Here is a 57,484-nt window from a genome sequence, read left to right on the forward strand (position 1 = left end):
CCCGCGGCGGCGCCCGGGTTCGCCCGCTTTCGGGCGGGGGGGGGGGGGGGGCCGCGGGGCGGAGTTGCGCGTTGGTACCCACCGCCCCGCGGTAGGGGCGCCCCCCACCCGTGCGGCGCCACTCCGACGAACGGCGAACGACGGACGACGAACGACGAACAGGGGACCTACTCGCCCGCCTTCGCCGTGCCGGGGCGGTGCCGTCCGCCGGTGGTCCAGCGCGCCCCGCTCTCCTGCGCGTACGCGGCGACGGCGGCCTCGACGGTGGGAGCGAAGCGGTCGGGGCCGAAGGTGCGCGCCAGCCCGTACCGCAGGAGGGTGCGCCGTACCGGGTCCTTGAGTTCGGCGAACACCAGCCGCACGCCCCGTTCGGCGAGCGCCGCGTCGAGTGCCTCCAGCACGTCGGCGGCCGTGGTGTCCACGTCGGTCACCGGCTCGGCGGCGACCACGACCCACCGGGGCGGCGGATCGCCGCCGGCCAGGCGCAGCACCTCGTCGCGGAACGCCGTGGCGTTGGCAAAGAACAGGGGCGCGTCGAAGCGGTGGATCACCAGGCCGGGCAGGTGTTCGGCGTCCGGGTAGGAGCGGACGTCGTGGTAGCCCTCCAGTCCCGGCACCCGCCCCAGGACCGTGTTGTAGGGCCACCACGCCCGCCGGAACACGTTCAGGATCGACAGGCCGACCGCGACCGCGATGCCGGGCAGCACACCGAGCAGCGCCACGCCGAGGAAGGCCGCGCCCGAGACCAGGAACTCCGTCTTGCGCCGGCGCCACAGCCGCGCCGTGCCCGTCAGGTCGGCCAGCGACAGCGACGCGGTGACGACCACCGCGGCCAGCGCGGGCTGGGGCAGGTTGCGGAACAGGCCCGGCAGCAGCACCAGCATGAGGACGATGAGCAGCGCGCCGACGACGCCGGTGAGCTGGGTGCGGGCGCCCGCCCGCTCGGCGACGGCCGTCCGCGAGCCGCTCGTGCTGACGGGGAACCCCTGGAACAGGCCCGCGGCCAGGTTCGCGGCGCCGATCGCGGTCATCTCCTTGTTGCCCTGGATCTCCTGCCCGGTGCGGGCCGCGAACGCCGAGGCGTTGGAGATGGTGTCGGCCAGCGACACCAGCGCGATACCCGCCGCCCCCGCGCACAGCGGCGCGATGTCGTCCATCTCCAGGTGCGGCACGGACAGCGGCGGGAACCCCGTGGGCAGGGTGCCGACCAGGCCGACATCCCTCTCGCCCAGGTCGAAGAGGGAGGTCGAGGCGATGGCCAGCAGCACCATGACGAGCACCGCAGGCACCTTCGGCAGCCACCGCTGCAGCACCAGGATCAGCAGGACCCCGCCCGCGCCCACCGCCACCGCCGCGGGCACCGCCTTCCCGTCGGCCAGGCCGCGGACGAAGGCGGGGATCTCCTCGATCAGCCCGTCGGCGTCCGTCGAGAAGCCGCACAGTTTCGGCAACTGCCCGATGAGAATGGTCAGCGCCAGGCCGTTCATGTAGCCGATCATGGTGGGCTTGGAGATCAGGTCGGCGATGAAGCCGAGCTTGGCCACGCTCGCCAGGACCATGACGGCGCCCACCATCAGCGCCAGCGCCGAGGCGAGCGCCACCGCCCGGCCGCTGTCTCCCCCGGCCGCCGCCAGCGGCAGCACCGTCGCCGCGATCATCGGGCCGAGCGAGGAGTCCGGCCCGAGTACGAGGACGCGCGACGGGCCGAAGACGGCGTAGGCCAGCAGGCACAGGACCGAGGTGTACAGGCCGTGGATCGCCGGCAGGCCCGCCAGTTCCGCGTACGCCATGCCCTGCGGCACCAGCAGCGTGGTCAGCACGACCCCGGCGACGACGTCCTTGACGAGCCACCGGCGCCGGTAGGCCGAAAGCGTGCGCAGGCCGGGCGCCACGTCCCGCGCTCTGGCCATGATCCGGCCGGCCCGGCCGTCACCGTCGTGCGCCATCACGTCTCCCGTGTGCCGGGATCGGAGTCGTTCCCCGGAGCGGTCTCCGACCCCGGCTCCCCCGCGCGGGCCCGACGGATTCCGCGATCCGCCGGGCCCCTTCGTCCGCCGCGCGTGCCGTCCGGCCCGGCACGGGTCACGCCCCGGCTAGTCGTTGATCGTGTCCCGGCGGACCACGCACAGGGCCCAGATGGTGGCCCCGTACAGCGCGATCAGGGTGATCGACCAGACCGGGTAGTAGGGGATGGTGAGGAAGTTGACGATGATGAGCAGCCCCGCGATGCCGATCCCGAGGACCCGGGCCCAGGTGGCCGCCGAGAACAGGCCGAGGCTCACGACGACGGCGACCGCGCCGAAGGCCAGGTGGATCCAGCCCCAGGCCGTCAGGTCGAACTTGAACACGTAGTTCGGTGTGCTGAGGAAGACCTCGTTCTCCGCGATGCCCATGATCCCGCGAAAGAGATCGAGCACCCCGGAAATCAACAGCATCACGGCAGCGAAGATCGTCAGGCCGCTGGCGGCGGCCATGACTCCTGGCGAACGGTGGTGCGGGCTGGTCGTGGTGGCCATGACGGGCCTCCGTCTCCGAGGCGGGTGCGGATTGCCCCGCGTCGGCGCCGAGGGTGCTCCCGGGAGCCCGGGGGCGTCGTCACCCCCGACGGGTGACGACGGGCGATCATCCGGCCGGGACGATGAACGGCGCCCGGCGGACGGCCCGCCCGTACGCCGTATGAGAGCGATCGGAGGCGAGGCAATGGCCGAACCGCCCTCCCCCACCGCCGCGGGGACCAGCGGACGCACACCGAGCACGCCACGGCAGGTACTGGTGCCGCTCGCGCTCGCCCAGTTCATCTGCAGCTTCGCCGGCTCCAACATGAACGTGATGATCAACGACATCAGCGAGGACCTGGACACCACCGTGCAGGGGGTGCAGCTCGCGATCACCATCTTCCTGCTGGTCATGGCGGCGTTGATGATCCCCGGCGGCAAGCTGACCGACCTCTTCGGCCGCAAGCGGTGCCTGGTGGTGGGGCTGGCCGTCTACGGCGTCGGCGCGCTGCTCAGCGCGGCGGCGCCCGGCCTCGGCGTACTGATCCTCGGGAACTCGATCCTCGAAGGCGTCGGCACGGCCCTGCTCATCCCGCCGGTCTACATCCTCACCACGCTCTACTTCACGGACACCGCCGCCCGCGCCCGCGCGTTCGGCGCGATCATGGCGATGGGCGGCATCGGCGCGGCGGCCGGTCCGCTGATCGGCGGGCTCATCACCTCGGGGCTGAGCTGGCGGGCGGCCTTCGTCTTCCAGGCGCTGGTGGTGGCGGCGATCGTCGTCCTGAGCCGCCGGATCGCGGACCCGCTGCCCCCGGAGCCCACCCGCCCCTTCGACATCGGCGGGGCGTTGCTGTCGGCCGTCGGCCTCGTCCTCGTCGTCGCCGGGATCCTGGCCGCCGACGACAACGCCTGGCTGATGGCGGGGCTGCTGCTGCTCGGCTTCCTGGTCCTGGCCGGCTTCTTCCGGTGGATACGGGCGAAGGAGCGCTCCGGCGCCGAACCGCTGCTGTCGACGGCCCTGTTCCGCGACCGCACCTCCAATCTCGGCCTCCTCACGCAGAACCTCCAGTGGCTGATCCTCCTGGGCGTGTCCTTCGTGGTGGCCGCCTACCTCCAGGTCGTCCGCGGCTACGACGCGATCCAGACCGGAGTGATCTTCACGGCGGCCACCGCGGGGCTCCTCGCGTCCTCGCTCGCCGCCGAGCGGTTCGCCAAGCGGCGCACGCCGCGGGCCCTGGTCATGACCGGATTCGCCATGACGGTCTGCGGCATCGTCACCCTCATCGCCGTGGCGAGCGGTTCGCAGAGCGCCTGGGCCAGCACCCCCGGGCTGCTCCTGATCGGCCTGGGCCTGGGGGTGATGCTCACCCCGTCGGTGAACGTCGTGCAGTCCAGCTTCCCCGAGGAGCAGCAGGGCGAGATCTCCGGCCTGTCGCGCAGCGTGTCCAACCTCGGGTCCTCGCTCGGCACGGCGATCGCCGGAACCATCCTCGTCGCCGACCTGGCCGTCGGCTCGTACGCCGCCGCCTTGATCGTGCTGGCGGTCGTCGGCTGCGGCGGTCTCGTCGCCGCCGCGCTGTTCCCCCGGCAGCCGGCGCCGCACTGACCCGGCGGCGTCCGCGCCCGCCGACGCCCCTCGACCCGGCCCGTTCCGGGGCCAGGCTCCCCCGCCCGCCGCGAGCCGGTCGTACCGCACCACACTGCCGACGACGAGGTCCTGAGCCGAGGCCCCCCTCCTGCTGACCGGAACCCAGCACAGGCCCAGCGGGAACGCCACACACAAGGCGGCCCGCAGCAGGGCGCGCACGACGCCGAGCGGCCGTCCGGACCGGCCGACGACCCACAGCCCCATCAGCCCACCGCCCACCGTCCGCCCGGCCACCCACCACCCGCCTCCCAGATACAGCACGGCGATGGCCCAGCCCCCCACACCCGTCAGCCAGGCGGGCGGATCGGGCAGCCGGAACGGCGGCCCGGTCACGAGCACCCGTACACAGCCGACACCGACCTGCACCACGAGCCCCACCCCGGCCACCACCAACGCGTCGACGACGGCCGCGAGGCCACGGGAGACGACCCCCGCGACATCCCCCAACGCGCGGTGCCCCTGGCCACCGGACGTCATGGCCTTACCCGGCACCGGACCCGTCACCGTCGGCCGAGCCCCCTCTGCGCAGCAACCGGCCGGCGAACCGGTTGACCACCTGATCCGCGCGCATGCTCCGCAGCCGGAGCAGGTCGACCGTCTCACCGGCCATCCCGGCCCCCGTGTCGCGGACCATCCGGCCCACGTCGATCTCCTCCAGAACCTCCCGGGTGAGCCGGACCAGGTCCACCCGTGCTATCACCCCCTCGACGTCGATCCGCGCCGCGATGGCGTCCACGTCGACGCGGGCGGCGATCGCCCGCACATCGATGCGGCGGGCGATCCGGTCGACGTCTACGCGGTCGGCGATCCGGTCGACGTCCACCTTGTCGGCGACCCGGTTCACGTCCACCTTGTCGGCGATCCGGTCGACGTCCACCCGGTCGGCTATCGACCCGACATCGACCCGGGCGGCGACCCGGTCCACATTCACCCGGTCGGCGATCCGGTCCACGTCCACCCGATCGGCGACCCGGTCCACGTCCACCCGGTCGACGATCCGGTCCACATCGACACGGGAAACCAGCGCGTCGAGATCGAGACGGTCGGCGACGGCGGCGAGCACCAGGCGCACCACCGCATCGGCCGCGTCCCCGACGGCTCCCAGCGCGAAGCGCACCGAGCCCACGGCGATGCCAAAAGGACGGACAACCCAACGACCGGTCATCTCGCCAACTCAGCAGTGTCCGCGCACGTCGGCATCATCCGGCACGGGTGAGCCGCGGGCCGCGCTCCCGGGCGGCCACGTCGAGCGCGGCGTACGCGGCGTACGCGTCGGGGCGGCGGGGCGGCGGGGCAGGGCGTGGGCCCGGCGCCGCTCGCCTGGGGCAGGGGAGAAGCGGCTCGGTGCGCGCGAAGCCGAAGGCCGAGGCAAGCCCCGCCGCATCCGCATGGGTTCGTCGCGCAGGCGTCGCCATGGTCCTGTCGCGACGCCTAGATTTGCTCGCCAGTGATCACGTGACTGTTGTTACTCGCCTTGAGGAGGCACATGTTGGTGGATCCGACATCCGACCGCGTCGCATGGAGACGGTTTCGAAGACTGTGGTCGGCGACCGCCGCGTCGAATCTCGCCGACGGCGTGCTGCAAGCCGCCACACCGCTGGTCGCCCTCACCCTTACACGAGATCCGGTTGCCATCACCGGCATCACGGCTGTCCAGTACGTGCCCTGGCTGCTCATGTCGATTCCCATGGGGACTTTGGCCGACCGCGTCGACCGGGTCCTCCTCCTTCGCATAGCCAGCCTCACGCGAGCCGTCGGGGTCGGGCTACTGGCGGTGGGACTGGTCGGTGATCATGTCCACATCGCCATGCTCTATGGTTCGGCCCTCCTGTTCGGGCTGGCCGAGACCCTGTACGACAACACGTCATCGGCGCTCGTTCCCAGCATCGTTGCCGACCACCAACTGGAGCGGGCGAACGGCCGGCTACAGGCCACCTATGTCGTCGCCAACAGCTTCGTCGGCCCGCCTCTGGGAGGCTGGTTGTTCGCGCTCGCCATCGCGGCACCGTTCGCCCTGGGCGCGGCGGGTTACGCCGTGGCGCTGGGGCTGATGCTTCTGCTGCCCGCCATGCGCCGGAAAAGAGCCCACGAGGGTGTGACGGCCTCCTTCGGCTCGGACTTGAAGGAAGGCGTCCGCGGGTTTGCCCGGTCTCCCCTGCTCATCGCCCTGTGCGTACTGCTCAGTGTCGGCAACCTGGCCAGTTCGGCGACCTATAGCCTGCTGTCGCTCACCGTCGTCGAGCGGCTCGACGCGACGGCCGCGACGTACGGTTTCGTGCTTGCGGGAGGAGCGGTCGGAGCCTTCCTCGGCGGCGTGTACGGCGATCGGATCAGCGGGCTCACCCGCCCCGGTACGACGCTGCTGTGGACGACCGTCGTGTCGGGCCTCGCGACCGTTTCGTTCGGCCTGGCCGGTCACCCGGTGGCGCTCAGCGCCTTGATGGCACTCGACGGCTTCGTCGTCATGACCCAGTCGGTGGTCTCCGTGAGCCTGCGAGCACGGCTCATCCCCCCTCACATGCTGGGCCGTGTCACCGCCGTTTTCCGTACGTTGTCGACGGGCGCCTCCGCCGTCGGCGCGCTCACCGGCGGCCTCCTGGCCGGCGCGCTGGGCCTGTCCTGGCCGTTCTTCATCGCCGGCGCGATCGTGGTCGCACTCGGCCCTCTCCTCTTCCGCTGGCTGGGCAACACCCGCATCTCGGCAGCGATGACCGAGCGGAAGGGGATGCCCGAGCCCCGGGCGCCCGAGGAGGCCGCGTGATGTCCGAGGTACATCACCGAGCCCGCATGCTCCCCGACGCCGCCCGCATCACCGCCGTCCGCCGGGGGCCGGGCACCGGCAGAGGGGATCGAATGACATGGAGCGGCGCTTCCCGGTAGGTCATACAGGGTCACCAGCGGGCAGACTTCCCGTTCTTCGCCCGCGCCGTGTCGGCGGCTGGGCCGGCAGCTGAGCAGCGGGGACGAGCACGGTGTGCTGTGCGCCGAGCCGCATCGTTCCCGTCGGGGTGCTAGCCGCCGCCCAGTGCGGACACCAGGCTCGCGACCGTGACGGTGTTGAAGACGAAGGCGATGACGGTGTTCGCCGCCACGGTCCGCCGTATGTCCCGTGAGGTCACGTTGACGTCGGTGGTGCCGAACGTCGTCATCGCCGCCAAGGCGAAGTAGAGGTAGTCGGCCCAGGCCGGAGTCCCTTCTCCGGGGAAGTCGAGGGCCTGCTCGTTCTCCACGAGGTTGTCGGCCTGGAAGGTGACGGTGAAGGCCACGACCACGCAGACCCAGGCGACGACGACCAGGGCGAGCGCCACCAGCGTGCGCGGGAAAGCAAAGAAGGTGGTGCCGAGGTGGCCGGGAAGCCACAGCACCGCCACCACCAGCGCCCCGGCCGCGATGAACAGCGACGCCCCGGGCCCGGGCGCGGTCCCCCATACATACCGCTGCATGAACGTGCCGCGGGCTTCGCGATGCGCCCAGGAGCGGACCTGCTCCGGAGCGACGTTCAAGAAGGCGATCAGGGTGATCGCGAGGTACGGAAGCAGGTAGGCGAAGAGCACGAGCACGCCGACATCCACCGCCGAGATCCGCACCACGCTGTCGTTGGGGAGGACGAGCGCCGCGCACGCCGCGATGGCCAGGCTGACCCCCGATCGGCGCCGTTCGGAAAGCCAGCGGTGCACGGGTGAACCTCTCGGGATGTCTGGATGCTGGACGGTCGTCGTGTGCGAATAGTCGTCGTGTGACGGGGCGGTGCCGAAGGGAAAGGCCCCGGCCGATGCTATGAGGGCTCCGCCTCCTGCGCGGCGGCGTCGAGGGCGTGTCTCGGTTGTGGTCCGTGTCGGGTTTCAGGGTCGGCCGGGGTACCGGTCGGTAGAGCCTCGAAGCGGTTCGTGTGCTGCTGCCGAAGCGGAAGGCGGCGGCCAACTGAAAGGACCCGTGACAGCAGGTAGACGCCGAACAGCACGTCGTCCCCCCGCGGCGTCTCCGTTCAGCACAGCGTCTCCGTTCAGCACAGCGTCGCCGATCGGCACAGGGCCTCTGGCAGCATGAGCCGGTATGAAGATCACCAACGACTCGGACGACCCGCTCCGGCTGCTGACAGGCCGGGAGGTGAGCGCCGTGTGCTTCGTGCGCGATTACGTCGAGCTGCACTTCGACGGACCGATCCTGCGGGCCCTGAGCGACCCCTTCGGGTCACACGGAGGCCGCGCGTGGCGTTTCCCCGGGCCGGGGTCGCTGGAGCTCATGCGCCGCTATATCGGCGAGACCGTCGTCGGCTGTGAGCTGGACCCGGATCGGATCCTCGCCGTGGACTTCGTCGAGGAACACCGATTCGCCATCCCCCTGGATCATGCATCACGCGTGGGCCCTGAAGCAGCGCATCTGATCGGCGTTGACGAGCGGGGCCGCACCGACGCGACGGCGATGTGGGTCTGGTGACAGAGGCAGTGCCCACAGACGACGCCCCATGGTCCCCGTTCGGACCAGCGCCCCAGCCAGACGGCCGGGCCACGGAGCCCGGCCGGGCCGGAACCGGCGCTCTGAATTCAGGGGTGGCGGTGGCCGCCAAGCTCAGGAGCGCGGTAGCCGGCGGGCGTAGACCTTGCCGACCTTGTCGAAGATCGCGACGGTGCCGCGGCTGTCCGTGGTGAGGGAGTCGGGCGACCAGGTGAGAACCGGGTCGTTCTCCGTCATGTCGATCCGCGTGGTGCGGCCGGTCCACAGGTCGCGCCGGAAGATGTCCGGGTCCCGGTTGGTGTCGCCGGGCGCCAGGTTGTCGGCACCCGAGGCGAAGAAGACCCAGCGGTTGTCGGCCGTCATGGTGCCGCCGTAGATGTCGCTGACGGTCTGGGTGCCCGGCAACGGGCGGGCGGCCTTCGTGGTCCTCCCCCGCCACAGATCGCGGACGTAGAGCTCGTCGTGCGTGGCATCGGAGTCCGCCCCATTCCGTTCACGGGTTCTGAACAGCGCGTATCGCCCGTTGGGGCTGAGTGTCGCGTGCAGCAGCGTTTCGCGCAGTGCGCCGGCGGGGTCGATGCTCGCGCCCTGGATGCGGCCGGTGCGCGCGTTCCATGTGTAGAAGTGGAACGGGTGACGGGGCGGAGCCGATCGGGAAGCCGCGACGGTGGCGGCCTGAGCGCGGGGCAACAGGTTGGTGGCCCGGGAGCGGAAGCCGACGGTGGTGCCGTCCGCGCTGATCACCGGTTCGTCGGACCGCTGGTCGGCCGGGGAGCCGTCAGGGGCGGCCGTGACCAGCCGGGTGGTCTTCTTCCAGCGGTCGGTGACGTGGATGTGGCGCTGGTCCGAGGTGTACGCCACATAGCGGCCGTTCCCGCTGATGGCGGGGCTTTCGAAGTCTCCGGCGCCGGTGGTGATCTGCTCGGTGTGCCCGGTCCACCGATCCCGGACGAAGATCTTCCAGCTACTGCTGTCCGGCGACCCCGGCCCGCCGGGGGCCACGACCGAGCTGAACGCCACGTACCGGCCACCGGCGCTGATGGCCGCCTCTCCCGCGCCCACTTGCTCACCGTTGTCGGCGACGCTGACTTGCTCGATACGCCCGGTGCGCAGATCCCGGACGAACGCGTCGTAGTCGCCGTTGACGTCGCCGGGCACCAGATTGGACGCCGAGGAGATGAACAGGGCATATCTGCCGTCGGCGCTCACCTGGGAGACCCGCGACCAGCCGTTGGGCTGGGCCCCGTCGAGGCCGAGGTCCAACTGGACGATGCCGTCCTGCCTCGGAGCCGCCGCCTTCGCCGGAGCCGCCACCCCCGCCAGCACCATGGCCACCGCGAGCCCACCGGCCCCACACACCCGCCACCGTCTCGCGCTCCCGCCGTTCACCCGTCCCACGATGACCAGCCCTCCCCTGCGTTCCCATCGGCCCGTACGCCCGGCCCCACCCATCGGCAGACGAAGCCAACCGACTGGTAACCGGCCCGGTCAACGACAGGGCTCCCAGCGTGGGTGGAAACTGGCCATGCCCTGAGCGCGCCGCCGATCAAAAAGGAAGGTGTGCCGTCTGCCGTTGTTCCGGCAGACGACACACCTTGCTCTTCGGACCCTCAGCGCCCGGACACGAACCGCGTGAACCGCGCCCAGCCCGCATGCCCCACGGTGAAGGCCGGACGGCTCACGTCCTTGGAGTCGCGAACGTGAACGGCCTGTTCAGCGATCGCGACCTCCACACAGCTGTCGCCCTGGGTGCCGCTGTAGCTGGACTTGAACCAAGTGAGTTCTGACGTACGGATGTTCATCGCTCTCCTCGTAATCGCCCCCGGACGCTTCAGCACCCCGACACGAAACGCACGAACCGCGCCCAGCTCGCATGACCCACGGTGAAGGCCGGACGGCTCACGTCCTTGGAATCCCGGACATAAACGGCCTTTTCAACGATCGCAACTTCCACACAGTCGTCACCCTGGGTGCCACTGTGGGTGGACTTGAACCAGACGAGTTCCGCGATACCGCAGCCCATCGCTCTCCTCGCAATCGCTCCGGTCAAGCTGATCTTTGGTGGTCTCCGTCCGCTCCCGACGGCGTACCGCAGGCCGCCGGAGCGAACGGGAACACACCACTCACACATCGTGGATGCTTCAGCGCCCGGACGCGAACCGCACGAACTGCTCCCAGCCCTCACGACCCACCACGAACGCCGGACGGCTCACATCCTTGGAATCCCGTACATGAACGGACTGTTCAGCGATCGCAACCTCCACACAGCTGTCGCCCTGGCTGCCGCTGTAGCTGGACTTGAACCAGGCGAGTTCCGTCGTACCGCTGTTCATAGCTCTCCTCGCAGTCGCTCCAACAGGTCCCGGGATTCCTTGGGGTTCAGGGCCTGCGAGCGCAGTGTTTCATAGCGATGACAGAGCAGACTCACCTCTTTGGGGTCGGAGATCAGACGTCCGTTCTGCTGTCCCTCGGAGTACCCGAGCCGCCGCCCCTCCGAGGTCTCCAGGACCTGCACCGGCCCATCCAGGCATGTATGCAGCCCAGCCTCCAACGCCACCACCTGAAGCGTCACGTTGCGCGGTGCGGTGAGTTCAAGAACGTGATCCACCAGCTCGTGCATCGCCTTCGTGTCCCCGAACCGCCGCCGGAACACGTGCTCCTCGACGATGAAGCTGAACGGCACCGTCGGCCGCTTACGCAGCATCGCCTGCCGTTCCATTCGTACGGCGAGCTGCACTTCCAGTTCCTCGTCCGTCCGCAGCGGGATCGTGCCCTCGAACACCGCCCGCGCGTACGCCTCCGACTGCAACAGCCCCGGCACCAGCCGGCACTCGTACGTACACAGGCTCGCCGCGTCCCGCTCCAGTCGGGCCCACCGCCGGAACCACGCCGCGAGGCCCGCCTCGCCCCGGGTGAGGAAACGGGATGCCTTCCGCAGGGCGCCGGTGTTGCCGAGTGCTTCCTCCCCGCGGTCCACGAACGCCTCGTCCGGCATGCGGCGCCCCAACTCCACCGATTCCACGGTGTGTTTGGAGTACCGGACCAGGACAGCGAGTTCGGCCCGGCTGAGGCCCGCGTGCTCGCGCAGTGCCTGGACGACGGCGCCGAACGTGCGCAGACTGTCGGAGGGGTGGGGCTCCCGCTCGCACTCCCCCGCCGGAACCGCCCGCGCGTCGCCGCACCCGGCCGCCTCCCCTGCGCCGATTTCGTCGATGTCGCCGATGTCGTCGATGTCGTCGATGTCCATCCGCTGCCCCTCTCCGTACCGCACCGCGACGGCTCCTCACGCCGCCCGGCGCTCACCACCCAGCGTGACGGAAAATCCTGCGTACCGTGCACTCTTCGTGCTCGTACGCTGACTTTGCGTACGGGATTCCGTACTCGCCCCCGTCCGCGACCGACGGCCACTCTGACGCCATGAATTCAGCAACGCCCCGCGTCGGCTCCCCCACCGGCACGTTCACGCAGCTCCTGTCGTCCACGCGGCGCGGCGCCCGGCTCGCCCGGCTCCTCGCCGTGACCGAGCTACGGACCTGGGGTGCTCCGCAGGACCTCACGGAGCGCGCCGAACTCGTCGTCGCGGAACTCGCGGCCAACGCCGCCCTCCACGGGCGCCTGCCCGGCCGGTGCTTCCGGCTCACGCTCGCCTTCGACCCGGCGGCCATCCACCTGCGCGTCGAGGTCACCGACGCTCGCGGAGACCGGTGGCCGCAGATCCCTCCGGTGGACGCCGACCCCGACACGCTCCACTCCGACGGGCGCGGCCTGGTGCTCGTCACCGCCCTCGCCGACCACTGGGACTGCGTCCCCTACCCACCCAGCGGCAAGACCGTCCGAGCCGAGCTCACCACCCCATGGAGCACGGGCCGAACGGGACGGGACGAAAAGGGACAGGGATGAGGCGCGGCCCCGCCGAGAAGGCGTCACGCGGAAGCGAGCGCACCGGCGGGCTGAGGTCTCGGGCGCGGGTCATCCTCCTTCGGGGAGCTGGTGTCCCCTGAGGGGTTCGATTTCCCGTGGCTCGGCGGTGCCGTTGGTGAGTTCGCGGCGCTGGGTGAGGGTGTGGTGGAGCTGTCCCGCCAGGCGGGGAACGGTCGTCGGGGGAAGGTACGCGTCGGCGCCCGCGTCGAGCAGGCGGCGGATGGGGCCGTGGTAGCTGATCCCGAGCTCGTCGTCCTCGATTTCGGTGACGATGACCCGCGCCTCGGGGAACATCGAGCGGAGGCCGCCGATCAGTTGCGGGCTGACCGGCGGCACCAGCAGGACGTCGGCCGTCGGGGGAGCCTCGTGCAGGTCGAGCACGATGTAGTCCGAACCGAGTTGGGTGGACAGCGATGCCCGCGCCGACGCCGACAGCTTCATCGCGGTCGCGACGACCGTGACGTTCTCGCGGGTGTTCGGCGGCTCTTCGAGGGCGTCGTCCGAGTCCGGCGTTCCGGTCCTGACGACGACGCCGAGTGTGCCGGAGATCGTCGCGATCGGCTCGCCGTCCCGCGTGATGGCCAGGCGTTCGCCGGGGCCGAGGTCGTCGATGAGTGCCACGACATCCTCGGGAAGGCGCGTCACGTCGATCGTTCGCGCGGTGCGTTCGTCCGGCATCAGGTGCGGAGCGGCTGTGGGCCGGAGGTCTGTTGCGCGTCGGGCATGCGGAAGCCGTCGACTTGGGTGCGGTCCGCTCCGCGCGCGGGGCGGGTGGCATCCAGGAACGACTGGTCGTACGGCACCGGACACCCGGGCTCGACGACGGCGATGACTGCGTTGACGGCGGTGGACCGAATGGACAGTCTCTTCACAGCGTCCCATGCTCCCACACCGGTCGGACACCTGTGTGGAGTTCGAACGGGAGACGGCCGCTCGGTCGGAGCGTCCGGCGGCGGGTCCGGCAGCCGGTCCGGCAGCCGGTCCGGCGGCAGGTTCGGTGGCAGGTCCGGCGGCGGGTTCGGCGCCGGCAGGGGACCCGGTAGGCAGACCGCGGGTCGTCCGGATTTCCTCCGCCGTCCCTGGCCGCCTGGTCCGGGGGCCGGGGTCCGGTCCGTCCGAGCCGCCGGTACTCCGCCCGGGAGTGACCGGGCGGGCCGGGGACCCGCTCACGGGGCGTCCCACCTGCACAGATAGGCTGACGGCCACCGTTCAAGGAGATGCACCGTGCCCGCCCGCCCCCGCCTTCTGTTCGTGACCGACCTCGCCTACCAGGCCCGGGGGCGGCGGTACTGCGACGAGGACATCTTCCTGACGTCCCGGCTGCGCGAGACCTTCGGCATCGCGCTGTGCCACCCGCTGGACGCGGCCGGTCTGATGGACGCCTTCGACGCGGTGGTGGTCCGCAACAGTGGCCCCGTCCTGCACTACCAGCGGGAATACGACGCCTTCCGGGAACGGGCCCTGGCACGCGGCACCCGGGTCTACAACCCGCTGACCGGGCGTGGCGACATGGCCGGCAAGCAGTACCTGCTGGACCTGACCGCCGCCGGGCACCCGGTCATCCCCACCATCGACCGGCCCCAGGACCTGCGCCTGCTGCCCGAGGCCGAGCGGTACGCGGTCAAGCCGAAGGCGGGCGCGGACTCCATCGGCCTGGCCTTCGTCCCCGGAGACCGGCTGGGTGATCTCGCCTACGGCGACATCCTGGTCCAGCCGCGTGTCGACTTCCGCTACGAGGTGTCGTTCTACTACGTCGACGACACCTTCCAGTACGCCCTGTACGCCCCCGACCCCGCCCGGCGCTGGGTCCTCGAACCGTACGAGCCGACCGACGCCGACCTCCGCTTCGCCCGCGGCTTCATCGACTGGAACACGCTCGACCACGGCATCCAGCGCGTGGACGCCTGCCGCACGCGCGAAGGCGGCCTGCTCCTGGTCGAGTTGGAGGACCTGAACCCCTACCTCTCCCTGGACCTGGTCCCCGACCGGACCCGGGACGCCTTCGTGACCGGCATGACGGCCTCCCTCCGGCGCTTCCTGGGCGCCTGAGCCCCGCGCCCGGAGTCGCCCGCACCGTCGGCCGCCCGGCTCCGGGCCCCGGCAGACCTGTGCCCGTGCCTCATGGTTCTCGTGGCCGGTCTTCTCCGTGCCCTGATGCGGCATCAGGTCGCCCTTCACGCTCCGGAGGCGGGACAGCCGTCTCCTGCCGGGACGTCGGCGGTTTCCTGTCCGGGCGTCCCTGGGGCGGTGGCGCCGCACGGCCGGGGCCGGTCCGGCGGTTCGTCTGCGCACGCGTCGTAGGTACCCGCCATACGACGCCGGTGCCGCCTGCCGTGGGGACGGTCAGCTCGAACGTGCCGCCCAACAGGGCAGCACGCGAGCGCATGTTGTCCAGCCCGCCGCCGCCGGGCGCGCCGCTCAGGCCGACGCCGTCGTCGGTGACGGACAGGACGGTCTCCTCCCCCACGTCCAAGGCGACATCGACGCGGCGGGCGTCGGCGTGCCGGGCGATGTTGCTCAGCGCCTCGGTGAGGACCGCCAGGAGGTGGTCGGCGACCTCCTCGGGGACGTCGGTGTCCACCGGGCCGTCCATGCGCAGCGAGGGCATGAAGCCGAGGGACTCGGCCGCCGTCGTCACCACGTCCAGGACGCGGCGGCGCACAGTGGGCGGGGCGTCGGTGCGATCGTGTTCGGTGCGCAGGGCGAAGATGGTGGTTCGGATGATCTTGATGGTCTCGTCCAGGTCGTCCACCGCCCGCCCCACCCGGTCGGCCGCCTCGGGGCGGTCGATGAGGCGGCCCGCGCTCTGCAGCGTCATGCCGGTGGCGAACAGCCGCTGTATGGCCAGATCGTGCAGGTCGCGGGCGATGCGATCGCGGTCGTCCAGCAGTGCGAGCTTCTCGGACTCGGCACGGTGGCGGCCCAGTTCCAGGGCCAGGGTCGCCTGGGCGGCGAAGCCGGAGAGCAGCTCCACCTCGGCATCGGTGAACGGCGTCCGGCCCGCCGACCGGCTCAGCCGCAGCGCCCCGGAGGCACGTTCGTCGACGGGCAGGGGGACGGCGATCACGGGTCCCTGATGGGCCCGCGGACCGGGAAGGGCGTGGGCGCGCGGATCGGAGCGTACGTCGGCACTGACCGCCGGCTGCCCGGTCCGCGCGGCCAGGCCCGCCAACGAGCCGTGGGCCGGTACGGCCGTGCCGGTCACCGCCGCCGCGTCCTGCCCGTGCGCCGCCTTCACCACGAGCGTCTCCCCGTCCCCGGTCGGCAGCAGCACCGCCGAGGCGTCCGCCTCCATCACCTCCCGCGCGCGATCGGCGATCAGATCCAGCACCTCTTGCGCGCCCCGTCCGGTGAGCAGCGCCCGCGTGATCTCTCCGAGGGCTTCCAGCCGGCGTTCGCGGCGCACGCTCTCGCGGTACAGGCGGGCGTTGTCGATGGCCACCCCGGCCGCCACCGCCAGCGTGGTCAGCACCGCCTCGTCGTCCGCGTCGAACGGGACACCGCCGCGCTTCTCGGTGAGGTAGAGGTTGCCGAACACCTCCTCGCGCACCCGGATGGGCACGCCCAGGAAGGTCCGCATCGGCGGGTGGTGCGGCGGAAAGCCGTGGCTGGCCGGGTGTTGGGTCAGGTCGGCCAGGCGCAGTGGTTCGGGGTGCCGGATCAGCTCCCCGAGGATGCCGTGGCCCGAGGGCAGCGGGCCGATCCGCGCGGCGTCCCGTTCACTGATGCCCACCGGCAGGAAGTCGCTCAGCCGCACCCCGCTCTCCACGATGCCCAGCGCCCCGTACTCGGCGTCGGCGAGCACCACCGCGGCCTCCACGATCCGCCGCAGCACGGTGGACAGCTCCAGGGTCCGGCCCACCCCGAGCACCGCCTCCAGCAGGCCGTGCATCCGGCTCTGCACGGTACGGGCGGTGTCCAGGCGGGCTTGGAGCTCCTCCAGCAGTTCGTCGAGCCGCAGTTGCGGCAGCGAGGGAAGCGGTGGCGGTGGAGTGCCGCCCGTGGCGTCCGACATGGCGTCCATCCCGGTGGTGGAGGGTGGCCGGTGGCGTGTGGTCGAGCGCACGGCCGCCGTCCGGACGTGGCGGAGATCGCCGGGCGGAGGTCGCGGCTCCGCCCCGGCGCGGGCGGACGCTCCGGCGGTGCGGTGCCGACGCGTGCCCGCCGTGGCCGGGGTGCCGTCCGCTCGCCGGGCCGCGTCGGGCGGCCCGGCGGTGTCGGTGCCTCGTGCCCGCCGGGTCCGGCCGTGGTCCGTGGCCGTGCGGTGTCGCGCTGATCCGTTTCGTCCGGGGACGCTTCGGGCCGGTGGGGCGAGTGTCCCCTGTGGGGCGTGTCCCCCATTCCTGTGGGGCGTCCGGGCCGCCTTCGTCTTCCGGCGCACCGGCCGGAGTGCGGTGTCACCGTACGGGGAGCCGTGCGGCACACGGCCGGGCCCGGGGTGAACGCGCGGACGATGGGTCCATGGATCCACCTTCCCGCGGTACCCGCACCGGTGCCAGAAGCGCGGCGGACGGAATCCGGTCACCGAGTCCGGAGAGCGGGACGCGGCCGGGGCTGTTCGGCCCCTGCCGCGGTGGACGAAGCGGGCGCAGGCTCGTCGGAGAGCGCTGTTCGGCCCCTGCCGCAGGGGGCGAAGCGGGCGCAGGCTCGTCGGAGAGCGGCACGGCACGTCCGCGGAGCCCGGTGCGTCCCCGGTGTCACGGACGCGCGCCGACCGCGACCGTGACACGGCAGGGGGCGCCGACGGGGACGGCGGCAGCGAAGACGGACGGCGTGACGGAGCGCAGCGGCACGACGAGGCGAAGCGGCACGACGGAGCAGAGCCGCACGAGGGAGCGAAGCAGCACGACGAAGCAGAGCCGCGTGACGAGCAAGGCCGCACGACGGAGCAAGACAGCGGGACAGAGAAAAACAGCGTGACGGAGGAAGGAGCGAAGGATGACCGGACAGGTCCTCGTGGCCTACGGCACGAAGAACGGATCGACCGCGCAGATCGCACAGGCGATCGCCGAGGTGCTCACCGAACGCGGCATGACCGCCGACGCGCGGGCCGCCGGCGAAGTGGCCGACATCGCGCCGTACACGGCGGTGATCCTCGGCGGCGCCCTGTACACCGGCCGCTGGCACCCGGACGCGCGACGCTTCGCGGCCCGGCACCGCAAGGCCCTCGCCGAGCGGCCGGTGTGGCTGTTCAGCAGCGGCCCGCTGGACGCGTCGGCCTCCGAGCGGGAGATCCCACCGGTGGCCGGCGTGCGCCGCCTGATGGTCCGCCTCGACGCCCGGGAACACGTCACCTTCGGCGGGCGGCTGGAGAAGGGAGCCAAGGGCCGCGTCGCCCGGATGATCGTCGATTCCGGACGCGGCGGCGACTTCCGGGACTTCGCCCGCATCCGGGCGTGGGCGGCTGGTGTCGCCGATGCGCTCGTCACCGAGGAGAAGGCCGGGGAAGTCCGCGGCTGATGGGCTGACGGGCTGATGGGCTGACGAGTGGTCGGTGGTCCGCGCGGCGCGGCGCTCGGCGCTCGGCGCGGGCCCTTCGGCCCCGGGCGCCCCGCACGTGGACGGGCGCAGGCTGAGGGCGAGGGGCGGCGCGGCGAACGCGGGCCGCCGTCGCCGGAGCCGTGCGGAGGTGGGCGCGACCGCGTCCACCGGACGGAGGTGGTCACCGTGCCCGGACGAATCGCCGTAGGGCTGGACGGTTCACGCGAGAGCCTGGCCGCCGCGGACTGGGCCGCCAGGGAAGCCCGGCGCCGCGGTCTGCCGCTGCGGCTGCTGCACGCCTGGGAAGGGCTGGGCCCCGCCGACCGCGGGGAGCCCGCCCTCCCGGAGCTCGCCGTTCCCCGCGAGCGGGCCCGCGACATCCTCCGGGAGGCGGAGCGGTACCTCGCGCCGCGGTACCCGGGCCTGCCTCTCACCGCGGAAGCGGTCGCGCGCTCCCCGGTCGACGCCTTGCGGGCCGCCGCCGACACGGACGAGCTGCTGGTGATCGGCTCGCGGGGGCTGGGTGGGGTCGCGGGGTTCCTGGTCGGTTCGGTGGCGTTGGCGACCGTCGCGCACGCGGGGCGCCCCGTGGTCCTCGTCCGCGCCGGGGAGCGCGCCACCGACGAGCATCTGCCGGGGGCCACCGGGGAACCGTCCACGGACACGCCGCACCGCGAGGTGCTGGTGGGCCTGGACCCCGGCACCGGGGCCGACGTACTGCTGGAGTTCGCCTTCACGGCCGCCGCCGTGCGCGGCGCGCCGTTGCGGGTCCTGCACATCTGGGGCCCGCCCCCGCATGCCGGCCTTCCGCGCCGGCATCCGGCGCACGCCGGTGCCGGGGGCGACGCCGGCGACGATGCCGGGGCGGAGGCGCGGCACGCGGTCGCCGCCGCGCTGCGGCCGTGGCGGGAGAAGTTCCCCGACCAGCGGGTGACCGAAGAGGTGACCGGGGGCCGGGCGGCGCCCGCGCTGCTGGAAGCCGCCGCCCGGGCCGGCCTCGTCGTGATCGGACGCCGGGTCCGGCACACGGCGGTGGGCCCGCACCTCGGCCGGGTCGCCCACATGGTCGTCCACCACACGCTGTGCCCGGTCGCCGTCGTACCGCACGACTGACGCGGGCGGCAGAGGCACGGTCCCGGCCCCGGCGCGGACAGCGGAAAGACGAACCGGAGGCCATGGAAGGACGGCCGGGAGGGATCCGGCCCGGTCCCCCACCCGGCCGCGTCCGTGCACCGCGCCGCGTCCGTCGTGCCGCGTCCGTCGTGTCGCACCGTGCCGTGTCACGCCACGACGTGCCGTGCCGTGCCGTGCCGTGTCACGTCGATCCGGTTCCCGGTAAGCCCGTCACACCCGCAAGGTGCCCGCGTGGTCGGGTACCAGGTGCTGCAGTGTGCGGGGCGGGCGCTGGTAGCCGGTGCCCGGTGGCCGGGCGGGCAGGGACAGGTCCGGGCGCGGCACCGGCGCGTAGGGCACGGTCGACAGCAGGTGGGCGATCATGTTGATCCGGGCCCGGCGCTTGTCGTCGCTCTCCACCACGTACCAGCGGGCCTCCGCGATGTCGGTGTGCACGAACATCTCGTCCTTCGCCCGGGAGTACGCCTCCCAGCGCGTGAAGGACTCCAGGTCCATCGGGGAGAGCTTCCAGCGCCGCGTCGGATCGGCCAGCCGGCGCCGGAAGCGCTGCTCCTGTACGGCGTCGCTGACGGAGAACCAGTACTTGCGCAGCCGGATGCCGTCCTCCACCAGCATGCGTTCGAACTCCGGGCACTGCCGCAGGAAGCGCTGGTGCTCCTCCGGCGTGCAGAAGCCCATGACGTGCTCCACGCCCGCCCGGTTGTACCAACTGCGGTCGAACAGCGCGATCTCCCCCGCGGCCGGCAGGTGCGCGACGTACCGCTGGAAGTACCACTGGGTGCGTTCGCGCTCGGTCGGCTTCGGAAGCGCCACCACGCGGGCGACGCGAGGGTTGAGGTGCTCCGTGACGCGCTTGATGGTGCCGCCCTTGCCGGCGGCGTCACGCCCCTCGAAGACCACGACCAGCCGCTCCCCCGTCCCCCGCACCCATTCCTGGAGCCGGACCAGTTCCGTCTGCAGACGCAGCAGTTCGCGCTCGTACGGCGCCCGCGCCAGTCGCGGGCCGGGCGGTGTCCCCTCTTCCGGGGCACGTTTGGGAGGCACCGTCGGCTTCTTGTGGGCCATGCCCGCTCCCTTCCTCGTCGGATGCCGGGCCGTGCGCCGAAACGGCCACGTCCGGCCGCCCTTCCCCGTCTGCGGCCACCGTTTCGCGCCCCGGCCGGGAGGTGGCCGCACGCCCGGCCCCGGGCGGGCGCCGTGCCCGCCATACGTGGCCCGGTCACCGCGCTTCCCCGCCACCGCCCGCCTCCTTCCCCCCGGGCCCGGGAGACCACGCCATGGCCAGAGTGCCGGTCCTCCACCACGGCGGCCCGGGGCCGAACGGCCTTCGGTACGCACCGTGTCCGCCCCGTCGTCAGGCCCTTGCCCCACCAGGCGCCCGCCGTACCCCGGCCGGCGCCCAGCGGGACGGGCCCTCGGCCCACCGGGACCGGCGGACCGAACGTCCGGAGCCGGAGGGCCGGTCGGCCGCCGCGCCGTGCCTCTCCGGCTCTGCCCCGGCGCCGCCCCCGCGAGGAGCATGGAAGTGCGGCGGTCGGGCCGGATGCCGCGGTGACGGCGTCCGGTCCCGGCCGGACCGCACCGCTTCGGGGCGATCTCCCGTGACCGCCCGGACCCGTAAGGGGCACGCATGACTGTGACAACCCCGCCCGCGGCCGGCACCGGCGCCCAGAGCGCGGCCTGGCGCGGCTTCACCGGTGAGCGCTGGCGGCGGCACATCGACGTCCGCGACTTCATCCAGGCCAACTACACGCCGTACGAGGGCGACGCGGCCTTCCTGGCCGGTGTCACCGCCCGTACCCACGCGGTGTGGAACGCGGTCTCCGCCCTCTTCCCCGAAGAGCGCCGCAAGGGCGTTCTGGACGTGGACGCCGCCACGCCGTCGACCATCACCTCCCACGCGCCCGGGTACATCGACCGGGACCGGGAGCTGATCGTCGGCTTGCAGACCGACGCCCCGCTGAAGCGGGCGATCATGCCGAACGGCGGCCTGCGCACGGTGGAGAACGGCCTGCGGGCGTACGGCTACGCGCCCGACCCGTTCGTCACCCGGGTCTTCGGCACCTACCGCAAGACGCACAACGACGGCGTGTTCGACGCCTACACCCCCGAGATGCTCCGCGCCCGCAAGGCGGGCATCATCACCGGGCTGCCCGACGCCTACGGGCGGGGCCGCATCATCGGCGACTACCGCCGCGTGGCCCTGTACGGCACGGCCCGGCTGATCGACGCCAAGCGCGCCGAGCGGGCACGGCTGGACGCCTGCCCCTCCAGCGCCGAGGTGATCCGCGACCGCGAGGAACTGGCGGAACAGATCAGGGCGCTGGGCGAGCTGGAGCGGATGGCCGCCTCCTACGGCCGCGACGTGACCCGTCCGGCGGCCACCGCGCACGAGGCGATCCAGTGGCTGTACCTGGGGTTCCTGGCGGCCGTCAAGGAACAGAACGGCGCGGCGATGTCCCTGGGGCGCGTCTCCACCTTCTTGGACGTCTACCTCCAGCGGGACCTGACGGAGGGGCGGATCGACGAGTCGCGGGCCCAGGAGCTGGTCGACGACTTCGTGATCAAGCTGCGGATCGTGCGGTTCCTGCGCACCCCCGAGTACGACGCGCTGTTCTCCGGCGACCCGACCTGGGTGACCGAATCGATCGGCGGCATCGGGGCGGACGGCCGCCCCCTGGTGACCCGCACCTCCTTCCGCTTCCTGCAGACCCTCTACACCCTCGGCCCGGCCCCCGAGCCCAACCTCACCATCCTGTGGTCCCCGGACTTGCCCGAGGGCTTCAAGCGGTTCTGCGCCCAGGTGTCCATCGACACCAGCTCCCTCCAGTACGAGTCGGACGAGCTGCTGCGCCCGTGCACCGGCGACGACACCGCCATCGCCTGCTGCGTGTCGGCCATGGCGGTCGGCCGGCAGATGCAGTTCTTCGGCGCCCGCGTCAACCTCGCCAAGGCCCTGCTGTACGCGATCAACGGCGGCCGGGACGAGCTGACCGGCGTCCAGGTCGCCCCCGCCACCGAGCCGCTGACCGGCGAATACCTCGACTACGACGAGCTGCGGGCCGCCTACGACCGCACCCTGGACTGGCTCGCCGGCACCTACGTCGACGCGCTGAACGTCATCCACTACATGCACGACAAGTACGCCTACGAGCGGCTGGAGATGGCCCTGCACGACCACCCCGTGCACCGCACCATGGCCTGCGGCATCGCGGGGCTCTCGGTGGCCGCGGACAGCCTCTCGGCGGTCCGGTACGCCCGGGTGCGGGTGATCCGCGACGCCACCGGGCTCGCCGTCGACTACCAAGTGGAGGGCGACTACCCGGCCTACGGCAACGACGACGACCGCGCCGACGCGATCGCGGTGGACCTGGTGCGCTCCTTCATGGCCAGGATCCGGCGGCACTCCACCTACCGCGACGCCGAACACACCCAGTCCGTGCTCACCATCACCTCCAACGTCGTCTACGGCAAGCACACCGGCAACACCCCCGACGGCCGCCGCGCCGGCACCCCGTTCGCCCCGGGCGCCAACCCCATGAACGGCCGGGACCGGCACGGCATGGCCGCCTCCGCCCTGTCCGTCGCCAAGATCCCCTACGACCAGGCCCGCGACGGCATCTCCCTGACCTCCACCATCACCCCGGAGGGACTGGGCCACGACCCGGCCGAACGCGCCGGGCACCTCGTCGGCATCCTCGACGGCTTCATGGCCGCCGGCGGCTTCCACATGAACGTCAACGTCCTGGACCGGGCCACCCTGGAAGACGCCATGGCGCACCCCGAGAAGTACCCCGAGCTGACCATCCGGGTCTCCGGGTACGCGGTCAACTTCGTCCGCCTGACGCGCGAGCAGCAACTCGACGTCATCAACCGCACCTTCCACGACGCCCGATGACGTACCCGAAACCGCACCTTCCACGACGCCCGATGACCACCGCGACGACCATCGGCCGTGTGCACTCCTGGGACCTGTCCACCGGCGTGGACGGTCCCGGGACCCGGTTCGTCCTCTTCCTCAGTGGCTGTCCGCTGCGCTGCCTGTACTGCGCCAACCCGGACACCTGGCGAATGCGCGACGGCCGGCCGGCCACCGTGGACGAGGTCATGGCGCGCATCGAGCGGTACCGCGCCTTCCTGGACACCTCCGGCGGCGGCGTGACCCTCACCGGCGGCGAACCCCTGCTCCAGCACGCCTTCACCGGCGCGATCCTGCGGCGCTGCAAGGAACTCGGGCTGCACACCGCCCTGGACACCTCCGGGTTCCTGGGCGCCCGCGCCGACGCGGCGCTGCTGGCCGACACCGATCTCGTCCTGCTGGACATCAAGGCGTTCGACGCCGCCCGCTACCGGCGGCTGACCGGCGCCCCGCTCGCACCGACGCTCGCCTTCGCCTCCCGACTGCAACGGCTCGGCGTCCCGGTGTGGATCCGCTACGTCCTGGTGCCCGGCTGGACCGACGACCTGACCGCCGTGGACGGCCTCGGCTCCTTCCTCGCCGGCCTGGACAACGTCGAGCGCGTGGACGTCCTGCCGATGCACAAGCTCGGCGCCCCCAAGTACAACGCCCTGGGCATCCCCTTCCCGCTCCGCGACACCCCCGTACCGGACGCCGACCTGACCGGGCGCGTACGCGAGCGGTTCCGGACGCACGGGCTGCGCACGGCCTGACGGCCCGGGGGCCCGGGCTGCCGACGGGGAGAGGGGTGATCGCGTGCGCGCCGGGGCCCCCGCGGCGGGACGGGACGGGTCCCGGCCGGGTCGTCCGGCGGCGGGGCCACGGCTCCTCCACGCGCCTACTGGAACACCGCGTGGATCTCTCCCTCCGTCGCGGAGTGGGAGAGGACGAGGAGTTCGTCGCCCGCGGCCAGCCGCAGGCCGGGGTCGGGGGCGGTGGGTTGGCCGTCGCGGACGACGGCGGCGACGAAGGTGCCGTGGGGAACGGCGAGGTCGGCCAGGGTCCGCCCGGCGGCGCGGGACCGTGGCGTGATGGTCGTCTCGATCACGTTGACACCGGCTTTGCTCAGGCGCAGCAGGGCGACGGTGTCGGACGCGCTGGTGGCCTCCTCGATGAGGGAGACGAGGGGGGTGGCGGCGGGGACCGCGGCGTCGACGCCCCAGCGGTGGTCGAACAGCCAGGCGTTCTCCGCGTCGTTGACCCGCGCCACGACCCGTGCCACGTGGAACTGCCGCTTGGCGAGCAGGCTGATGACGAGGTTGTCCTCGTCCTCCCCCGTCGCGGCGATGACGAGGTCGGCGGTGTGCGCGCCGGCGCTTTCCAGGACGGCCGGCTCGCACGCGTCGCCGGCTTCCAGCCGTACCGGGAGGCGGCCTCGGAGCGCGGCGACACGGTCGTCGTCGCGGTCCAGCAGCGTGACGTCGTTGTCCGCCGCGCCCAGGACCTGGGCGGCCTGGGTGCCGAGCCGGCCGGCTCCGGCGACGAGGATCCTCATGAGCCCAGCTCCTTGTCCAGGAAGGCGCGCAGCCGGGCCAGGGCGTCGGAGGCGACGGCGAAGGTGACGAGGTCGCCGGTCTCGGCGGGCGTGCTGCGGGTGGGGAGGAGGGACCGGCCGCCGCGGGTGACCTCGACCACCCGTATCTCACCGTCGACCTCCAGGTCCGCGAGCCTTCGGCCGGTCAGGTAGCCGGGGAGTCCCGAGCGCACCAGCAGCGTCTCGCCGTTGCCGAAGGTCAGCTCCGGTGTGAGGTGGCGGTGCAGCAGCATCTGGTGGAGCCGCAGGACGCTCCAGCGGACGCTGGTGACGGTCGGGATGCCCAGGTCGCGGTAGATGTCGGCGCGGCGCGGGTCGTAGATGCGGGCCAGCACGACGGGCACCCGGTAGGTCTCCTTGGCCGTCCGGGCACTGACGATGTTGGTGTTGTCGCCGGAGGTGACGGCGACGAACGCGTCGGCGTGCGCGGTGCCCGCGGCGTCCAGCACGGCGCGGCTGTACCCGCTGCCGTGGAGGACCCGGCCCTGGAAGCCGGGCGGCAGCAGGCGCTCGGACTTGGGGTCGCGGTCGATGACGCGGACGTCGTGTTCCTCCGCCGCGAGCCGGGCGGCGAGGGAGGAGCCGACGCGCCCGCAGCCCACCACGATGACTCTCACGGTTCCTCCTCGGGGCGCGCCGGGGGCGTCGATGTACGGCGCAGCCACCACTTGCGGGCCTCCTCCGCGAACAGCAGCAGCAGTCCGAAGCCGACGAGGACGGCCCAGTGCGCCGGAGCGAGCGGCGCGGTGTGGAACACGTCCTGCAGGACGGGCACGTAGCTGATGGCCGCCATCAGCGCCAGGCCCAGGCAGCCGGCGGCGACCAGCCGCGGGTTGCCCAGCAGTCCGGCCTTGAAGACGCTCACCCGGTCGGTGCGGATGGCCAGGGCGTTGAAGAACTGGCTCACCACGATCGATGCCTGCGTCAGGGTGATCGCCTCCCGGTAGGCGGGCTCGTCCGCGGTGAAGGCGGAGTACGGGATGCCGGAGGCGTGCACGTGCCAGAAGAAGACCGCGCACACGCCGACGGACTGGACGGCCCCCAGGAAGAGGAACCGGCGTACCAGTACGGCGGAGAACAGCCGCTCGCGGCGGGAGCGGGGCGGGCGCCGCATGGTGTCGGCCTCGGGCGGTTCGGCGCCGAGGGCGAGCGCGGGCAGCACGTCCGAGCCGAGGTCGATCGCCAGGATCTGCACGGCCGTGAGCGGAACGAGCGGGAACCCGGCGAAGGTCGCGGCCAGGATCGGGGCCAGTTCGGCGATGTTGTGGCTGAAGAGGTAGGCGAGGAACTTGCGGATGTTGTCGTAGACCGACCGGCCGAGTTCGACCGCCGCGGCGATGGACGCGAAGGAGTCGTCCAGCAGGACCATGTCCGACGCCTCGCGGGCCACGTCGGTCCCGGTGGCGCCCATCGCGACGCCGATGTCCGCCCTCTTCAGCGCGGGCGCGTCGTTGGCGCCGTCGCCGGTGACCGCGACCACCTCGCCGCGCTCCTGGAACGCCGCGACGACCCGCATCTTGTGTTCGGGGCTGACCCTGCACAACAGGAGTTCGGAGGGCTCGGCGAGCAGCGCGTCGAGTTCGGCCGGTTCCATGGCTTCCAGGCGCGGCCCGGTCACCACCACGGGCATGGTCCCGGTGACGATGCCCACGCGGCGGGCGATCGCCTCCGCCGTCAGCGGGTGGTCGCCGGTTGCCATGACGATGCGGATGCCGGCCCGGCGGCAGTCCCGGACGGCCCGGGTCACCTCCGGGCGCGGCGGATCGAGCATGCCGAGCAGCCCCAGGAAGGTCAGCGCGGACTCGGCGTCGTCCCGGGTGCGCGGCGCTTGGGGCACGGCGCGGTGGGCGGCGGCCAGGACGCGCAGGCCCTGGGAGGCCATGGCGTCGTCGGCGGCCACGACCTCCTGCCGCGACCGCTCCGTGAGCGGCACGGCCCCACCGCCCCGGTCGATGTGCGTGCACCGGGCAAGCACTTCCTGCGGGGCGCCCTTCACATGGACGCGGCAGCCCCCGGCGGCGTCCTCGTGCACCGTGCCCATCAGCTTGCGGACCGGGTCGAAGGGATGCTCCGCGACCCGGGGAGCGGCGGCCTCCTCTTCCGCCACGTCGATCCCGGCCTTGGCCGCCGCGACGAGGATCGCCCCTTCCGTGGTGTCGCCGAGCACCCTCCAGCCGCCTCCGGGCTCGGGCGGCAGGACCCGGGCGTCGGAGCACAGGGCGGCGACCCGGAGCAGTTCCCGGACCGGACCGGGATCGGTCACCGTGCCGGCCGGCGCGTACCCCACCCCCGAGACGGTGTGCGTCGCCCCGTCGGCCCACAACCGGGTGACCGTCATCTCCGCCTGCGTCAGCGTCCCGGTCTTGTCCGTGCACACGACGGTGGTCGAACCCAGCGCCTCCACGGCGAGCAGCCGTTTCACCAGCGCCTGCCGCCGCGCCATGCGCCGTACCCCGATGGCCAGGGACACCGACAGCGTCGCGGGCAGCCCCTCGGGCACCATCGCGACCATCACCCCGAGCGCGAACACGAGGGTGGGCACGGCGGGCTGGCCCGCCCCCAGCCGTACGGCGAACAGGGCGCCGCCGATCGCCAGCGCCAGACCGGCCACCCGCCGCGCCATCGAGGCCACCTCGCGCTGGAGCGGCGTCTTCTGCCGCGGCGCCTGGTCGGCCAGCCGGTAGATGCGGCCGAACTCGGTGGCCGCCCCGATGGCGTACACGACGGCCTTGCCGGTACCGGCGAGCACCGTGGTGCCCATGAACACGCAGTTGCGCGCTTGTAGGGCCGTGGGCGCCGTCGTCGCGTCGGCCACCCGGCCCACGCCGCCGCTCTCGCCCGTCAGGGGCGCGTTGTTCACCAACAGCCCGTGGGCCTCGATCACCCGGCAGTCGGCGGACACCGCGTCGCCGGCCTCCAGGACGACGAGGTCGCCCGGTACCAGTTCGGCCGTCGGGACTTCCTGCCTCTGCCCGTCCCGCAGCACCCGGCACGTGTGCGGCACCATGGCCTGCAGCGCCTGGGCGGTGCGCTCCGCGGAGTACTCCTGGGCGAAGCCGATCAACGCGTTCAGCAGCACCACGCCCACGATGGCGAAGGCGAGTTGCAGGTTGCCGGGATCGCGGGGCTCCTCCAGCGCGTACGCCAGGAAGGTCAGGCCCGCCGCGACCAGCAGGACGAGCGCGAACAGGTCGGTGAACTGGGCCGCGAACCGCCGTACCAGCCGGGGCCGGCGCGGCGGGGGGAGTGCGTTGGCGCCGTGGCGCTCCCGCCGTGCCGCCACCTCCCGCGCGGTCAGCCCCAGGTACCGGGTCCCGAGCGCGGTCGGCACCTCACCGGGCGGCAGGGCCTGTACCGGTGGCGTCCCGGCGGGCAGCGCGGTGGCGCCGTCCGCGGGGCCGTGCGCCACCGCGCTCCCGCCCCTCACGCTTCTCCCCCTCCATGCTCCCGGCCGCCCGGCGTCCGTGCTTCCCCGCTCCTGCCGGGCCGGGGGCCGGCGCGCCGCACCCGGCTGTCCCGGGTCATCGTTTTCTCCACAGCACCAGTTCGACCGTCACGCCCCCTCGGTCGAGGGAGATGTCACGGACGGTCGCCGCCAGGACGGCCTCGTTCGGACTGCGCGCGCAGAAGCGGCCGTTCCGCCGCACCGTGGCCTGGGGCCCTCCGCCGCCGTCGAGCCGCTGCCGGCACGCCACCGGTCCGGAGGGTGCACCGTCCGGAAGGGCGGCGACGCCGGCGCCGTCGAAGAACTTCACGCCGCCGTCGGGCTGGACCAGGTCCGCCGCGTAGATGTCCTCACGCGTGTACAGCGGCACGGTGCGAGGAGTGTCGGCGTCGATGTCGACACCGCGGCCGTCCGAAGGGATCAGCACGGAGCCAGAGAAGGTTTTCTGCCAGCCCGCCGGGGTGCCGGGTGAGAGTGACGTACTCGGCGGCGTCGAGTCCGGGCGGCTGGACGGATCGACGGCCGTACGGTCGCCGTTCCCCGCCTGTCCCCCGGCACCGGCGCCGTGACCGCAGGTGCTGATCAGCGCGGCGATGACGGTCGCCGTCGCGCCGATCAACGCGACGGAGACCGCCAGCCGGGCACTGCGGGATCCCTCGCTCTCCGGCATCGCTCCCCCCGGGTGCCGAACCGTCCTCATGGTCCCCGGTTCCGAGCGTGCCGTCAGGAGCCGGGCGGCACCAGTCGTTCGGCGGACGCGATGCGGCCCGTGCCCTGCCGGTGCGGCACGCCGCCGGAAAGGAGGACGGAAGGGCCGCCCGCCTCTCCGTCCCGCGACTCCCGGCCGGAAGCGGTACCGGCCAACGCCCGGCCCGGCCCCGGGCCGCGCTCGACGATCCCACGGCCGGCCGGCCCCCTCCGGCGACCGTAGGGACGGGTCGACGGCGTGGCGAGCCATCCTCCCCTTTTCGTCTCGTCCGGGCTCGGCCGGGCGACGGGCGGAACGCGTTCCCGGACGGAACACCGAAACGTGGGAACGCGTGGGCCGGCCGCCCGACCAGCACGCGCGGCCATGGGGTCCGACGCCGGTGGCCGGACGTACCTCGCCTGACTCCTTTTCCGGAAAAGAGAAAAACGGGGAGGGATTCCGGCCTGCGCGCGCTCCCGTCAATACTCGTGGCGGCACGCTTTCGCATGGGATCGGACGGATGCGGGGGACCCATGGAATCGAACAAAAGCACGGGGTTGGTGGGCTTCGGAACGGCAGGCGGCCCGGGAGCGGGGAATCCCGCGGCAAAGGCGATGCGCGCCCTGTCGGGAAAGGCCGGGGAGGCCGCCGTCACGCACGTCGCCCGGGGTGTGGGGGACGCGATCGGTCAGCTGGGCGGGCAGCTCGTCGAAAGCCAACGCGTTCGCCACGAAACCAGGCGCCTCGTCATCGAGCACGAAGCCTCCGCCCGGCGGGAAGCCGACGCCGCCGAACGGCGCGAGCGGGAGAAGCAGAACGATTTCGTCCGCGCCCGGCTCACCGCCGATCACGAGGCGCGACTCGCCGCGCGCTCCTCCGATCAGGAGCACCACCAGCGCATGGCGGAAGCGGAACTCGCCGCGCGCTTCTCCCATCAGAAACATCACCGACGTGTGGCGGAAATGGGGCTGCGCGCCGAGTACGACATATTGGCGCACACGGAACGGGCGCGCCGGAAAGCCGAGCGGAAGACCAGTCCCTTCCAGGTGGACTCCCGGGCCGTTCGCGATCACGCGTTGGGAGCGACCCGGTCTTTCAGTCGGCCTCTGCTGCTCGTCGCGCCGTTCCACAGCCGGGCGGCGGGGGAATCGGGCAGCGCGACGGACCCTGAGGAACTGCTGCTGTCCTTCCTGCACACCTGGGACGCCCAACCGTGGTGCGAGGACATGGGGCGGCTGGTGGGCGTCTTCCGCCGGCCGCTGAGCATGTTCGACCTGGACGTGTCCGTGATCCGGCAGGCGCTCGACGACGTGCCGACCGTCCTCGTCTCCGGTGAGATCGACCGGGCCGGCCACCTGTGGATCAATGTGATCGGCTGGAACCTGCTGCCGGAGGCGGAGGACCGGCCTCCCGCCGCCGAGGGCCAGGCCGCGGACGCCTACCGCATCGTGCTGCCCGCCGTCGCGGACGACCGGGAGGGCGGCGCCCGGGACCCGGCGGGAGAGCAGGCGTTCCGCGACGAGGTCGCCGCCTCCGCCCTGCTGGTCGCCGAGGTCTACGCGGAGTGGTTCCACTCCGCCCGCGGGCGGCCTCCGTCGCTCCACCGGCGGTTGCCGGCGCCGGCCGGGGCGTGGCGCGGCGCGATCGCGGCCGGTTCGGCCGCGATGGTCGGCATCGCCGTCGAACGGGGGCTGCTCCATCCGGTCTTCGGTCTGCTGGTGCAGGCCCGTACATATCTGGAGGGCGGCCACACCGAGTCCGCGCTCGTACTGGCCCGGCGCGCGGCGCGCGAACTGCGCACCGGCTCCCGGCCCGGTCCGCAGCCCTTCCTGGAGTGGACCCGCCGCACGGCCGCGCTCCTGAGGGAACTCGGTGAGCCGGAGGAGGCCGCCTCCCTCCTCGCGAACGCCGAGGACATCGCGCGCGACCTGATTCTGGGCCGCCACGACCTGGGGCCCCGCGATGACTGAGCGGGTGGTGGCGGCGATCGACTTCGGCACCCACGGCACGGGCTACGCCTGGGCCGTCATCGATCCCCGGGTCACCTCCCGAGCGCGTATGGACATCAACGACCGGACCCAGTGGGACGACGACAACGGAATCCTCTACCCGAAGACGCGCACGGCCCTCCTGCTGCGCGGGGGAGAGGTGGATTCGTGGGGGCACAGCGCGGTCCGCGAACACCAGGAGCGGATGCTGTTGCGCGCCCGGGCCGACCGGGAGCGGGCGCGTCGGGGGCAGGTCGGCGAGGCGCCGGAGAGTGATGGCGAGGAGGCGTACTACCAAGGGATGAAGATGTCCCTGCGCTCTCCCGACGACCCCGCTCGGCGGGGCCGGATCGCCGTCGACGACGGTCTGGAGGACCCGGCCGCCGTCATCGCGAAGTTCCTGCGCGAGATCGTGACCGTGGCCGTCGAGGACATCACGAGCAAGGGAATCTTCGACGCGTCACAGATCCGCTGGTGCCTGACCGTTCCCGCGATCTGGGACGACTGGGCGAAGGCACAGATGCGCACGGCGGCGATCGCGGCGGGGCTCCCCGACGACCGTTCACGGCTGCTTCTGCTGCCGGAGCCGGACGCGGCGGCGCTGTACTGCGACGTGACGGCCGCGGGGGCGGGAGGCGGCACGCCGGGGACGGGCACCGCGTGGCGCCCGGGCATGCGGTTCGTCGTGGTGGACTGCGGCGGCGGGACCGTGGACCTGGTGAGCTACCGCGTGGACCGGAACGGCGGGTACCGCCAGCTGTGCGTGCCGACCGGCGGTCCCTACGGGGCCGAATACACCACGCGCGCCTTCTTGCAGGACTCGCTCAGCAAGCGATTCGGCCGCCAGGTGAACTTGGAAGAGCTGGAACGTACCCACTGGGCCCAGATACGAGAAATCCTGCTCGGCTGGGAACAGGGCCGCAACAGGTTCCGCGCGGAGAAACAGGGCTCTCCCCTCATCATCCAGATCCCGTACGCGCTGTTCCGGTCGCTCGGCCCGGACATGGTGAGGCACCTTGAGGAAAGCCAGCCCATCAAAACGGCGGAGATGCTCGTGCTGGACCCCGCCGAAGTACGCGGCCTCCTGGACACGTCCGTGGACCAAGTGATCGCGTGTGTCGAGGAACAACTGGACCAGTGGGATCCCCCGCCCGATCCCGGCGCGGGTGACGCGCTTTTCCTGGTGGGCGGCTTCGCCCAGTCCCCTTACCTGCGGGAGCGGGTACGGGACCGGTTCGGGGAGCGGTTGCCGGTGCGCGTCGCGCAGCGGCCGGAACGGGCCGTCCTCTTCGGTGCCGTGCACTACTGCTACAACCCGACCCTGCTTCGGGCCAGGCGCGCCAAGTACACGTACGGCTGCGGCATGTGCAAGAAATTCGTCCGGGGAGACCCGCGGGAGCACCTGGAAATAATCGATGGCGAGAAATGGTGCACAACACGCTTCAAAAAGTTCGTCACCGCCAACCAGGAGGTACCGGTCGATCACGAAGTGCGGGAGACGTTCTTGCCGACGCGAAAGGAACAGGATGCCGTGCGGTTCGACCTGTACTCCACGTACGACCATTCGCCGCGCTACATCACCGATCCCGGCGTGAAAAAAGTCGGAACGCTGTCGATCAGCCTGCGAGGTGCCATGCACCTGCCCAGGGACCAGCGGCGCGTCATCCTCTGCATGACATTCGGCCAAGGAGACGTACAGGTCCGCGCGGTGAACGCGCACACGGGCACCGAGGCCACGACCAGCATCGAATTCGAAAGCGTGCGGATATGAGCAGAATTCCCGTGCTGCGGAACGTCTCACCGACAACGAGGGGGCCGGATCCGGATACTCGTGACGTCGTCCTCGAACAGTTCCAGGGAGCACTGAAGGCGACCGAAGCGAAACTCGGCGACATACTGCACGAACTTGCCGATATCTCCGACAGCATAGGGCACCTGAGGAACGATTACGAACGCCTCTCGCAGAGCACGGAACGGGCGGTCGAGGATGCCGCGCGCATCAGTTCGGCCGACGCGACAAAAAACCGGAGGGACCTGAGCAACGATCGGTTCCGAGCGGCAGGAAATCTGTGGGAGGAATTCGACGAGTTCTACAAACGGGCCCGTCTCGCCGTCGTCACCCATTTCGCGACCACCCAGGCGGCCAGGGACCCGGCACACCGGGAAGAAGCGGAAAGAATCCGTGACATGCTGCTCACCCTCTTCCCCGATCCCTGTCCGGAGGACCTCGCCGATCCACGGCGCCTGGAAACCCTGGTGGCCGGGTGGGGCCTTCCGTACATGCCGGAAACGGACGATCTCGCACGCACGGCGCGGGGGATCCAGCAGCGCGCCATCGATCTCCGGATCTCCTATCTCTGGAATCCGGGCGGTCGCCGGCTCGACGGCGCCGACTGGCTCCAGGAAGACGGCGGCTCCGAACTGTGGCAGCACTGCGAGGAAGGCGACCCCTACGCCTTCGTGGTGCGTCCCGCCTTCCTCGTGGACGGCCGGGTGGTCGGTCGGCTGCAGGTCTTCCTCGGCCCTCCGAAGAGGGCGCACCATACGAAAAGGGCATGACGTCTTCGAGATTCGCCCCGTGTCCGGAGGGAGGGAGGCGAGACCCGGCCATGGACATCGAGGAGGCCCGGCTGGCGGTGAGTATCTGCCGGGCGGTGGCGGAAAGATCCTGGGAAAAGCGGCTCAGGGACCTCGGAGCGCACTCCGCAGCGGAACTGAGGTTCACTCGGGAGAACCGGCGTTATCCGGACCCGGCCGTACGCAAAGCACTCCAATGGCTCGGTGAACGACTTGAATTCACCCGGGGATGCGTGGTGCGGGCGCACGGCCGCTCGGTCATCGCTTTCCAGGGAACCGCGCCGATCGGCGACGCGTTCAGCCGCCGACCCGTGAAAAGCGTCGAGGAGTTCGTCCGGCAAGTCGAAGCCTTCAGTGGCTGGTCGCACAACTACCTGTACGCCTACCGTCCGGACATCCTGGAAGCGCTCGCCGAGTACGGCTTCGCCTTTCCCGGGCTCGTACACCCCGGCATCACCGCCATCCTGGTGCGCCACGAATGGGGGCAGATCGAGGGTGCGGCGCTCGCGGCGGAGCACGACGGCGGCCTGATCCTCACCGGCCACAGCCAAGGAGGAGTGCTCGCCACCCTCAGCGCCTACCGGCTCGCGCAAAGGGGAATACCGGTGCGCGCCGTGTACACCTTCGGCTCGCCCCGGCCCGGCGACGACACGTTCAGGGATCGCTACGACCAGGAAGTCGAGCACTACAGATTCGAGTCGGTGGCCGACATCGTCCCCCTCCTCCTGCCACCACCGTTCGCACTGCGCGATATCGCCGTATGGCTCTACGACCTCCTGCTGGAGCGGAACCGCTACCAGCCGGCCATCGACTACCGCCACGTGGGGCGACTGGTCCTCACCGGAGGGGGCGGCGAGTTCGTCCCGGAGTTTCCCGGCCTCGGCGCCCGGCGCGTACAGGCTCTCCTGGAGATGCTGGAAGACCGCGAGGGCCGGAAGGCCCTGCAGTACGGCCACGGCATCGACGAGTACGAGCGGATCGTGGCGCGGCTCGTCGTGTGACCGCGGCGATGCTCGCCCGGGTGCCTCGGCCCGGTGGCCGGGAGCCCTTTCCATCCGGTGGCGCGAACGGGGTGCCTTTCCCGGTTGCGTGAAATGGGCTTCAGGACAGTGCGGGAAAGAGGGCGCGCTGGTCGGGCGAGTACGGTGCGAAGGCTTCCGCGCGCCCCAAGGGTGTCACCCGCCCGGCCCGCCGCCCCGACGCGTGGCCCGGCGGGACGGGCCGTTCGGCCCGGCGCGCTCCATCTCGCGCGGCGCCATCATGGAAGGGTGCGGCGCCGGGTCCCGTACCGCCCTGTGGCGGCAGGCGTTCCGGCGCCGGAGTAGTGGACGCACTCCCCGGAGGCCGGGATGAGTGGACAACGACCCGAGGCGCGAGGGACCGCGTGGCGGTCCGTGGCCTCCTGCTTCATCGCCAGCTTGGCACTGCTGGCCAGGGGACGCGTGGCACAGCCCGCGACGCGCGTGGGTGAGCGGCTGTGCTTCGCCGACGGCTCGTCCGCCCGCGTGTACCGGGAGACGCGGCTGGGCAGCGGCGTGGCGAAGGACCCGTGCACGCTGGTGGTCGTCTTCCGGCTGCGGCTGGTGCGCGGACCGCTGCACGCGCTGTTCCGCCCGGTGAGCCTGCTGAACACCCCGCTGTTCGTGGGGTTCCCCGGTTTCACGTCGAAGCTGTGGCTGGCGCACGACGAACAGGGACGGTACCGGGGTGTGTACGAGTGGGACGGTGCCGGGCGGGCCGAACACTACGCCCGTTCGCTGTGGCGGGTGCCGGCCCTGGTGAGCGTGCCCGGTTCCATCCGGTACGCGGTGCTGCCCGGCCCGCACCGCGACGACGCCCTCGCCCGGCCGCGGCTCGTGGCGGACGTGGCGCCGGAGGACACCGCGGCCTGGTGGTGTCCGGCGGTTCCGGCGTGACGCCGGCGCCGGGCGGCTGCCGACGGGACCCGGAGTCCCGGTCCGGGAGGACGGTGGCGCTCCGGCGGATCCGCGTCCGGGGCGCCACCGGCGTGACACGGGCCGGTCCGGTCAGCGCTTGATCAGGCGCTCGGCGATGGTGTGTGACCAGTCGCGTATCTGCTCGAAGTCGCGGTAGTCGTGGGCTCCTTCACGGGTCACGCGCCGACGCGCCCGGTGCGTGTAGGGGTGGGCGGCCAGGCGCCCGCCGAAGGTCGTGTGGTCGTGCGCCTCGGTCTCGGCCATGGCCGCCAGGGCGTCGTCCACCGGGCGGACGTCCGTGGTGTCGGCCGAGGTGTCCAAGGGACCGCTGCTGAACAGCCACACGTCCCGGGTGCGCAGGGGCATCCCGAGCCGCTTGACGAAGTCGCGGGCCGCGGGCTGCCAGCGGTCCTCGTAGACCGCGCTGCCCAGGATCACGGCTTCGTAGGGCACGACGCTGTCGACGTCCCGGGCCGCTCGCAGCGTCACGTCCAAGCCGTGGTCCCGCAGGGTGGTGCCGATCTCCTCGGCGATGACCCGTGTCGATCCGTTCTCCGTGCAGTAGGCGACCAGGACGCGGGTTTCGTCCATGTCGCTCGCCTCCTCCAGATTGCCGGTCGGTCCGGATACGGGAAGCGGGGAACCGGTGCGCGACCGGTCCCGCGGACGGCACCGGGGCCGGCGCCCGGCCCCGGCTCCACGGCCTGCTCCCGGCCCAGGCCCGCACCTCGGTCCCTAGGCCCTGTCGTCAAAGTGGCGCCTGCCGGTGAGGCGCGCGAGGCAGCCGCGGCGCATGATGACGGCCTCCTCACCCGGGGACCGCCGCGCCCGCGAACCGGGTCGCTTCGTACGTCCCCGATACGGGCATGGTGCGCGTCCGCAATCGCTGCCGTCGAGGGCCGTACGGGTGCCATGGCGACACCGGTCTCGCGCTGTTCTCGTGGCGGCGCGGTGGGCGGGATGTATCGCCCTGACGACTGTCCTGGGGCTCCGTCGTCCGCATGAGGACACCTCACCAGGTGGCCTCTTCGACGCTCCGGTAGGGCTGTTCGGCCCCTCTCCACGCGAGGACGCCGGGCGGACGCTGGGGTCAGGACGAGAAAAGACGAGGGATGCGGAGCACGACGACGCGCATTCCCCGGGACATCCCTCGGCAACGGTGAAGGAGGGGCGTCATGTCCCATCCGTCCGGTCCGCCGCGTCCGGCCTACCCGGTCAGCATGGAAGCGAGCTTCCCCGTGCGGGTCTCCCGCTGGTTGTGGCTGGTGAAGTGGCTGCTCGTCATCCCCCACGCGCTCGTGCTGTCCGTGCTGTGGGTCGCCTTCCTCGCCGTGAGCGTGGTGGGGTGGTTCGCGATCCTGTTCACGGCCCGGTACCCGCGCGCGCTGTTCGACTTCCAGGTCGGGGTGCTGCGCTGGACCTGGCGGGTGTCGTTCTACAGCTACTCCGCGCTGGGAACGGACCGGTACCCGCCGTTCCGGCTGGCCGACGTGCCCGACTACCCGGCGCACCTCGACGTGGCCTACCCCGAACGCCTCTCCCGCGGCCTGGCCCTGGTCAAGTGGTGGCTGCTGGCGCTGCCGCACTACGCGCTGGTGGCGGTCTTCACGTCCGGGTACGGGCGCTGGGGCGGGCTCATCGGGCTGCTGGTGCTGTTCGCCGCGGTCGCGCTGCTGTTCACCGGGCGCTACCACCGCGGCATCTTCGACCTGGTCATGGGGCTCAACCGCTGGGTGATGCGGGTCACGGCCTACGCGGCCCTGCTGACCGACGCCTACCCGCCGTTCCGCCTCGACCAGGGCGCCGGGGAACCGTCCGGCGACGACCCCGGAACGGGAAAGTCGCTGCCGGGCGACCGGAGCGCCTGGCCGTCGCCGCGGCCCGCCCAGGACGCGCCCGGGGCGTCGGGCCCGGCCGGGGTACCCGGGGCCGACGACTTCGAGGAACGACGATGACGGAACCCACTACACGGAAGCGGCACACGGCGGACGATCGGACGCGTCGGAAGGGCCCCCTGCTGGAGTGCGACCACCTGGTGCGGCGCTTCGGTGACCGTACGGCCGTCGCCGACGTGAGCCTGGCCGTGGCTGCCGGGGAGACCTACGGCCTGCTCGGCCCGAACGGCGCCGGGAAGACCACCACGATCAAGATGGTCTGCGGGCTGCTCCGCCCCGACGGGGGCAGCGTGCGCGTCGAGGGGCGGCGGGTGCGCACGTCCGGGGGCGGCGCCAAGCGCATGATCGGTTACGTGCCGCAGGACATCGCGCTCTACCCGGACCTGTCGGTGCGGGAGAACCTGCGATTCTTCGGCCGCCTGTACCTGTCCGGCAAGCGGGAGCTGGACCGGCGGGTGCGCGAGGTGCTCGCCCTGATCGACCTGACGGGCCGTGCCGAGGACCGCGTGGAGTCGCTGTCGGGCGGTATGCGCCGGCGCCTGAACATCGGCGCGGCGCTGGTCCATTCGCCCGCCCTGCTGATCCTGGACGAGCCGACGGTGGGCGTGGACCCGCAGTCCCGGCACGCGATCATGTCCAGCGTCCACCGCTTCGGCCGGGAGAGCGTGGCGGTGCTCTACACCACGCACTACATGGAAGAGGCCGAGCGGCTGTGCGACCGGATCGGCATCATCGACCAGGGCCGGCTCATCGCGGAGGGCACCGCGCGCGAGTTGGTGGCCCTGGTCGCCGAGCGCGACCGGGTGCTTTTGTCCGCCTCCGGGGATCTGGAGGCGTACGCGGCCCGGTGCGGCGAGCTTTCGCGGGTGGACGGTGCGAGCGTGACCGGTGACCACCACGACACCGTGCAGGCCGTCGTGCGCGACGCCCGCAGCCTGCTGCCGGACCTGCTCGACCTCGCGCACCGCAGTGGTGTGCACGTCCGCGGCGTGGAGATCGTCGAACCGGACCTGGAGGCGGTCTTCCTCCACCTGACCGGCACCGCCCTGAGGGAGTGAGGCGCCGTGCCCGCCCTCCTGGCCGCACCGCTCGCCATCGCCCGCAAGGACCTGCGGCAGCGGCTGCGGGACCGCTCCGCGCTGATCCTTTGCCTGCTGGCGCCCCTGCTGGTCTCCGGGCTGATGGCGATGGCCTTCGCCCGGACCGCGGTCCGGGCGGACGTGGGGGTGGTGGACCTGGACCGGGGCCCGGCCGCCCAGGGGCTCGTACGGGTCCTGGAAAGCCCGCAGCTCGCCGGCACCGTGCACCTGCGCGCCTACCCCGACCGCCGCGCGGCGCGGGCGGCGGTGAGCGGCAAGGACGTGGACGCCGCGGTGATCGTCCCGGCCGGGTTCACCACCGCGCTGAGCAAGGGCGGCACCCCGCCGCCCGTCACCGTCCTGGACGACGTCGACCAGCCGATCGCCGCCCTGATCACCCGCTCCGTCACCGAGTCCTACGTCGCCCAGGTCAACGCCGACCGCCTGTCGGTGCGCACCGCCCTGGCCTCCGGCGCGCCGCCCGAGCGCACCGCCGCGCTCGTCGCCAAGGCGGCGGCGCTGCGGCTCCCGGAGCGGGTGCGGGCCCAGGGGCTGAGCGACGACCCGCTCAAGGCCATCAGCTACTTCGCCCCGGGCATGGGGCTCTTCTTCGTCCTGTTCATGGTGAGTTTCGGTGCCCGCGGCTACTTCACCGAACAGGACCAGGGCACCCTGGACCGGATCGCCGCCGCCCCGGTCGGCCGGGGCGCCCTGCTCGTCGGCAAGTCGCTGTCCACCTTCGTCTACAGCGTGGCGAGCCTCGCGACGATCATGCTGGTGTCCTGGCTGGCGTTCGGCGCCCGCTGGGCCGACCCGGTCGGGGTGGGCCTGCTGTGCCTGGCGCTGGGGGTGCTGGTGGTGTGCCTGACGGCGCTGGTGACGGTGCTGGCGCGCACCGAACGGCAGGCGGACGGCCTGGCGTACATCATGGTCTTCGTCCTGTCCCTGCTGGGCGGCAACTTCGTCTACGCCGGCGCCGCCCCCGAAACGCTGCGCCACCTCGCCCTGTTCACCCCCAACGGCTGGGCGCTGCGCGGCTTCACCGACCTGGCCACCGGGGTCGGCGGCTGGTCTGCCGTGGCGGCGCCCCTGCTCGCCGTCCTCGCCTTCTCGCTGGGGCTGGCCGCGCTGACCGCACTGCTCCTGCGGCTGAGGAGGACGGCATGAAGACCGACGTGAGGACCGGGCCGTCGCGCCCGTCCCTGCCCGCTCTCGCGGTGACCCGCGCGACGCTGACCCGCATGGTGCGCGACCGCACGTCCCTCTTCTTCGTCCTCCTGCTGCCGATCGCCATCATCATCGTCATCGGCGCCACCGTGACCGACTTCGACCGCTTCCGGGTCGGCATCGTCCCCGCGCACAGCGGCACCATCGCCGCCGAACTGGCCGGGGTACTGGAACACGACTCCCGGCTGGAGGGCCACCGCTACGACGACCAGGGGCCGGCGCGCACCGCCCTGCGCCGCTCCGAACTGGACGCCGTGGTCCTGATCCCCGCCGGGCTGGACGCCGCGGTGCGCCAGGGCCGCCCGGTCACCGTGCCCGTCCTCGTCGAGCCCAGGGGCAACACCGGGTACGCCGCCGTCTCCTCGGTCGCGGCGGCGCTCTCCCAGCACGCCGGGCGGCTCCAGGCCGCGCGGTTCGCCGCCGCCGAGACCGGCGGCGGCTTCGACCGCCGGCTCGTCACGGCGCGAGCCCAGGAGAAGGCGCTCACGCCGATCGGCGTCACGGCCGAAACGGCCGGCGGCAGCAGCCAGTTCCTGCCGCTCGGCTACAGCTACAGCACCCCGACCATGCTGGTGCTGTTCGTCTTCATCAACTCCCTGGCCTTCGGCTCGGCCATCGTCCGGACCCGCCGCCTGGGCGTCTACACCCGCGCCCTGGCCTCCCCCGTCGGCGCCCGCGCCCTGGTCCTGGGCGAAACCCTGGCCTACGCCGCACTGGCGCTCGTCCAGTCGCTGCTCATCGTCGGCATCGGGGCCCTGTTCTTCAACGTTTCCTGGGGCGATCCCTCGGCCGCCGTGCTGCTGGTGGCCGTGTGGGCCCTGGTCAGCACCGGCGCCGGCGTCCTGTCCGGCGCCCTCTTCCGCACCCCGGAGCAGGCGGGCGCGCTCGGCGCGGCCCTCGGGATCGGGCTGGGGATGCTCGGCGGCTGCATGTGGCCGCTCGCCGTCGTCCCCGACTGGCTGCGCACGGCCGGCCACGCCGTCCCGCACGCCTGGGCCGTGGACAGCTGGACCGTCCTGCTCTCCCAGCACGGCGGCCTCCTCGACATCCTCGGCCGCCTGGCCGTGCTGGCCGGCTTCGCGGTCGTCCTGCTCACCCTCGCCGGGACGGTGCTGCGGCGGCGGCTGACGGGGTGAGGGGCAGCAGGCCGTCATGAACCCACGGGTCACGACAGAGCGACGGCCCGGCCCGCGCGTCCTCCGTTCACCGGGGGACCTCGACGGGCACGCCACGGCAGGTGTTCCTCGGGTACCGCCTCCTCCCCCACCACCACGTTTCCCGCCTGCCGGCACTCGCGTCGCTCGCGGAGAACAGGCATGCCCCGCGCGCACGTCCTGTGACGCGGGACATGGTGGACCGTTCGGCCCCTGGCGTCGTCGGGCGGCGACTCCAAGTGTGGAGGCAGCCGTCGAACGCGGCCCGCACGGACCATGCCGATCACGCGCGTGGGCGAGCGAGGAGCGCGGCGCGGACCAAGGGGAGCTGATGACCCATGCGGTCGAGGCGTGACACCGGAAACCTCCAGCCCACGGTGGTCGAGCAGCGGCTGATCGATCGCGTCAAGAGCGGCGAAGAGGCCGATCTGGGAGCGTCCGCCACGGACGGCACGTCCGCCGGCGACCCGGGAATCGTGCGGGCCGACGTGCTGTGGGCACTGCTGGCGGGTACGCGGGCGGACTGGAAGGGCGGCGACCGCGTCCACGTCAGCGACGTCCGCGTCGAGGGCAGGCTCGACCTGTCGGGCCTGCGGATCGACCGCCCCATCCGCTTCTCCCGCTGCGTGTTCAGCGACGACATCGTCCTGTCGGACGCCCGGGTCGATCACCCCATCGAGATCATCGGCGGCCGTGTGGCGTCTGTGCTCGCCGCCCGCATGGAGGCCCAGGCCGACGTCGTCCTGCGGCAGGTGCGCATGAGCGGGGTGCTGGACCTCGTCGAGGCGGAGCTGGCGAGGGATCTGCGGTGCACCGACAGCGAGTTCTGCCCCCTGACCGGAGTGGCCCTCGACGGGGTGAGCATGGAGGTGAGGGGGTCGGTCTTCCTGGACGGAGGGTTCAGCGCCGAGGGAGAGGTACGGCTCACGTCGGCTCGTGTGCACGGCAACCTCGATCTGCGGGGCGCCACCCTGCGCAACCGGGAAGGGACCAGCCTCCAGGCCCGCCGTCTCGTCATGGACGGGGATCTGCTGTGCGAGGACGGCTTCAGCTCGGAAGGAGAGGTCTGCGTGCAGTGGGCCCAGCTCCGCGCCCTGCGTGCCTCGGGCGCGTTGTTCTCCCACCCCGAGCCCAAGGGCATGTCACTGCGCGCCGACGCGGTGCACTGCTCGGGGGGCCTGTACCTGGACCGGGGTTTCCGGTCCGAGGGGCAGGTCCGGCTCGTCGGCGCGGACATCACCGGCGAACTGTGCTGCACCAAAGGCACCTTCGAGAACCCGGAGGGCCCGGCGATCGACGCGACCCGCTTCCACGCCGACGACGCCTACCTGGACCGCGGCTTCACGGCCCACGGCCAGGTGTGCCTGGCAGGGGGCAAGCTGGACCGGCAGCTGTGCTGCTCGAAGGGCACCTTCACGAACCCCGGCGGTCCCGCGCTGAACGGCGACGGGCTGATCTGCGACGGAGACGTCTTCCTCAACGACGGCTTCCACGCGACCGGATCGGTCCGTCTGGTGGGCGCCACCGTCGAACGCGAGCTCAACTGCACGGCGGGGCTGTTCGAGAACCACGGCGGACAGGCCATCGAGGCCAGCGGTGTGATCGTCCACGGCAACGCGTACCTGGACCACGGGTTCCGCGCGAACGGGGAGGTCCGCCTGGTGCGCTGTGCGGTCGACGAGCAACTGATGTGCACCGGCAGCATGTTCGAGAACTCTTTCGGCGCGTCCCTGGATGTGAGCGGCGGGAGAATCCGCGGCGATCTCCTGCTGAACGAAGGCTTCTGCTCCGTGGGAGAGGTGTGCATGGTCAACACCTCGATCGACCGGAACCTCCTCTTCGACGGCGCCCGGCTGAACGGCACGTCCGACGCCGTCAACGCCGTCGGCATGCGGGTGAGCGGGTGCTTGGGATGGCTGCCCGAAGGTACGCCGCACGGGGGTGTCAACTTCTCGTACGCCTGTGTGGGACGCCTCTCGGACCGGGAAGGGAGCTGGCCCGAGTGCGGTGTCCTGCTCACGATGTTCGTCTACGGCGCGCTTGAATCCACCATGCCGATCAAGAAGCGCCTCGCCTGGCTCGACCGCGCGCAGTTCGCTCCGCAGAGCTACCGGCAGCTCGCCACCGCCTTCCGGGCGACCGGGCAGGAGGACCATGCGCGCAGGGCGCTCATCGCGGGGGAACGCGCGCAACGGGAGCACGGCGAGCTGTCGGTATGGGCCAAGGCCTGGAACCGGTTCCTGGACTGGTCGGTCGGCTACGGATACCGACTGCACCGGACCGTCCTCATCCTGGTCGGACTGACCCTGTTCAACTGGGTCCTGTACCAGTGGGCCGCGGACCGGGGAGTGATGGTCCCCGTCGGCCGAGGCTCGATCAAAAGCCGCTGCCCGCAGGACTATCCCTGCTTCAAAGCGGTGGCGTACGGCTTCGAGACACTGGTCCCCGGCATCAACCTCCGCCAGGTGGGCAACTGGCTGCCCAACGGGCACGGCGTTCTCGGTACCTCGCTCCTTTTCTGGACCTGGCTGTGCATCGTCGTGGGCTGGGTTCTCGGTATCGCGTTCGGTGCGGGGCTGTCGCGGCTGTTCGCGCGGCGCTGAGCGCCACGGCAGCCCGCGGCACGGCTGCCCGAGGCCGGCAACCGGCGGCATCGGTGGTCAGGGAGCGAGGGTGAAGTAGTTCTCCTCCTCCTGGAGGAAGTGCAGCCGCAGCACGGTGTGCAGGCCGTACAGGCAGGCCCGCAGGTCGTCGAGCTGGTCGGGGCGCAGGGCGCCGTCCGGGCCGGTGAGGGCCAGGTGGGCGGCGACGCGCCGGGAGAGGCGGGCGATCTCGGCGTGGGCGCGGCTCATGGTCGCGGTGGCCTCGGGGCCGCCGAGCGGGTCGGCGAGCGCGGGGTAGAGCTGGTGCTCCTCGGCGTCCTCGTGCGGCAGCAGGCGTTCGGAGAGCAGCCGGGACACCTGGCGGACGGCTTCCGTGGCGTCGGGGCCGGGCGCGTCGGACAGCCGGTCGGCGGCGTCGCGGACGGCCTCCAGGATGTCGCGCAGGGCGTCGTGTTCGGCGGCGAAGCGGTGGAGGAGGTCCGCGGTGGCGGGCGGGACCTCAGGGGTGCGGGCGGGGCCCGGGCGCAGGGCGCGCAGCGCGTTGAGGATCACCGCGACGTCGATGCCCTCCTGGAGCAGTGCCCCGGCGGCCGGGGGCAGGCCCAGGCCGGCGGCGACCATGGCCGCCAGCGACAGGATCATCCCGCCGGCGGCGCTCTGCACGGCGATGCGCCGGGACCGTTCGGCGATGGTCACGGCGTCGGCGAGCCGGTCAACGCGGTCGGTGGTCAGCACGGCGTCCGCCACCTCGGAGGAGGCGGTGGAACCGCGGGCCCCCATGGCCACGCCCACGTCCGCCACCGCCAGCGCCGGGGCGTCGTTGACGCCGTCGCCCACCATCGCGGTCACGGCGCGGTCCCGCTCCGCGCGGACCACGGCGGCCTTGTCGGCGGGGGTCTGCTCGGTGCGGAAGCCGTCCAGCCCCAGCACCGCGGCCACTTCGCGGGCCGGCTCGGCGCGGTCGCCGGTGAGCATCAGCAGGCGGGGGATGCCCGCCGCCCGCAGCCGCCGGACGGTCCGGGGGGCGTCCGGCCGCAGCGGGTCGCGCAGCAGGACGGCGCCCACGACCGCCCCCTCGACGGTCAGCCAGCTCACCGTGGCGCCCTCCAGTACGGCCCGGCCGCGGACGGTGCGGGCCCAGCCGGGCAGGTCCGGGCCCTCGTGGCGCCCCACGGCCGTGCGGCGCCCCTCGACCAGGGCGGTGGCGCCCCGGCCCGGCACCTCCTCCGCCTCCCGCGGCGCCGACAGCTCCAGCCCCCGGGCCTGGGCCTGCGCCACGATCGCCCGGGCCAGGGCGTGCGGGGAGTAGCGGTCCACGGACGCGGCCAGCCGCAGCACCTCCGCGGACCGCCATCCCGGAGCGGCGACGGCCTCGGTCACCCGCGGCCGGCCGGTGGTGAGCGTGCCGGTCTTGTCCAGCAGCAGCGTACGGACGCGTCCCAGGCGTTCCAGGGCGCCGCCGTCGCGGAAGACCACGCCCCGGCGGGCCGCCCGGGAGATGCCGGAGACCACGGCGACGGGCGCGGCGAGCAGCAGCGGGCAGGGCGTGGCGACCACCAGCACGGCCACCGCGCGCACCGCGGAGCCGCTGATCAGCCACGCCAGGCCGGCGGCGGCCACCGACAGCGGCAGGAACCAGGCGGCGAAGCGGTCCGCGAGCCGCACCACCGGCGCGGATTCGGCGCTCGCCCGGCGGGCCAGGCGCACGAGTTCGGCGTAGGTGCTCTCCCGGGCGGTGGCGCTCGCGCGCACGTCGAAGGCGCCGCCCGCGTTGACCGCGCCGCTGCGCACCCGCTCGCCGTGGCGCCGGACCAGGTGCTCCGACTCACCGCTGAGCACCGACTCGTCCAGCGTGGCGTCCGCGCCGACGACCTCGCCGTCCACCGGCACCGTCTCCCCCGGGCCGACCACCAGCAGATCGCCCGCCACCACCTCCTCCAGCGGCACCTCCCGCACCCGCGTCCCCGAGCGCAGGCGGGCGACGCGCGGCACGTGCGCGAGCAGCGCCCGCAGGTCCCTGGTGGCCCGGCGGCCCGCCGCCGACTCCAGCGCCCGCCCGGTGGCCAGCATCAGCGCGATCAGCGCCCCGGCCAGGTACTCCCCCACCGCCAGCGTGCCCCCCAGCGCCAGGACGGCGATCAGGTCCACGCCCGCCCGGCCACGGCGCAGGGCGGCCAGGACCCAGCCGATGCCGGGCGCCACGGCGGCCACCGTGCCCGCCGCCCAGCACGCGTCCGCCACCCGGGGCGCCCCGGCCAGCCAGGCGGCACCGCCGGCGGCCAGCGCCACGGCGGTCACCACCAGCAGCACACGGTTCAGCCGGGCACCGGCGCGGAAGGCATCGGTGTCCGACCGACCGATGTCGTGCGGCTCTTCCTGGCGAGTCATGACACGCGCCTCCTTACGGCCCGCTTCCCGGCCCCGGGGCCCTCCCTCCTCTCCCATCGCACCGCGCCCGCCGGAACGGCGACAGGGCCGAACGGGCAGGCGAGCGACCCGGCCGGCCGACCCCGCCGACCGCCTTGGCGACCCGGTCGCCGGCCGGGCACCACACCGCCGGAACACGCGCGGGAGCACGGCCGGCGCGGTGCCCGTTCGGCGCCGGGACGGGCCCTTCGGCACCTTGCGGGGGCGGGTGCCGGGGTGTGCGCTGACAGTGCCAGGGTGTGTCACACGGCCCGGTTCCCGGCCGGGCACGACGCGGGCCGTGCGTTCCGCCGGACGCTTCCAGGAGAACGGGAGGACACCATGGACTGGCCGACCGCCGCGGTCGTCATCGCCGCGATCTTCGCCGTCATGATCGCCATCAGCACCTTCCTCGCCTCGCGGGCCGGCAAGAAGTAGGCCGCTGTGGCGGGGGCGGGGACCGGTGCGGGCGACGCGAGCCGCCGTCGCCGGGGCGGGCCGCACGGCCGCGTCCCCGCGGAGGCGGCTTTCCCTCGGGCGCCGGGGCGGGCCCGGGCGGCACCGGCACCGCTTCCTCTCCCGGCGGGCCTCCGGCCTGCTCTGCCCTGACCCGTTCGCGCCTGGTACTCCGCGCGGGCGGGGAGGACCCTCGTTCCCGACAGCCGCCCCGGCCGGTCACGGTGCCGCCGCGACCGGCGGACAGGAGGCACCTCATGCCCCACGACACCGGCACCGGCACCACGGACTCGACGGCGGCCCGGGTCGCCGGACTGCTCAACCGCCACCCCATGGGCGGCCTGGCCTTGGGAGTCGTCCGCGACGGCCGGCTCGCCTTCTTCCACGGCCACGGGCTGGCCGACGCGGCGACCCGCACCCCCGTCACCGAGGACACGGTCTTCCGCGTCGCCTCCATCACCAAGACGTTCACCGCGATCGCGGTGATGCAGTTGTGGGAGCAGGGACTGGTCGACCTGGACGCCCCGGCTCACACCTACCTGCGCGCGTTCCGCCTGGTCCCGGACCGGCCCGGTTTCCGTCCGGTGACGCCGCGGCACCTGCTGACCCACACCTCGGGCATCGGGGAACTGCGCGGTCCGGCCGACCTGTTCCGGCCGAACGCCGGCGAGGGGGTGCCGCTCGGTGCCCCGCTGCCCCCGCTCGCCGACTACTACCGCGACGGGCTGCGGGTGACCGCCGAGCCGGGGACCCAGTGGGTCTACACCAATCACGGGTTCGCCGCCCTGGGGCAGCTCGTCGAGGACGTCAGCGGGCAGCCCCTGGACCGCTACCTGCGCGAGCACGTCTTCGCGCCGCTGGGCATGTCCCACACCGACCTCGTCCGGTCCCCCTTTGTGCAAGACCACCTCGCCACCGGGTACGCCCTCGGGCGCGGGGGCATGAAGCCGGTCACCGACCGGGAACGCGCCACGCCCGGGGCCTCCTCCGCGTACTCCACGCCCCGGGACATGGCCCGCTACGTCGCGGCCCTGCTCAACGGCGGTGCGAACGACCACGGTTCGGTGCTCAAGCCCGCCACGCTGGCCGCCATGTTCGAGCCGCAGTACCAGCCCGACCCCCGGGTGCCGGGCATGGGCCTGGCGTTCTTCCGTGCGGCGGCGGACGGCCACCGCCTCGTCGAGCACCAGGGCATCCTGCCCGGCTTCACCTCCCAGGTCTTCCTGGCACCCGACGACGGGGTCGGCGTCGTCGCCTTCACCAACGCCGCGCACCACGCGCTGCTGTGGCTGCCCGCCGAGACCGTGGACCTGATGCGCCACCTGCTGGGCCTGCCCCCGGATGCCCCGCGCACCGACGTGGCGCACCATCCGGAGGTGTGGGACGAGCTCCAGGGCTGGTACCACCCGCCCGGCCGGGCCACGGACATCCGGGCGCGGGCCATGGCGGGCGCCGCGGCCCAGGTCGTCCTGCGCCACGGCCGGCTCGTCTTCCGGTCCCTGGTGCCCGCCGCGCCCGTCCTGCGGGGCCTGCGGCTGCTTCCCGACGACGTGGACGACCCGTACGTGTTCCGGATCGACCTGTCGGCGTTCGGGCTGGGCGCGCCCCGGATCGTCTTCGGCGGTACGGAGGGCGAACGCCGGGCCCTGCACTTCGCCGCCGTCCCGATGACTCTGCACAAGCGGTAAGGCCACGGGGGGCGGCGGCCTCGGATCCGGTGTCCCGGCAAGGCCCGGGGTGTCCACCGCGACCGGTTCGGACCCTGGCCCGGGCCCCGTACCGGTGCGAGGCTGACGGCATGAGCGGACACCGGCGTGCGACCCGCGCCCGGCTCCTCGGCACGGTCGCGCTCGGCGCGGCCGGATACGGCACGCTGGTCCGGCCGCGCCTGCTGACCTGGGGAGCGACGGCCGCCGAAGCCGCGCGGGCCTACCCCGGGGACGAGCTCGTTCCCGGGGGCCGCCCGACGACGATGGCCACGACGCTGCCGGCCCCGCCCGAGCGGGTGTGGCCGTGGCTGGCGCAGATGGGGTGCGACCGGGGCGGCTGGTACAGCTGGGACCGGCTGGACAACGGCGGACGTCCCAGCGCGCGCCGGATCGTGCCGGAGTGGCAGGAGCTGAAAGAGGGCCAGCGGCTGCATGCCGTACCCGGCGGCGGCACGTGGTTCACCGTCGCGCTCCTGGAACCCCGGCGGACCCTGGTACTGCGCATGGACGTGGAACTGCCCTCGGGCCGCCCCTTCGAGGTGCGGACCGGGCCCCTGCCCGGGGCGTACCTCGACGCGGTGTGGGGCTTCCACCTCAGCCCGGATCCCGGCGGCGGCACGCGGCTGGTCGTCCGCACCCGGGGCCGCAGCCGACCGCGCCTCCTGCTGCGGCCCGTGGACCTGCTCTTCGGCGAACCGGCCCACTTCGTCATGCAGCTCCGCCAGTTCCGGAACCTGCGCGCCCGCGTGGGCACGACGGAGGAGTAAGCGGCTTCCCCTGCCCCCGGACCGGCCGAGGTGACCGTTCCGCCGCCCCCCGCGCTCGCACGGCCTGGACAGGCTGAGCGGCCTGTCATGCACCGGCCCGCGCCTCGGGTCCGCCGGAAAACGGCACGGCAGACGACACGAGCAGGCCCCGTCCTAGGCCCCGGCCACAGACGGTCCCGGTCACAGACGGCCCCGGCCACAAACGGTCTCGCCCGCGCACCGGGCCGACCGGCCCTCATGAGCGCCCGGACGCCCCTCCCGCCCACGCGCCGACGCGTCCCGGAACGCCCACGGGAGGGGACGTTCGGCCCCCTGCCGCACGCGCCCCCGCCCGGGACAGTGAGAACAGCGGCCCGGCGGCGGACGTGCCGTCGGGGACGGCCGGGAAGGCGGACCGGAATGACCGTACGCGTGGGGATCAACGGATTCGGACGGATCGGGCGCGCCTATCTGCGCTGTGTTCTGGAGCGGCGGCAGCGCGGGGGGACGCCGGTGGGCGTGGTGGCGGTGAACGACATCGCACCGGCCGCGACACTGGCCCACCTGCTGGCGTACGACTCGACGTACGGGCGGCTCGGTCACGAGGTGGTCGCCAAGGGGGACGCCCTGGTCGTCGCCGGGCGGCGGATCGCCGTGCGCGCCGAGCGCGAACCGGCGGGCCTGGACTGGAGCGGCCTGGGCGTGGACGTGGTCGTGGAGTCGACGGGCCGCTTCCGGGAGCGGGAGGCCGCCGCGGCGCACCTGAAGAGCGGGGCGGCCAAGGTCCTGCTGTCCGCGCCGGGGAAGAACGCCGACGCGACGGTGGTGATGGGCGTCAACGAGGCCGCGTACGACCCGAGTCGGCACCACGTCGTCTCGTGCGCGTCGTGCACGACCAACTGCGTCGTGCCGATGGTCAAGGTGCTCCACGACGCCTTCGGCGTACGCAAGGGGCTGATGACCACCGTGCACGGCTACACCAACGACCAGGCGCTGCTGGACGGGCCGCACAAGGACCTGCGGCGGGCGCGGTCCGCCGCGCTGAGCATCATCCCCACCAGCACGGGCGCCGCCCGGTCGGTGGGCGTGGTGCTGCCGGAGCTGGACGGCGCGCTGGACGGGCTGGCGGTGCGGGTGCCCGTCGAGAATGGGTCGCTGACCGATCTGACCGTCCTCCTGGGGCGGGAGACCACCGTGGACGAGGTGAACGCGGCGTTCGACCGCGCCGCCGAGGGAACGCTCGGCCGGGTGCTGCGGGTGAGCCGCGCGCCGATCGTCTCCCGCGACGTGATCGGGGATCCCGCGTCGTGCGTCCTGGACGCCGGGCTGACCCAGGCGCACGGCGACCTGGTGAAGGTCTTCGGCTGGTACGACAACGAATGGGGCTACGCCAACCGCCTGCTGGACCTGACCGAGCACGTCGCCGCCCGGCTGTGACGGGTGCGGGGCCGGGGTCCGGCCGCGCACCCGTACGGCGTCCGACGACCCGGTACGGAAGGACACCACATGGTCACGTACGTGTACGACTTCACCGAGGGGTCGCGTGAGAGGGCCGGCCTGCTCGGCGGGAAGGGCGCCAACCTGGCGGAGATGACCCGGCTGGGCCTGCCCGTGCCGCCGGGGTTCACCGTCACCACCGAGGCGTGCCGGGCGTTCCTGGCGACGGGCGAGCCGCCGCGGGAGATGAGCCGGCAGGTGGAGAGGCACCTGATGCGGCTGGAGCGGTCCACGGGCCGCGGGCTGGGGCAGGCGGACGATCCGCTGCTGCTGTCCGTGCGGTCGGGGGCGCGGTACTCCATGCCGGGGATGATGGACACCGTCCTGGACGTGGGGCTCAACGACACCACGGTGCGGGGCCTGGCCAAGCACTCCGGGCGGGAACGGTTCGCCTGGGACTCCTACCGGCGGCTCGTCCAGATGTACGGCAGCACGGTGATGGGCGTGGACGGCGCGCTGTTCGAGGAGGCGCTGACGCGCGCCAAGCGGGAGCGCGGCGTGACGGAGGACCTGCGGCTGGACGCGCACGACCTGGTGCGGCTGGTGGCGGAGTTCCAGGAGATCGTGCTCCGGGAGACCGGGCGCCCCTTCCCGCAGGATCCCGCGGAGCAGCTCGCGCAGGCGGTCCTGGCGGTCTTCCGGTCGTGGCGGGGCGAACGCGCCCGCGTCTACCGCCGGCGCGAGCGGATCCCCGACGACCTGGGCACGGCGGTGAACGTGCAGGTCATGGTCTACGGAAACCTCGGCCCCGATTCCGGCACCGGCGTGGCCTTCACTCGCGATCCGGCGACCGGCCGCCCCGGGGTCTACGGCGACTACCTGCCCGACGCGCAGGGCGAGGACGTGGTGGCCGGCGTCCGCGACGCGCTGCCGCTCCAGCGGCTGCGCGAGCTCGACCCGGCCTCCTACGACCAGCTGCTGGTCTACCTGGGGACCTTGGAGGACCACTACCGGGACCTGTGCGACGTGGAGTTCACCATCGAGCGCGGGCGGCTGTGGATGCTCCAGACCCGGGTGGGCAAGCGCACCCCGCAGGCCGCCTTCCACATCGCCGCGGCCCTCGTGGACGAGGGCCGGATCAGCTGGCCCGAGGCGCTGGTGCGGGTCGGCGGCGGGCAACTGGCCCACCTGATGTTCCCCGGCTTCGACGCGGACGCGGCGGGGCGCCCGCTGGCCCGTGGCGTGCCGGCCTCGCCGGGGGCGGCGGTCGGCGTGGTGGCCTTCGACACCGCCGAGGCGGTGCGCCGGGCCGGGGCCGGACAGCGGGTCGTCCTGGTGCGGCCGGAGACCACGCCCGACGACCTGCCCGGCATGATCGCCGCGTCGGCGGTGCTGACCAGCCGGGGCGGGAAGACCAGCCACGCCGCGGTGGTCGCCCGGGGCATGGGCAAGGTCTGCGTGTGCGGCGCGGAGGACCTGCGCGTCGACCCGGCCGGTCGCCGCTTCACCACGGGTGACGGTCGGGTGGTGCGGGAGGGCGAGACGCTCTCCGTGGACGGGTCGGCCGGCACCGTGCACCTCGGCGCGCTGCCGCTCGTCCCCTCGCCCGTCATGCGGTACCTGGAGACCGGCGAGCACGGCCGGGGGACGGCCGCGGTGGTCGCCCGCTTCCTGGAGCGGGCCGACGCGCTGGGCCGCCTGGAGGTGCGGGCCAACGCCGACACCCCCGAGGACGCCGCGCGGGCCCGCCGGTTCGGCGCCCGCGGCATCGGCCTGTGCCGCACCGAGCACATGTTCCTCGGGGAGCGCCGGCACCTGGTCGAGGACATGATCCTGGCCGCGAGCGACGAGGAGCGGCAGCGGGCCCTGGACGCGCTGCTGCCCCTCCAGCGCGCGGACTTCACCGCGATCCTCGCCGCGATGGACGGCCTGCCCGTCACCATCCGCCTGCTGGACCCGCCGCTGCACGAGTTCCTGCCCGACCGCACGGAGCTGGCGGTGCGGGTCGCCCGCGCCGAGGCCGCCGGACGCGCCCCCGACGCCCGGGAGGCACGGCTGCTGGCCGCCGTCGAACGGATCCACGAGACGAACCCGATGCTGGGGCTGCGCGGGGTGCGGCTGGCCCTGGTCGTCCCCGGGCTGGTGGCCCTCCAGGTCCGCGCGATCGGCGAGGCGGTGGCGGGCCGGGTCCGCGCGGGCGGGAACCCGCGGGCGGAGATCATGGTGCCGCTCGTCGCCACCCGCGAGGAGCTGAGCGTGGTACGCGAGCAGGTGGAGGCGGCGCTCGCCGCCGTGCGCGCCGAGACCGGGGTGCCGGTCGACTGCCCGGTCGGCACGATGATCGAGCTGCCCCGGGCGGCCCTGACCGCCGGGGAGATCGCGCGCGACGCCGCGTTCTTCTCCTTCGGCACCAACGACCTCACGCAGACGGCGTGGGGCTTCTCCCGGGACGACGCCGAGGCGTCCTTCTTCGCCCCCTACCTCGACCAGGGCATCCTGCGCGTCTCGCCGTTCGAGACGCTGGACGAGAGCGGCGTGGGCCGCCTGGTGCGCACCGCCGTCGCCGAAGGCCGCGCCGCCCGGCCCGGCCTGGAGACCGGCGTCTGCGGCGAGCACGGGGGCGACCCGGAATCCATCCGCTTCTTCCACGACGCGGGGCTGGACTACGTCTCCTGCTCGCCCTTCCGCGTTCCGGGGGCGCGGCTGGAGGCCGCCCGCGCGGCGCTGCTGAGCGCGCGGGAGGCGGCGTCCGGCGGAACGTCCGGGGTGGCGACCGGTGCGGTGTCCAGGGGGGCGGACGACGGCGCCGGGCGCGGCGAGTAGCGATCGCCGCGGGTTCCTTCCGGCCGGCCGTCCATGGGGCGGCCGGCCGGAAACGGACTTCTCACGTCACGCCCGCCGCGGTCCGGGGAGACCCGTGCCGGCCCGTCGGGCTCGGCCCCGGTGGCTCACAGCTTGCGCAGCCACTCCTCGGCGATGCCGTGCAGGGCCTGTTCCGTGGGCCGCAGGTGGGAGTCGTCCTCCTGGTAGCCGAGGCGGTCCACGACGCGGACCACGCCGTCGACGCGGCCGGTCAGCCGGAGGGCGATGGGCACCTCGCTGCGGCGCTGGAGCTTTCCCGTCAGGGTGACCACGCCGTCGCGCACCTCGACGCCCAGGGTGTGCGGGGCCAGCCACAGGGTGCGCACCAGGACGTCCTCGATGACCTCCGCGCGGATCCGGTCGTCCGGGCGGCGGAAGACGGCGAGCAGGTCGCTGCGGGTGACGATGCCCATCAGGCGTCCCTCCTCGTCGACGACCGGGAGGCGTTCGACGTGGCGTTCGGCCATCAGGCGGGCGGCGTCCACGACGGTGTGGCGCGGGCCGATGGTCACCGCGGGGGCGGACATGAGCGTCTGCGCCGTGTTCCCTCGGGCCTTGGTGTCCTCGGCGCAGGCGTGGCGGGTGAGCCGGGGCAGGTACCAGGGGCGCGGGGTGTCGTCCTGGGCCGCCTGGTGGAACATCAGGTCGGTCTCGGAGATGACGCCCACCACCTTGTCGTCCCGGTCCACGACGGGCAGCCCGCTCACCGCGTGCCGACCCAGCAGCTCGGCGACCTCCTTGAAGGAGGCGTCGGGCCCCACCGAGACCACGTCCCGGCTCATGACCTGGTCGATCAGCCGATGCTTCATGTCGTTCCCTCCTTCTCTCCCGAGGTCCCGAGCCCCGGGAGACGTGCGTACGGGAGTGCGGGGGCGTCAGTCCACGGGCACCAGGACCACCGGGCCGTGCGCGTGGTGGAGCACCGCGTGGGCGAGCGGGCCCGGTCGCGTCCCCAGACGTGCCGGACGCGCGGCGGGCGGCCGGGTCGGACGGCCTCCTGAAAGGCGAAGCGCGGGGCCGGGGTGCCGGCCTCCGACGCGACGCCGACCAGGACGGAGCCACGCTCCCCGGGGGAAGGACACTGCTCCGGTCATCGGGGCCTCCTCGGCCCGCGCGCCGCCTCAGCGGGCGCGCAGGCGGCGCAGGTAGGGGTCGTGCGCGTGGTGCGGGAGCAGCTTCAGGCGGACGTCCAGCGGGAGGACGGCGTCCGGGCGGGCCAGCACCGGGTTCAGGTCGGCCTCGGCCAGTTGCGGCAGGTCGCAGGCCATCCGGGAGAGGCGCAGCAGGAGCTGTTCGAGCCCTTCCAGGTCCACGGGGCGCCCTCCCCGGTAGCCGAAGAGGAGGGGTGCGCACCGGGGCGCGGTGATCAGGGCGTGGGCGTCGCGGTCGGTGAGCGGGGCCAGGCGCGCGGCGTGGTCGGCCAGGACCTCGGTGGCGGTGCCGCCGAGCCCGAACAGCACCAGCGGTCCGAACACCTGGTCCTGCGTGACCCCGGCGACCAGTTCGATGCCGCGGGCGGCCATCGGCTGGACGACGGCGCCGGTCATCAGCTCCCCGAACCGGCCGGTCAGGTCCGCGTACGCGGCCCGGATCCGCCCGGGTCCCTCCAGGTCGAGGTGGAGCGCGCCCACGTCGGTCTTGTGCAGCAGTCCCGGCCAGTGCGCCTTGAGGGCCATCCGGCCGCCGCCCAGCCGCTCGGCGGCGGCCACCGCCGCGTCGGCGCCGGTGACCCACGCCCACGGCGGCTGCCGGATGCCGTACGCGTCCAGCAGCGCGCCGCACAGCCGCGGGTCGGCCCAGCCGCCGTCGGGGTGGCGGGCCAGGAAGTCCGCGACCAGGGCCGTGGCGCCCTCGGTGTCGACGCCGTCCAGGGCGGGCACGGTGCCGGGCGGTTCGGCGCGCCGGCGGCCGTAGGAGACGGCGTGGGCGAGCGCCCGCGCGGCGGTGGACGGTTCGAGGTAGGCGGGGACGGCCGCGTCGCCGGCGCGCAGCAGCCGTACGGGCACCTCCTGGTCGAGCAGGGCCGCGGCCACCGGGCGGGCCCTTCCGGCCGGGCGTCCCGGCGCGGGCGGCAGGGACCGGGTCAGGTCGTCCCCGGTCACGGCCGTCAGCGCGGTGGGCACCAGGACCACCAGCACCGCGTCCACCGCCCCGTGTCCGGTCAGCAGGTCGAGGCAGGCGGCGAGTTGGGTGCCGGTGACGGCGGCGGTGGTGTCCACCGGGTTGACCGCGGCGGCGCCCGGCGGCAGCACCTCCAGCAGCGCGTCGATGAGCGGCACCGGCAGCGTGGGGACGTTCAGCCCGGCCTCCGCGCAGGCGTCCGCGGCCAGGACCGCCGCGCCGCCCGCGTTGCCGACGACGGCGACGCGCGGACCGGCCGGGGGCGGCTGGGAGCGCAGCAGCGCGGCGGTGGCCACCAGGTCGCCGACGCTGTCGGTGGCGATGATCCCGGCCTGGGTGAACAGCGCCCGGCGGGTCATGGTGGGGGTGGCGATCGCGGCGGTGTGCGAGGCGGCGGCCCGGCGCCCGGCCTCCGACCGTCCCGCGTCCACCGTCAGGACCGGCATCCGGCGGCCCACCCGCCGGGCCGTGCGGGAGAAGGCGCGCGGGTTGCCGAAGGACTCCAGGTGCAGCAGCGCCAGGTCCGTGACGCCGTCGCCCTCCCACCACTGAAGCAGGTCGTTGCCGCTGACGTCGTACTTGTCGCCGAGGGAGACGAAGGAGGACACGCCGATGCCCAGCCGGGACAGCGCGCCCAGCAGGGCGACGCCCACGCCGCCGGACTGCACCGCGACCCCGGCGGTGCCCGGCAGCGGCGGGGCGGCGGCGAAGGTCGCGTCCAGGCGCACCGCCTCCTCGGTGGTGGCCAGGCCCAGGCAGTTGGGGCCGACCAGCCGCATCCCGTGCTCGCGGCAGGCGGCCAGCAGCCGCGCGGCCTGGCCGCCGTCCAGCCCGGAGGTGACGGTCACCAGCGCCTTGACGCCGCGTTCGCCGCATTCCTCGGCGACTTCGGGAACGGCGGTCGCCGGGACGGCCAGCACCGCCAGGTCCGGCGCTTCGGGGAGGTCCGTCACCGAGGGGACGCAGGTGACGCCCTCGATGGTGTCCGCGTGCGGGTTGACCGCGGTGACGCGGCCGGTGAAACCCTGCCGGAGGATGTTGGCGAGCAGCGCGTGCCCCACCGAGGACGGCGCCCGACCGGCCCCGACGACGGCGACCGACCGGGGCCGCAGCAGGGGCACGAGGCTGGCCACGTCGGCGGCGCGTCCGCGGGTGTCCACGGCGGTCAGATACCGCTCGTCCTCGGTGAGTTCGATGGTGCAGTGGACCTCCGGCCCGTCGAACCGGCGGGCCGTGCGCAGGCCGAGGTCGGCGATCACCTGGAGCATGGGCCGGTTCTCGGTCAGGGCGTCGGCGGTGAAGGACGTGACGCCGTCGGCGCGGGCGGCGTCCGCCAGGTGCTCCAGGAGCAGCGTCCCCACGCCGCGCCCGTGCCAGCGGTCGGCGACGGCCAGTCCGATGTCCGCGGTCGTGGGGTCGCCGGCCGCCGCGTGGAACTCCGCCACGCCCACGGCCTCGTCGCCGGCGAGCGCGAGCAGGGCCCGTTCGCCGGGCCGCGGCGGGGCGCAGACCCGGTCGGCGGCCCTGGTGCCCGAGGCGGGGCCGACGGTGAAGAACCGCAGCCGCAGGTTCTCCGGGGACATGCCGGTGAACAACCGCAGCACCCGCGCGTGGTCCTCGGGCCGGGTGGGGCGGATGCGCACGGTGGTGCCGTCGGAGAGCAGGGCGTGGACGGGGTGTTCGCTGCCGGTCGCGCGTGCGGGGCCTTCGCCGCCGGTCGCGGGCGCGGCACGTCCGGCGGTGGCCGCGGGTGCGGGACCCGCGGCTTCTTCCGCGGGCACGGCGTGTTCCGCGCCGGTCGCGGGTACGGGGCTTCCGGGTCGCTTCGCGCTGGTCATCACAGCTCCTCAGGTCGGTGACCCGCCTCCGTCTCCAGCGTCCGCCGCGGGCGGACGGCTCCCCAGGGGCCGGGCGGGCCGGGCCGGGGGCCGTTGGCCCCGGCCCACGGCCTCGGGGTCCGCCGGGCGGCGAACGGGCACGGCGGTGGAACGGCGCGGGGCGCCCGTCCCCCGGCCGCGCGATGGGCGGCGTTCGTCCGGAGAGCGGACCGCGCGCGGGTGCCGGAGCGGCCGGTCGCCGTCCGGCCCCGTCCCCACCGCGCGGCCTACCGGCGGCCGGCCGCTGCGGACACCACCCTTTCCCTCATCCTTCCGGCACCAACTCGCCCAGGCCGCGCACCACATGCGCCGCCCCGCGCTCGTACAGCTCCACCGCGTGGTCCGCGCGGCCGGACCGGTCCACGCCGATCACGGTGCCGAAACCGCCCCGGCCGGCCGCGGTGACCCACACCGGCGCGGCGACGACCACCGCCGTGCGCGCGGGCGTGGCCCGCAGCCGCCGGGCGGCCTCCAGCAGCAGCGCGGGATCGGGTCCCCCGCCGCTTTGGATCCGGGTGCGCTCGGTGCCGTCCACCAGGGCGTCGAACCGGTGCGTCACCCCTGCCCGGTCCAGCAGCGCCACGGCGTGGTGCGAGGCGGAGACCGCCGCGACCGGACGCGCGTGCCGGCGCAGCGCGCCCACCAGGC

The 57,484-nt window shown here is 73.2% G+C and carries 45 protein-coding genes and 1 pseudogene (1 of these 46 cut by a window edge); 23 read left to right on the forward strand and 23 right to left on the reverse strand.

Going from position 1 to position 57,484, the window contains the following annotated elements:
- Positions 1-167: 167 nt before the first annotated feature.
- On the reverse strand, positions 168-1,946 hold the full coding sequence (sulP, locus tag ABZX96_RS28320) for a sulfate permease (RefSeq protein WP_355549830.1): 1,779 nt from the start codon (positions 1,944-1,946) through the stop codon (positions 168-170).
- Between the two features lie 147 nt (positions 1,947-2,093).
- Positions 2,094-2,516, reverse strand: coding sequence for a hypothetical protein (locus ABZX96_RS28325; RefSeq protein ID WP_355549832.1), 423 nt, complete (start codon positions 2,514-2,516; stop codon positions 2,094-2,096).
- 184 nt (positions 2,517-2,700) lie between these two features.
- Here ABZX96_RS28325 and ABZX96_RS28330 point away from each other — a divergent pair, with 184 nt between their 5' ends.
- Positions 2,701-4,104, forward strand: coding sequence for an MFS transporter (locus ABZX96_RS28330; protein ID WP_355549914.1), 1,404 nt, complete (start codon positions 2,701-2,703; stop codon positions 4,102-4,104).
- Between the two features lie 120 nt (positions 4,105-4,224).
- Here ABZX96_RS28330 and ABZX96_RS28335 read toward each other — a convergent pair.
- Together ABZX96_RS28335 and ABZX96_RS28340 are read right to left on the reverse strand one after the other, a co-directional pair.
- Positions 4,225-4,623, reverse strand: a pseudogene (locus ABZX96_RS28335) (RDD family protein); the annotation flags it as partial.
- Positions 4,624-4,627: 4 nt separating this feature from the next.
- Positions 4,628-5,311 (reverse strand): hypothetical protein, encoded by a 684-nt coding sequence (locus tag ABZX96_RS28340; RefSeq protein ID WP_355549834.1) that lies wholly within the window; start codon positions 5,309-5,311, stop codon positions 4,628-4,630.
- 327 nt (positions 5,312-5,638) lie between these two features.
- On the opposite strand from ABZX96_RS28340, the gene ABZX96_RS28345 reads away from it, so the two are divergent.
- Entirely contained in the window at positions 5,639-6,907 is a 1,269-nt protein-coding gene (locus tag ABZX96_RS28345; protein WP_355549836.1) for an MFS transporter, read from the forward strand.
- Between the two features lie 250 nt (positions 6,908-7,157).
- Here the strand turns inward: ABZX96_RS28345 and ABZX96_RS28350 are convergent, their stop codons facing one another.
- Positions 7,158-7,823 carry a DUF1345 domain-containing protein gene (locus tag ABZX96_RS28350; protein WP_355549838.1) on the reverse strand — a complete coding sequence of 222 codons (666 nt, stop codon included), beginning with the start codon at positions 7,821-7,823 and terminating at the stop codon, positions 7,158-7,160.
- 376 nt (positions 7,824-8,199) lie between these two features.
- Between ABZX96_RS28350 and ABZX96_RS28355 the strand changes: the two genes are divergently transcribed.
- The gene (locus ABZX96_RS28355) at positions 8,200-8,583 is read left to right on the forward strand and encodes a hypothetical protein (protein ID WP_355549840.1); all 384 of its coding nucleotides are present in this window, start codon (positions 8,200-8,202) and stop codon (positions 8,581-8,583) included.
- Positions 8,584-8,715: 132 nt separating this feature from the next.
- Here ABZX96_RS28355 and ABZX96_RS28360 read toward each other — a convergent pair whose 3' ends face one another.
- The 5 genes from ABZX96_RS28360 to ABZX96_RS28380 all read right to left on the reverse strand — a co-directional run bounded on the left by ABZX96_RS28360 (position 8,716) and on the right by ABZX96_RS28380 (position 11,815).
- On the reverse strand, positions 8,716-9,990 hold the full coding sequence (locus ABZX96_RS28360) for a hypothetical protein (protein ID WP_355549842.1): 1,275 nt from the start codon (positions 9,988-9,990) through the stop codon (positions 8,716-8,718).
- A 221-nt stretch (positions 9,991-10,211) separates the two neighbouring features.
- Positions 10,212-10,403: a DUF397 domain-containing protein gene (locus tag ABZX96_RS28365; protein ID WP_355549844.1), complete on the reverse strand. Its 192-nt coding sequence runs from the start codon at positions 10,401-10,403 to the stop codon at positions 10,212-10,214.
- A 29-nt stretch (positions 10,404-10,432) separates the two neighbouring features.
- Entirely contained in the window at positions 10,433-10,624 is a 192-nt protein-coding gene (locus tag ABZX96_RS28370; protein ID WP_355549846.1) for a DUF397 domain-containing protein, read from the reverse strand.
- A gap of 118 nt (positions 10,625-10,742) precedes the next feature.
- On the reverse strand, positions 10,743-10,934 hold the full coding sequence (locus ABZX96_RS28375) for a DUF397 domain-containing protein (protein ID WP_355549847.1): 192 nt from the start codon (positions 10,932-10,934) through the stop codon (positions 10,743-10,745).
- Positions 10,931-11,815: a helix-turn-helix transcriptional regulator gene (locus ABZX96_RS28380; RefSeq protein WP_355549916.1), complete on the reverse strand. Its 885-nt coding sequence runs from the start codon at positions 11,813-11,815 to the stop codon at positions 10,931-10,933. Before ABZX96_RS28380 ends, ABZX96_RS28375 begins: the two co-directional genes overlap by 4 nt.
- Before the next feature lie 203 nt (positions 11,816-12,018).
- Between ABZX96_RS28380 and ABZX96_RS28385 the strand changes: the two genes are divergently transcribed.
- Positions 12,019-12,501 (forward strand): ATP-binding protein, encoded by a 483-nt coding sequence (locus tag ABZX96_RS28385; RefSeq protein WP_355549849.1) that lies wholly within the window; start codon positions 12,019-12,021, stop codon positions 12,499-12,501.
- Positions 12,502-12,570: 69 nt separating this feature from the next.
- Here the strand turns inward: ABZX96_RS28385 and ABZX96_RS28390 are convergent, their stop codons facing one another.
- On the reverse strand, positions 12,571-13,143 hold the full coding sequence (locus ABZX96_RS28390; RefSeq protein WP_355549851.1) for a hypothetical protein: 573 nt from the start codon (positions 13,141-13,143) through the stop codon (positions 12,571-12,573).
- A gap of 56 nt (positions 13,144-13,199) precedes the next feature.
- Positions 13,200-13,394 carry a hypothetical protein gene (locus ABZX96_RS28395; RefSeq protein ID WP_355549853.1) on the reverse strand — a complete coding sequence of 65 codons (195 nt, stop codon included), beginning with the start codon at positions 13,392-13,394 and terminating at the stop codon, positions 13,200-13,202.
- A gap of 352 nt (positions 13,395-13,746) precedes the next feature.
- Here ABZX96_RS28395 and ABZX96_RS28400 point away from each other — a divergent pair, with 352 nt between their 5' ends.
- Positions 13,747-14,571, forward strand: coding sequence for a hypothetical protein (locus tag ABZX96_RS28400; protein WP_355549855.1), 825 nt, complete (start codon positions 13,747-13,749; stop codon positions 14,569-14,571).
- Between the two features lie 70 nt (positions 14,572-14,641).
- On the opposite strand, the gene ABZX96_RS28405 is transcribed toward ABZX96_RS28400, so the two are convergent.
- The gene (locus ABZX96_RS28405; protein ID WP_355549857.1) at positions 14,642-16,537 is read right to left on the reverse strand and encodes a GAF domain-containing protein; all 1,896 of its coding nucleotides are present in this window, start codon (positions 16,535-16,537) and stop codon (positions 14,642-14,644) included.
- 923 nt (positions 16,538-17,460) lie between these two features.
- On the opposite strand from ABZX96_RS28405, the gene ABZX96_RS28410 reads away from it, so the two are divergent.
- A complete protein-coding gene (locus ABZX96_RS28410) occupies positions 17,461-17,982 on the forward strand; it encodes a flavodoxin domain-containing protein (RefSeq protein ID WP_355549859.1) in 522 nt (173 codons plus the stop codon).
- A 207-nt stretch (positions 17,983-18,189) separates the two neighbouring features.
- Positions 18,190-19,116 (forward strand): universal stress protein, encoded by a 927-nt coding sequence (locus ABZX96_RS28415; protein ID WP_355549860.1) that lies wholly within the window; start codon positions 18,190-18,192, stop codon positions 19,114-19,116.
- A 231-nt stretch (positions 19,117-19,347) separates the two neighbouring features.
- On the opposite strand, the gene ppk2 is transcribed toward ABZX96_RS28415, so the two are convergent.
- On the reverse strand, positions 19,348-20,202 hold the full coding sequence (gene ppk2 / locus ABZX96_RS28420; RefSeq protein ID WP_355549862.1) for a polyphosphate kinase 2: 855 nt from the start codon (positions 20,200-20,202) through the stop codon (positions 19,348-19,350).
- 565 nt (positions 20,203-20,767) lie between these two features.
- On the opposite strand from ppk2, the gene pflB reads away from it, so the two are divergent.
- Together pflB and pflA are read left to right on the forward strand one after the other, a co-directional pair.
- Complete coding sequence (gene pflB, locus ABZX96_RS28425) at positions 20,768-23,035, forward strand: formate C-acetyltransferase (RefSeq protein ID WP_355549864.1); 2,268 nt, start codon at positions 20,768-20,770, stop codon at positions 23,033-23,035.
- A gap of 32 nt (positions 23,036-23,067) precedes the next feature.
- Positions 23,068-23,808, forward strand: coding sequence for a pyruvate formate-lyase-activating protein (pflA, locus tag ABZX96_RS28430; protein ID WP_355549866.1), 741 nt, complete (start codon positions 23,068-23,070; stop codon positions 23,806-23,808).
- Positions 23,809-23,933: 125 nt separating this feature from the next.
- Here the strand turns inward: pflA and ABZX96_RS28435 are convergent, their stop codons facing one another.
- The 4 genes from ABZX96_RS28435 to ABZX96_RS28450 all read right to left on the reverse strand — a co-directional run bounded on the left by ABZX96_RS28435 (position 23,934) and on the right by ABZX96_RS28450 (position 28,744).
- Entirely contained in the window at positions 23,934-24,590 is a 657-nt protein-coding gene (locus tag ABZX96_RS28435) for a TrkA family potassium uptake protein (protein WP_355549868.1), read from the reverse strand.
- Positions 24,587-25,246: a TrkA family potassium uptake protein gene (locus ABZX96_RS28440; protein WP_355549870.1), complete on the reverse strand. Its 660-nt coding sequence runs from the start codon at positions 25,244-25,246 to the stop codon at positions 24,587-24,589. The genes ABZX96_RS28435 and ABZX96_RS28440 overlap by 4 nt, the downstream gene beginning before the upstream one ends.
- Positions 25,243-28,056, reverse strand: coding sequence for a cation-transporting P-type ATPase (locus tag ABZX96_RS28445; protein ID WP_355549872.1), 2,814 nt, complete (start codon positions 28,054-28,056; stop codon positions 25,243-25,245). Before ABZX96_RS28445 ends, ABZX96_RS28440 begins: the two co-directional genes overlap by 4 nt.
- Positions 28,057-28,150: 94 nt before the next feature.
- The gene (locus ABZX96_RS28450) at positions 28,151-28,744 is read right to left on the reverse strand and encodes a hypothetical protein (RefSeq protein ID WP_355549874.1); all 594 of its coding nucleotides are present in this window, start codon (positions 28,742-28,744) and stop codon (positions 28,151-28,153) included.
- Positions 28,745-29,295: 551 nt separating this feature from the next.
- Here ABZX96_RS28450 and ABZX96_RS28455 point away from each other — a divergent pair.
- The 5 genes from ABZX96_RS28455 to ABZX96_RS28475 all read left to right on the forward strand — a co-directional run bounded on the left by ABZX96_RS28455 (position 29,296) and on the right by ABZX96_RS28475 (position 35,243).
- A complete protein-coding gene (locus ABZX96_RS28455; RefSeq protein WP_355549876.1) occupies positions 29,296-30,732 on the forward strand; it encodes a hypothetical protein in 1,437 nt (478 codons plus the stop codon).
- Positions 30,725-32,521: a hypothetical protein gene (locus ABZX96_RS28460; RefSeq protein WP_355549878.1), complete on the forward strand. Its 1,797-nt coding sequence runs from the start codon at positions 30,725-30,727 to the stop codon at positions 32,519-32,521. The genes ABZX96_RS28455 and ABZX96_RS28460 overlap by 8 nt, the downstream gene beginning before the upstream one ends.
- Positions 32,518-33,309, forward strand: a complete 792-nt coding sequence (locus ABZX96_RS28465; protein ID WP_355549880.1) for a hypothetical protein — start codon at positions 32,518-32,520, stop codon at positions 33,307-33,309. Before ABZX96_RS28460 ends, ABZX96_RS28465 begins: the two co-directional genes overlap by 4 nt.
- A 50-nt stretch (positions 33,310-33,359) precedes the next feature.
- Positions 33,360-34,328, forward strand: coding sequence for a hypothetical protein (locus ABZX96_RS28470; RefSeq protein WP_355549882.1), 969 nt, complete (start codon positions 33,360-33,362; stop codon positions 34,326-34,328).
- Positions 34,329-34,676: 348 nt separating this feature from the next.
- Positions 34,677-35,243 (forward strand): hypothetical protein, encoded by a 567-nt coding sequence (locus ABZX96_RS28475; RefSeq protein ID WP_355549884.1) that lies wholly within the window; start codon positions 34,677-34,679, stop codon positions 35,241-35,243.
- Between the two features lie 111 nt (positions 35,244-35,354).
- Here the strand turns inward: ABZX96_RS28475 and ABZX96_RS28480 are convergent, their stop codons facing one another.
- Positions 35,355-35,855, reverse strand: a complete 501-nt coding sequence (locus tag ABZX96_RS28480) for a flavodoxin domain-containing protein (RefSeq protein WP_355549886.1) — start codon at positions 35,853-35,855, stop codon at positions 35,355-35,357.
- Between the two features lie 584 nt (positions 35,856-36,439).
- On the opposite strand from ABZX96_RS28480, the gene ABZX96_RS28485 reads away from it, so the two are divergent.
- The 5 genes from ABZX96_RS28485 (at position 36,440) to ABZX96_RS28505 (ending at position 43,222) form a co-directional block, all read left to right on the forward strand.
- Entirely contained in the window at positions 36,440-37,219 is a 780-nt protein-coding gene (locus tag ABZX96_RS28485; RefSeq protein ID WP_355549887.1) for a DUF4389 domain-containing protein, read from the forward strand.
- Positions 37,216-38,217 (forward strand): ABC transporter ATP-binding protein, encoded by a 1,002-nt coding sequence (locus tag ABZX96_RS28490; protein ID WP_355549889.1) that lies wholly within the window; start codon positions 37,216-37,218, stop codon positions 38,215-38,217. Before ABZX96_RS28485 ends, ABZX96_RS28490 begins: the two co-directional genes overlap by 4 nt.
- Before the next feature lie 6 nt (positions 38,218-38,223).
- Positions 38,224-39,405, forward strand: coding sequence for an ABC transporter permease (locus ABZX96_RS28495; protein WP_355549891.1), 1,182 nt, complete (start codon positions 38,224-38,226; stop codon positions 39,403-39,405).
- A complete protein-coding gene (locus ABZX96_RS28500) occupies positions 39,402-40,601 on the forward strand; it encodes an ABC transporter permease (protein ID WP_355549893.1) in 1,200 nt (399 codons plus the stop codon). Before ABZX96_RS28495 ends, ABZX96_RS28500 begins: the two co-directional genes overlap by 4 nt.
- Positions 40,602-40,957: 356 nt before the next feature.
- Entirely contained in the window at positions 40,958-43,222 is a 2,265-nt protein-coding gene (locus tag ABZX96_RS28505) for a hypothetical protein (protein ID WP_355549895.1), read from the forward strand.
- Between the two features lie 57 nt (positions 43,223-43,279).
- On the opposite strand, the gene ABZX96_RS28510 is transcribed toward ABZX96_RS28505, so the two are convergent.
- A complete protein-coding gene (locus tag ABZX96_RS28510; protein ID WP_355549897.1) occupies positions 43,280-45,610 on the reverse strand; it encodes a heavy metal translocating P-type ATPase in 2,331 nt (776 codons plus the stop codon).
- Positions 45,611-46,341: 731 nt separating this feature from the next.
- On the opposite strand from ABZX96_RS28510, the gene ABZX96_RS28515 reads away from it, so the two are divergent.
- The 4 genes from ABZX96_RS28515 to ppdK all read left to right on the forward strand — a co-directional run bounded on the left by ABZX96_RS28515 (position 46,342) and on the right by ppdK (position 52,799).
- Positions 46,342-47,772 carry a serine hydrolase domain-containing protein gene (locus ABZX96_RS28515; RefSeq protein ID WP_355549899.1) on the forward strand — a complete coding sequence of 477 codons (1,431 nt, stop codon included), beginning with the start codon at positions 46,342-46,344 and terminating at the stop codon, positions 47,770-47,772.
- A 110-nt stretch (positions 47,773-47,882) separates the two neighbouring features.
- Positions 47,883-48,560, forward strand: a complete 678-nt coding sequence (locus ABZX96_RS28520; RefSeq protein WP_355549900.1) for an SRPBCC family protein — start codon at positions 47,883-47,885, stop codon at positions 48,558-48,560.
- A 399-nt stretch (positions 48,561-48,959) separates the two neighbouring features.
- Positions 48,960-49,976 carry a type I glyceraldehyde-3-phosphate dehydrogenase gene (gap, locus tag ABZX96_RS28525; RefSeq protein ID WP_355549901.1) on the forward strand — a complete coding sequence of 339 codons (1,017 nt, stop codon included), beginning with the start codon at positions 48,960-48,962 and terminating at the stop codon, positions 49,974-49,976.
- 69 nt (positions 49,977-50,045) lie between these two features.
- Positions 50,046-52,799 (forward strand): pyruvate, phosphate dikinase, encoded by a 2,754-nt coding sequence (gene ppdK, locus ABZX96_RS28530; protein ID WP_355549903.1) that lies wholly within the window; start codon positions 50,046-50,048, stop codon positions 52,797-52,799.
- Between the two features lie 125 nt (positions 52,800-52,924).
- On the opposite strand, the gene ABZX96_RS28535 is transcribed toward ppdK, so the two are convergent.
- The 3 genes from ABZX96_RS28535 to ABZX96_RS28545 all read right to left on the reverse strand — a co-directional run.
- A complete protein-coding gene (locus tag ABZX96_RS28535; protein ID WP_355549905.1) occupies positions 52,925-53,647 on the reverse strand; it encodes a CBS domain-containing protein in 723 nt (240 codons plus the stop codon).
- A 312-nt stretch (positions 53,648-53,959) separates the two neighbouring features.
- Complete coding sequence (locus tag ABZX96_RS28540) at positions 53,960-56,797, reverse strand: GNAT family N-acetyltransferase (RefSeq protein ID WP_355549907.1); 2,838 nt, start codon at positions 56,795-56,797, stop codon at positions 53,960-53,962.
- Positions 56,798-57,101: 304 nt separating this feature from the next.
- Positions 57,102-57,484: the 3' portion of an HAD family hydrolase gene (locus tag ABZX96_RS28545; protein ID WP_355549908.1), read on the reverse strand. Its footprint extends 490 nt past the window's final position; the window shows 383 of its 873 coding nt (coding positions 491-873); its start codon lies beyond the right edge, outside the window; its stop codon occupies positions 57,102-57,104.

It is taken from the genome of Streptomyces sp. NPDC003077, assembly GCF_040611095.1.
In the GTDB taxonomy this organism is placed as follows: domain Bacteria; phylum Actinomycetota; class Actinomycetes; order Streptomycetales; family Streptomycetaceae; genus Streptomyces.

Excerpts from the sequence above, each read along its gene's own strand:
- sulP (WP_355549830.1), bottom strand. The coding sequence starts at position 1,946 with ATGGCGCACGACGGTGACGGCCGGGCCGGCCGGATCATGGCCAGAGCG.
- ABZX96_RS28325 (WP_355549832.1), bottom strand. The coding sequence starts at position 2,516 with ATGGCCACCACGACCAGCCCGCACCACCGTTCGCCAGGAGTCATGGCC.
- ABZX96_RS28330 (WP_355549914.1), top strand. The coding sequence starts at position 2,701 with ATGGCCGAACCGCCCTCCCCCACCGCCGCGGGGACCAGCGGACGCACA.
- ABZX96_RS28340 (WP_355549834.1), bottom strand. The coding sequence starts at position 5,311 with ATGACCGGTCGTTGGGTTGTCCGTCCTTTTGGCATCGCCGTGGGCTCG.
- ABZX96_RS28355 (WP_355549840.1), top strand. The coding sequence starts at position 8,200 with ATGAAGATCACCAACGACTCGGACGACCCGCTCCGGCTGCTGACAGGC.
- ABZX96_RS28365 (WP_355549844.1), bottom strand. The coding sequence starts at position 10,403 with ATGAACATCCGTACGTCAGAACTCACTTGGTTCAAGTCCAGCTACAGC.
- ABZX96_RS28370 (WP_355549846.1), bottom strand. The coding sequence starts at position 10,624 with ATGGGCTGCGGTATCGCGGAACTCGTCTGGTTCAAGTCCACCCACAGT.
- ABZX96_RS28375 (WP_355549847.1), bottom strand. The coding sequence starts at position 10,934 with ATGAACAGCGGTACGACGGAACTCGCCTGGTTCAAGTCCAGCTACAGC.
- ABZX96_RS28385 (WP_355549849.1), top strand. The coding sequence starts at position 12,019 with ATGAATTCAGCAACGCCCCGCGTCGGCTCCCCCACCGGCACGTTCACG.
- ABZX96_RS28405 (WP_355549857.1), bottom strand. The coding sequence starts at position 16,537 with ATGTCGGACGCCACGGGCGGCACTCCACCGCCACCGCTTCCCTCGCTG.
- ABZX96_RS28410 (WP_355549859.1), top strand. The coding sequence starts at position 17,461 with ATGACCGGACAGGTCCTCGTGGCCTACGGCACGAAGAACGGATCGACC.
- ppk2 (WP_355549862.1), bottom strand. The coding sequence starts at position 20,202 with ATGGCCCACAAGAAGCCGACGGTGCCTCCCAAACGTGCCCCGGAAGAG.
- pflB (WP_355549864.1), top strand. The coding sequence starts at position 20,768 with ATGACTGTGACAACCCCGCCCGCGGCCGGCACCGGCGCCCAGAGCGCG.
- pflA (WP_355549866.1), top strand. The coding sequence starts at position 23,068 with ATGACCACCGCGACGACCATCGGCCGTGTGCACTCCTGGGACCTGTCC.
- ABZX96_RS28435 (WP_355549868.1), bottom strand. The coding sequence starts at position 24,590 with ATGAGGATCCTCGTCGCCGGAGCCGGCCGGCTCGGCACCCAGGCCGCC.
- ABZX96_RS28450 (WP_355549874.1), bottom strand. The coding sequence starts at position 28,744 with ATGCCGGAGAGCGAGGGATCCCGCAGTGCCCGGCTGGCGGTCTCCGTC.
- ABZX96_RS28455 (WP_355549876.1), top strand. The coding sequence starts at position 29,296 with ATGGAATCGAACAAAAGCACGGGGTTGGTGGGCTTCGGAACGGCAGGC.
- ABZX96_RS28460 (WP_355549878.1), top strand. The coding sequence starts at position 30,725 with ATGACTGAGCGGGTGGTGGCGGCGATCGACTTCGGCACCCACGGCACG.
- ABZX96_RS28465 (WP_355549880.1), top strand. The coding sequence starts at position 32,518 with ATGAGCAGAATTCCCGTGCTGCGGAACGTCTCACCGACAACGAGGGGG.
- ABZX96_RS28470 (WP_355549882.1), top strand. The coding sequence starts at position 33,360 with ATGGACATCGAGGAGGCCCGGCTGGCGGTGAGTATCTGCCGGGCGGTG.
- ABZX96_RS28475 (WP_355549884.1), top strand. The coding sequence starts at position 34,677 with ATGAGTGGACAACGACCCGAGGCGCGAGGGACCGCGTGGCGGTCCGTG.
- ABZX96_RS28480 (WP_355549886.1), bottom strand. The coding sequence starts at position 35,855 with ATGGACGAAACCCGCGTCCTGGTCGCCTACTGCACGGAGAACGGATCG.
- ABZX96_RS28485 (WP_355549887.1), top strand. The coding sequence starts at position 36,440 with ATGTCCCATCCGTCCGGTCCGCCGCGTCCGGCCTACCCGGTCAGCATG.
- ABZX96_RS28490 (WP_355549889.1), top strand. The coding sequence starts at position 37,216 with ATGACGGAACCCACTACACGGAAGCGGCACACGGCGGACGATCGGACG.
- ABZX96_RS28500 (WP_355549893.1), top strand. The coding sequence starts at position 39,402 with ATGAAGACCGACGTGAGGACCGGGCCGTCGCGCCCGTCCCTGCCCGCT.
- ABZX96_RS28505 (WP_355549895.1), top strand. The coding sequence starts at position 40,958 with ATGCGGTCGAGGCGTGACACCGGAAACCTCCAGCCCACGGTGGTCGAG.
- ABZX96_RS28510 (WP_355549897.1), bottom strand. The coding sequence starts at position 45,610 with ATGACTCGCCAGGAAGAGCCGCACGACATCGGTCGGTCGGACACCGAT.
- ABZX96_RS28515 (WP_355549899.1), top strand. The coding sequence starts at position 46,342 with ATGCCCCACGACACCGGCACCGGCACCACGGACTCGACGGCGGCCCGG.
- ABZX96_RS28520 (WP_355549900.1), top strand. The coding sequence starts at position 47,883 with ATGAGCGGACACCGGCGTGCGACCCGCGCCCGGCTCCTCGGCACGGTC.
- gap (WP_355549901.1), top strand. The coding sequence starts at position 48,960 with ATGACCGTACGCGTGGGGATCAACGGATTCGGACGGATCGGGCGCGCC.
- ppdK (WP_355549903.1), top strand. The coding sequence starts at position 50,046 with ATGGTCACGTACGTGTACGACTTCACCGAGGGGTCGCGTGAGAGGGCC.
- ABZX96_RS28535 (WP_355549905.1), bottom strand. The coding sequence starts at position 53,647 with ATGAAGCATCGGCTGATCGACCAGGTCATGAGCCGGGACGTGGTCTCG.
- ABZX96_RS28540 (WP_355549907.1), bottom strand. The coding sequence starts at position 56,797 with ATGACCAGCGCGAAGCGACCCGGAAGCCCCGTACCCGCGACCGGCGCG.